General features: G+C 43.7%; 30 protein-coding genes. 12 read left to right on the top strand and 18 right to left on the bottom strand.

Features of this window, described 5'->3' with window-relative positions; translation table 11 throughout:
• The 4 genes from K0A89_07360 to K0A89_07375 form a co-directional block, all read right to left on the bottom strand.
• Positions 1–2,950 (bottom strand): immune inhibitor A (locus K0A89_07360; GenBank protein MBW6518303.1); only part of this gene is annotated, 2,950 nt, incomplete at its 3' end.
• Positions 2,951–3,873: 923 nt separating this feature from the next.
• On the bottom strand, positions 3,874–5,421 hold the full coding sequence (locus K0A89_07365) for an IS1634 family transposase (GenBank protein ID MBW6518304.1): 1,548 nt from the start codon (positions 5,419–5,421) through the stop codon (positions 3,874–3,876).
• A gap of 217 nt (positions 5,422–5,638) precedes the next feature.
• The gene (locus tag K0A89_07370; GenBank protein MBW6518305.1) at positions 5,639–11,461 is read right to left on the bottom strand and encodes a hypothetical protein; all 5,823 of its coding nucleotides are present in this window, start codon (positions 11,459–11,461) and stop codon (positions 5,639–5,641) included.
• Positions 11,462–11,486: 25 nt separating this feature from the next.
• Positions 11,487–12,563: a rod shape-determining protein gene (locus K0A89_07375; GenBank protein MBW6518306.1), complete on the bottom strand. Its 1,077-nt coding sequence runs from the start codon at positions 12,561–12,563 to the stop codon at positions 11,487–11,489.
• A gap of 625 nt (positions 12,564–13,188) precedes the next feature.
• On the opposite strand from K0A89_07375, the gene K0A89_07380 reads away from it, so the two are divergent.
• The gene (locus tag K0A89_07380; protein ID MBW6518307.1) at positions 13,189–14,580 is read left to right on the top strand and encodes a sodium:alanine symporter family protein; all 1,392 of its coding nucleotides are present in this window, start codon (positions 13,189–13,191) and stop codon (positions 14,578–14,580) included.
• A gap of 198 nt (positions 14,581–14,778) precedes the next feature.
• Positions 14,779–16,152, top strand: coding sequence for a 16S rRNA (cytosine(967)-C(5))-methyltransferase RsmB (rsmB, locus tag K0A89_07385; GenBank protein MBW6518308.1), 1,374 nt, complete (start codon positions 14,779–14,781; stop codon positions 16,150–16,152).
• A 101-nt stretch (positions 16,153–16,253) separates the two neighbouring features.
• Here rsmB and K0A89_07390 read toward each other — a convergent pair whose 3' ends face one another.
• Complete coding sequence (locus tag K0A89_07390; GenBank protein ID MBW6518309.1) at positions 16,254–17,156, bottom strand: hypothetical protein; 903 nt, start codon at positions 17,154–17,156, stop codon at positions 16,254–16,256.
• A gap of 313 nt (positions 17,157–17,469) precedes the next feature.
• Between K0A89_07390 and K0A89_07395 the strand changes: the two genes are divergently transcribed.
• Entirely contained in the window at positions 17,470–18,825 is a 1,356-nt protein-coding gene (locus K0A89_07395; protein ID MBW6518310.1) for an MATE family efflux transporter, read from the top strand.
• A 20-nt stretch (positions 18,826–18,845) separates the two neighbouring features.
• Here the strand turns inward: K0A89_07395 and sppA are convergent, their stop codons facing one another.
• Positions 18,846–19,985 (bottom strand): signal peptide peptidase SppA, encoded by a 1,140-nt coding sequence (sppA, locus tag K0A89_07400; protein MBW6518311.1) that lies wholly within the window; start codon positions 19,983–19,985, stop codon positions 18,846–18,848.
• A gap of 110 nt (positions 19,986–20,095) precedes the next feature.
• Positions 20,096–21,823, bottom strand: a complete 1,728-nt coding sequence (locus K0A89_07405) for an ATP-binding cassette domain-containing protein (GenBank protein MBW6518312.1) — start codon at positions 21,821–21,823, stop codon at positions 20,096–20,098.
• Positions 21,824–22,172: 349 nt separating this feature from the next.
• Between K0A89_07405 and K0A89_07410 the strand changes: the two genes are divergently transcribed.
• Complete coding sequence (locus K0A89_07410; protein ID MBW6518313.1) at positions 22,173–23,258, top strand: hypothetical protein; 1,086 nt, start codon at positions 22,173–22,175, stop codon at positions 23,256–23,258.
• 25 nt (positions 23,259–23,283) lie between these two features.
• Here the strand turns inward: K0A89_07410 and K0A89_07415 are convergent, their stop codons facing one another.
• Both K0A89_07415 and pheT read right to left on the bottom strand, forming a co-directional pair.
• Entirely contained in the window at positions 23,284–23,871 is a 588-nt protein-coding gene (locus tag K0A89_07415) for a cyclase family protein (protein MBW6518314.1), read from the bottom strand.
• Positions 23,868–25,478 (bottom strand): phenylalanine--tRNA ligase subunit beta, encoded by a 1,611-nt coding sequence (gene pheT, locus K0A89_07420; GenBank protein MBW6518315.1) that lies wholly within the window; start codon positions 25,476–25,478, stop codon positions 23,868–23,870. The genes K0A89_07415 and pheT overlap by 4 nt, the downstream gene beginning before the upstream one ends.
• 467 nt (positions 25,479–25,945) lie before the next feature.
• Between pheT and K0A89_07425 the strand changes: the two genes are divergently transcribed.
• Positions 25,946–26,311: a hypothetical protein gene (locus tag K0A89_07425; protein ID MBW6518316.1), complete on the top strand. Its 366-nt coding sequence runs from the start codon at positions 25,946–25,948 to the stop codon at positions 26,309–26,311.
• Here the strand turns inward: K0A89_07425 and K0A89_07430 are convergent.
• Positions 26,272–26,994, bottom strand: a complete 723-nt coding sequence (locus tag K0A89_07430; protein MBW6518317.1) for a fibrillarin-like rRNA/tRNA 2'-O-methyltransferase — start codon at positions 26,992–26,994, stop codon at positions 26,272–26,274. The two genes, K0A89_07425 and K0A89_07430, sit on opposite strands and share 40 nt — an antisense overlap.
• Positions 26,995–27,241: 247 nt before the next feature.
• On the opposite strand from K0A89_07430, the gene K0A89_07435 reads away from it, so the two are divergent.
• The 4 genes from K0A89_07435 (at position 27,242) to K0A89_07450 (ending at position 31,122) form a co-directional block, all read left to right on the top strand.
• Positions 27,242–29,077: a DUF5591 domain-containing protein gene (locus K0A89_07435; protein MBW6518318.1), complete on the top strand. Its 1,836-nt coding sequence runs from the start codon at positions 27,242–27,244 to the stop codon at positions 29,075–29,077.
• Positions 29,078–29,908, top strand: a complete 831-nt coding sequence (locus K0A89_07440; GenBank protein ID MBW6518319.1) for a sugar phosphate isomerase/epimerase — start codon at positions 29,078–29,080, stop codon at positions 29,906–29,908.
• A gap of 149 nt (positions 29,909–30,057) precedes the next feature.
• Positions 30,058–30,441 (top strand): ArsR family transcriptional regulator, encoded by a 384-nt coding sequence (locus K0A89_07445; protein ID MBW6518320.1) that lies wholly within the window; start codon positions 30,058–30,060, stop codon positions 30,439–30,441.
• Positions 30,442–30,738: 297 nt separating this feature from the next.
• A complete protein-coding gene (locus tag K0A89_07450; protein MBW6518321.1) occupies positions 30,739–31,122 on the top strand; it encodes an ArsR family transcriptional regulator in 384 nt (127 codons plus the stop codon).
• Between the two features lie 45 nt (positions 31,123–31,167).
• Here K0A89_07450 and ribB read toward each other — a convergent pair whose 3' ends face one another.
• From ribB to K0A89_07465, 3 genes are all read right to left on the bottom strand, one after another.
• Positions 31,168–31,890, bottom strand: coding sequence for a 3,4-dihydroxy-2-butanone-4-phosphate synthase (gene ribB, locus K0A89_07455; protein ID MBW6518322.1), 723 nt, complete (start codon positions 31,888–31,890; stop codon positions 31,168–31,170).
• A gap of 34 nt (positions 31,891–31,924) precedes the next feature.
• Entirely contained in the window at positions 31,925–32,581 is a 657-nt protein-coding gene (locus K0A89_07460; GenBank protein MBW6518323.1) for a DUF120 domain-containing protein, read from the bottom strand.
• Between the two features lie 66 nt (positions 32,582–32,647).
• A complete protein-coding gene (locus tag K0A89_07465; protein MBW6518324.1) occupies positions 32,648–33,271 on the bottom strand; it encodes a DUF169 domain-containing protein in 624 nt (207 codons plus the stop codon).
• Between the two features lie 207 nt (positions 33,272–33,478).
• On the opposite strand from K0A89_07465, the gene K0A89_07470 reads away from it, so the two are divergent.
• The gene (locus K0A89_07470) at positions 33,479–34,159 is read left to right on the top strand and encodes a hypothetical protein (protein MBW6518325.1); all 681 of its coding nucleotides are present in this window, start codon (positions 33,479–33,481) and stop codon (positions 34,157–34,159) included.
• A 96-nt stretch (positions 34,160–34,255) separates the two neighbouring features.
• On the opposite strand, the gene K0A89_07475 is transcribed toward K0A89_07470, so the two are convergent.
• The 4 genes from K0A89_07475 to K0A89_07490 form a co-directional block, all read right to left on the bottom strand.
• Complete coding sequence (locus tag K0A89_07475; GenBank protein ID MBW6518326.1) at positions 34,256–34,927, bottom strand: 30S ribosomal protein S3ae; 672 nt, start codon at positions 34,925–34,927, stop codon at positions 34,256–34,258.
• Between the two features lie 119 nt (positions 34,928–35,046).
• Positions 35,047–35,469, bottom strand: coding sequence for a hypothetical protein (locus K0A89_07480; GenBank protein MBW6518327.1), 423 nt, complete (start codon positions 35,467–35,469; stop codon positions 35,047–35,049).
• Entirely contained in the window at positions 35,466–36,011 is a 546-nt protein-coding gene (gene fliE / locus K0A89_07485) for a flagellar hook-basal body complex protein FliE (protein MBW6518328.1), read from the bottom strand. The genes K0A89_07480 and fliE overlap by 4 nt, the downstream gene beginning before the upstream one ends.
• The gene (locus tag K0A89_07490) at positions 36,008–36,766 is read right to left on the bottom strand and encodes an anaerobic ribonucleoside-triphosphate reductase activating protein (GenBank protein MBW6518329.1); all 759 of its coding nucleotides are present in this window, start codon (positions 36,764–36,766) and stop codon (positions 36,008–36,010) included. Before K0A89_07490 ends, fliE begins: the two co-directional genes overlap by 4 nt.
• Positions 36,767–36,829: 63 nt before the next feature.
• Here K0A89_07490 and K0A89_07495 point away from each other — a divergent pair, with 63 nt between their 5' ends.
• Positions 36,830–38,095, top strand: coding sequence for a YcaO-related McrA-glycine thioamidation protein (locus tag K0A89_07495; GenBank protein MBW6518330.1), 1,266 nt, complete (start codon positions 36,830–36,832; stop codon positions 38,093–38,095).
• Positions 38,092–38,751, top strand: a complete 660-nt coding sequence (locus tag K0A89_07500; GenBank protein MBW6518331.1) for a TfuA-related McrA-glycine thioamidation protein — start codon at positions 38,092–38,094, stop codon at positions 38,749–38,751. Before K0A89_07495 ends, K0A89_07500 begins: the two co-directional genes overlap by 4 nt.
• A gap of 85 nt (positions 38,752–38,836) precedes the next feature.
• Here the strand turns inward: K0A89_07500 and K0A89_07505 are convergent, their stop codons facing one another.
• Positions 38,837–45,301 (bottom strand): hypothetical protein, encoded by a 6,465-nt coding sequence (locus K0A89_07505; protein ID MBW6518332.1) that lies wholly within the window; start codon positions 45,299–45,301, stop codon positions 38,837–38,839.
• Positions 45,302–45,360 lie beyond the last annotated feature (59 nt).

The raw sequence follows: 45,360 nt of genomic DNA on the forward strand, positions 1-45,360 counted from the left end.
CCGCATGACAGGAAGGATTTGCACATGCTCCACTCGTACCATCAGCTTTGGTCAATACATGTTCACCTGCACCCGGTGCATTGAATGGTGCATCATCGAGGTTACTTGCATAGTGGCAGTCAGCACAGTTAGTGACAGTAGAGCTACCTGCATTGTATCGATTCACATAGGTCGAATTGGCAACAGAACCACGGGGATTATCCTGGTGATAAATTCCATCTGCAACATGACAATCTACACAACTTGCTTTTCCATGTTGCTTATCGGTAAATTGAATTGTTGAATTGTATGGATTAATAATACCTACATGGCAATCAGTACAGTAGTACGTGTTGGAAACATTTGTACCGGAATGGGCATTATTGAAATGGCATGTCATACAGTCTTCAGACGTTAAATTATTATCTCCACCAACAGAAGTATTAAGGTTCAGATGTCCACCAATATCTGTAATATCTACAACAGGCCCTGACCCTCCATAGTTGTGACATTCAACACATGCTCCTCCGCCTCCACCTAATAATGAAGCATCATGAATTTTTCCATCTGTATTCCCCTGTTCTCTATGACAGGTATAGCAATTTTTATCACCGTCATGTGTAATATCAGTCAGGGATAGATCGTCAAACACTTGATCGAATTCGCTCGTGTTTTGGTGGCAGTAGGAACAATTTGTCTCGTTTGTCAGTCTCATATCAACTCTTATCTTACCATAATGATACGGATTGGTTGGACCACCAGATATACCATTTCCATCAGTGTCAAATGTACCGTTTTCAGCATCATTGTTGGATAAAATCATTTCTGAAATATTCTGGTGACATGCAAGGCATGATGATATATTATTCGCAGCTTCCGTCACTACCCGGATATCCTGGCCATTCTTAAAATGTTCGGCAACAATTGGTGCACTATATATCCCGGCATCCGTTGAGTTTTCCAAGTGACAATCTATGCAAATATAGGGTGTATTGTAACGATCACCCATACCAGATGGTTCGGTCCCGTTGGTCTGGTGGCAACCCCAGCAGGCTTCATTTGGATTACTCGTTCTATTATTTACTATACCATGAATGCCTGAATTAATTACTGTAACATCAACCAGGTGTATCGCACCTTTTCCTATATCATGACAGGCGATACAATCTGGTCCTCCACCACCTGTTACGTTATGAGGATCACCATGGCAAGATAAGCACTCACTTGCAGGATAATATGTGAACTCAGGATCAAGTGCAGGATGATTGGAGGGGGTCACTGTATGACAGCTCTGACAATCTCTTACTATAATATCATGCATTGCATTATGACACATCCTGCATTGAACATCCAAAGTACCATCATTGTTGGTATCAGTATGTGCAAAGCCCGGGTTCCAATCAGGGATTTGATATTCGGTATATGCATCATTTGTACTTTCTGAATTATGACAAACATTGCATTCCGGTATTTTGATTATTGGCTTTTTTTCAATGGGATAAGTACTTGATAAAGAATAATCTATAACTCCTTCCTGCAGATGGAATAACTTTATTATCCATGTTCCATTGGCTGGATCAATAATATTCACATTGATTGGAGATGTGAGGTTTTGGATTATATCGCATGGATTGCTGCCACAAGGCCCTTGCAGTCCTGATGTCATATTATCTACCGGACCGATAATATATACTTCAACTACTTTTGTGCTCGCATACCCAGTGACCGTTAGGGTCAAATTTTCAGTCCCGGCCACATCTACAATATACGTATCAGTAAAAGACTCGCTTGATGTAAAAGTAGGATTATAATCACCAAGAGTCCCATCTAATTGATATTGGCCCGGAGGTATTTCAGGATAATTCAGATCACCATGGCAGAATTCGCAGGTCAGGTTCTTGTGTGTCCCCGATGAGAAACTGATATTAATACCATAAAGGGTATAGCTAGCGATCTGTGCTGTATCAGTCCCGTCATTATCATGAATGAATGGTGTATGGCATTGTATACATGTTGTCGTGGTTACATGGGACGATATGCTATATGGTGGTTGTACATACCAGGCCCCATCAAGGAATCCCCCACTATGCCCATATTGCATTTCGTGAACGTGTAAGGGATTTGCAGCAAGTGGGGGACCAAAGAATGGTGAACTTCCAGGGTAAAGGAATCCACGCGAACCGCTATGGCAGGTATACATACAGGATTGCATGCCACCACCTTCGCTGTGGATAAAACTGGTCTCACTACCACTTAATTTCTTATTATGGCAGTTCTGGCACCCAAATATCGTGGTCTGGAATTGAGTGGTAGCCATTACAGGAGTATTATTTATTGAAGTGTCAAGGATAATTGTGTAATTGCCCGAATATTGCTCAGCAAAAGGGTCATAGAAAAAGTATCCTGAATAGAGTCCGGGATGACCTATATCTTCCTGAAGTATTACCTGTCTTGTATGCTGGTCATATTGCAAAGTTGTAACTTCTGTGATTGGGTCAGTGCGATTTATTAATGTAAGATGAGGATACGTTACATTAACACTCAGGATTTTTATCTCAGCAGAAGTCTCTGCATCATCACTGAAAAGAAGTATCGTGCCTGATGTGACCTGGATGTCGTCAATATACCAGCCTTCATCGTTGACAGCAGTATCAGACTTGAATCTAAACCCAAGAAGTATTGTATTTCCCGTGTATAGTGTAAGGTCCATGTTCTCAAGTGACCAATTATTGTTACTGTTACCGGTGATTCCATTACCAAGATTATTTCCATTGGGATTTGTATTAGTTGTTAAGGTTCCTGGGAGATATGTCCAGGTATTTCCTCCATCAGTCGATACACCAACATATCCATAGTCCCAATCTGTTTCCATGGAATACCATGTCCAAAAGGTTAGATTTGCAGAAGTAACGTCTGAAAGGTCAACTTCCTTTATCATCCAGAGGTCAATCTGGTCTGGATAATTATTCAATGTGGTTATGGGAGTGGTGTCTGTATCAGCCTTATAGCTTAAGTCCTGACTATGATTTCTGTACGTTGCCTGAGGCCATGTGGGTAGTGTTGTAAGCCCAGTGACGGGTTTAATTGTTCCAGTGGAATTATCAAGAACCATTAAATATATCATATTTTTTTGTTTTTCTGAACCAAAATCAAAAGCATCCCACCATGACCAACCAGTATATCCACCATTGAAAAAAGGGCCTAACTGGTAGGTTGTTTGCCCAACCCGGAGAATAGCGGATAAATTATTATTAACAGATAGAATACCATCAAGAGATGTAATTGGATAAGTTTCAACAGTTTGTATTAAATTGTGCGAAATAGGAATAGTATGTTGTAACACCCATTCATTATTACTCGCTGTAATTTCAGAATAATTTATTAAATAATGACATTCCATGCAAACTTCATTCGATAAAATATCTGATTCGGTAGTATTTAAAATGTCAATACTCAAATGGTCATTTTCAATAGTATTTATTGGTGACAGAGCATTTACAATGAATACCCAATTTCCAAAAACGATAATCATCAATACAGTGAAAATCCCAAATAAAGTTGATAGACTAATTATTATATTATTTTTTACTTTCCCTGACTGTATTCGATCAATAATACTTTCATGTGTCCCACTCTTCCATGTCATAAATTTAACTCCAATTAAATTTTATTCAGAAGAAAGAGATTTAACTAGGTGCTCTTCTCCTAAAATTGACTATTACTTCCGTATGATACTATCATATGTAGGTATAAATATAATTAATCCAACATGAATAATCATTATTGAATCCGTGTTTTGCAATTCAATATTTTGGTCCGACTGTAGAAATAATAGAGATATATTTAAAAATATTTAATTATCGTAGAACTCATATAACCTAAGTTCCCATTCAGTTAGGCACATAGTGCCTCTAATATTTCCCTTTGTCTCTTTGTTTGTTCAGTCACAATCTGAGTCCCATCTGGCAATATCATCACTTTGTTCTTCTCAATCTCAGTAATCAATGCCCCTACTGAATATCTTTTTGACAACTCTGCATCCCTCATCATTTTCATCAATCTCATTCTCAAAATCAACGACAGGAAGCATATAAACAGATATCCCTTCATTGTAGTATCCTTTCTCACATTAGCAGGCATCACTTCAAGGTCATTTTTCATAATATCAAATCCCTTCTCAACAATATCCTTACTTCTGTACAGGGATAGACATTCTTCCCATCCAAAATCGCCCTGGTAAAGAAGTATAAAACGCCCCATCCTGTTAACTCTTTGTGAGACTGAGTTCTTCTTTAATTCCACTTCAAACCGGTCCCCATTCACTTTCCAGGTTATATATCGTGCATCTTTCTTTGCGACCTCTTTGAGAACATTAACAGGGTTCATCCAAGACCTGAGCCGCACATCTTTTAGACGCTCAGCTAGCTCGTACAATCTCTTGTAGAATGAATGTCGCTCGCTTTGCTCACGTTTTTGATCATAATATGCATAACCTTTCACACTGAATTCACCAACATTAATGGTCACATGCATGACAAACAGAGGCTCATCCTGGTACATCACAAGATTATTTGGATTTAAAATCAATGAATGAACCTCAGACATCGTTTTTTTGACACTTTTTAACGTGGTCGAAGGTGGCATTATGAATGAGAGTCCACTGTTTATCATTGCCTCAAGATTCGGAGTCGAGAAAAAACCTCTGTTTATTATCATGGTGTAATCCTGAATTCCACAGGATTGGAGTTTCTTGATAGTGTTTTTTAAAGTTGTGACAACAACAATGCTTCCGGGATACAAGTCGTACATGATCGGTATTTCTTGTTCCTTATCGACTACCAGTGACATATTTATTTGTGGCAGATCAAGACCATCCCGATTATAACCCCATTCGAGATGCTTCATCATTTGCGAGTATGATGATATTGATGTGATATCATAAACAAGTGTGCTGGCTGTGGATATCTTCTGAGCAAGGTGATTTGAGAAATCGATATGGGCGGTGCTATTGCCAATCAGGTCAAAGAGATTTGATATTGATTGCGAAGACAGGGGAAGGTCTGGATGTGTTTCGGATAGAAGCGTACCTTCATACCAGCTTTTGATGTGTGATGAAGCAAGTGGTTTGATCAGATAGTTCATGGCAATTGTTAAAGTGGTCCAGACGTGCTGCTGGGGCAGTATTTTTTGAAGTATGTTTTCAAGGTCAAGGTCATTGATAATCTTGAGGAGGGGAAGGAATTCACCATATGAAAGGACTTTTTTTGGTGTGGAGATTAAAGGGGTTGTCTGTGATCTGATTTTGAGGGGGGTACCGTTAACGTTTTTGCCTAGATATTTGCTTTTTTGCTTTACGGTTTTTGTTTCTGGGTCGTAGTATGGGGTGATCTCGTAGAGATATTCCTGGCCTTTTATTTTCTTGATGCGTGTAAATGATTTCATATGCCTAATAATTAGGCACAGTAATATAAATACTTTTCGATATGGGGCAAGAGAAATTGGAGGGAATGTGGACGATTGTGCCTAATTTAGTAGGAGCTCAGGTGCTAAAGGCACTATTTTTCATTAACTGTCAAAGTTGGGGCATAAAGGATAATTTTCTGTACTAGAATAAATCCGACCACAAGGGATGATTTTTTTTAAAAAAAAAGAAACACACTCACTTGATTTTAACATTTTGGTAAAACAATTTACTGTGCACGTCTGCCAGTTTATTTTTCTGAGATTCCTCTTTAAGCGTTTTCTCAATCCGGTCTTTTTCCAGTTCCAGGGTCTTGACCTGTTTATCTCTCTTTTCAAGTTCCCTGTTCAGATTAACTATTGTCACCTGCAACCTGTGAATGCTTTCAAGTTCACCCTTTTCATTCAGTGCTTTTTTCTTCAGGTCAGCAATTTCTTCCTGTTGTAGTTTGAGTTTACGGGCATGTGCTTCCATTTCCTTCTTGAACGTATTGATCTGCTGTTGCTTTTGAGTTACTTCCAGCACATCTTTTTCAACTTTATCCCGCAGTTTATTCTGTTCAGGAACGATGAGGTTGAGTTCTTTTCGCTCGTTCTCAAGCTTTGTCTTGACCTCTTGCAGTTTATTTCGCTGCTGTTCCATTTCGCTGAGTTCGGTTTCATATTTTGATTTGACCTCATCGAGGGAAAGACACGTGAGTTCCATTTCCCTGGCACCCAGTCTTTCTTCCAAATCTTCAAGTTCTTTGCGTTTTTGCTCCAGGTCTTTAAAGTTGGAATTATATTTTTGCCTGAGTTCTTTTAATTCTTTTTCTTTTTTAAGCAACTGGTTGTATTCATTATCTTTTTCATAGATGACTTTGGAAATGTCCTGTTGTTTTTTGACAAGGTCGTTATATCTTGAATCTATCTGTTCAGCGTGAGATTCTATGTATCGTTGCTTTTCCAGAACATCAGAATATTCCAGGTCAATATTCTCTTTTAGATTCTGGACATATTCATGCTTTGATTTCATGTCCCCATAGTCAGATTCAATCTTTGACTTTATACCAGAAATGCCGGTTTCTTTATCGGTAATCTCTGCTTTAGCGATCTTAATCTCTTCCTCAGAAGATGCAACCTCACTTTTAAGCGATTCGAGTTCCAGACGTTTTGCCTCAAGTTCCTTAAGCTGTTCATCAAGTGTTATTTGTTCTTCCAATGCCAGTTTTGACTGTTCCTGAATCTTCAGACGTCGAACTTCGATCTCGGCCAGGGATTTTGACTGTTCATCATTATCTGCTTCGATCTTAGCTTTTAAAGATTCAAATTCCTGCTTCTTTTCAGTAAGTTGGGCAAATTCGTCCTCTTTTTCTGACATTTCAGACTTGAGAGCTTTAACTTCGGTAATTCTGGAATTTATTTTTTCTTTCAAAGATGCAATTTCGGAGCGTTTGTTCTTTAAGGAAAAGATTTGTTCATCCAGTTTGTCCTGCATTTCCTGTGCTTGTGTTGTCCGTTCCTGAAGTTCAGATTGCCGTGCTTCAAATTCAGCCATTGATTTTTGGAGGGCAGCATTTTCAGATTCAAAACGAGCTTTTGCACTCTCAAGTTCCTGCTGCTTCGTAGTAATCTCGGCAGACTCTTCTTCTACCCGTTCCTTTTCGGATTCAAGGGTTTTGACCTCGGCAATCCTGGATTCAATCTCTTCTTTTAAGGTTGCAAGTTCGGCGCGTTTGGATTGAAGTAAATCAAATTCTATATCCAGTTCACTTTTGTCTTCCTCTGCCAGCTTTCTTCTTTCCTGAAGTTCCAGGTGTTGTGCTTCAAATTCCGCAGTTGATTTTTTAAGGTCAGCATTTTCAGATTCAAACGTAGCTTTGGCAGTTTCAAGTTCCTGTTGCTTTTTCGTTATTTCGGTGGACTCTTCCTCTACCCGTTCCTTTTCGGATTCAAGGGTTTTGACCTCGGCAATCCTGGATTCAATCTCTTCTTTTAAGGTTGCAAGTTCGGCGCGCTTGGATTGAAGTAAATCAAATTCTATATCCAGTTCACTTTTGTCTTCCTCTGCCAGCTTTCTTCTTTCCTGAAGTTCCAGGTGCTGTGCTTCAAATTCCGCAGTTGATTTTTGAAGGTCAGCATTTTCAGATTCAAACGTAGCTTTGGCAGTTTCAAGTTCCTGTTGCTTTTTCGTTATTTCGGCAGACTCTTCCTCTCCCCGTTCCTTTTCGGATTCAAGGGTCTTGACCTCGGCAATCCTGGATTCAATCTCTTCTTTTAAAGTTGCAAGTTCGGCGCGTTTGGATTGAAAACTCTCAAGTTCTTTATCCAGTTTCACTTGCATCTCATGTGCTTGTTTTGTTCTTTCCTGGAGTTCAGACTGCTTTGCTTCAATATTTACCGTTGATTTTTTAAGGTCAGCATTTTCAGATTCAAACCGAGCTTTCGCAGTTTCAAGTTCCTGTTGCTTTTTAGTTATTTCGGCAGACTCTCCCTCTACCCTTTCCTTTTCGGACTCAAGGGTCTTGACCTCGGTAATTCTGGATTCAACTTCTTCTTTCAAAGCTGATAGTTCAGTGCGTTTGGATTCAAGGATCTGAAGTTCTGCATCCAGTTTTTCCTTCTCATCCTCTGCCAGCCTTGTTTTTTCCTGCAGTTCCTGACGTTGTGCTGTTATTTCTGTCCAGGAATTTTGAATTTCACTACTGTTTGCAACAATTTTCTCGTTTTCAATCTCAAGTTCCTGTTTTTTATTATTGACCCGGATATATTCCTCTTCTAATATGGTTTTCTCAGATTCAAGGACCGAAATTTCTGCTATTCGAGATTCGATTTCAGCTTTAAGGTCAGCAAGTTCAGTGCGTTTTGATTGAAGTGAATCAAGTTCTTTGTCCAGTTTTTTCTTTTTTTCTTTTGCTTGTTCAGTCTTTTCCTGAAGATCAATATGCTGTCTTTCCATCTCAGCCCATGATTTTTGTATTTCGCTACTATCGGAAATGATTTTTTCTTTTTCAGCGTCAAGCTCCTGTTTTTTCCTGAAAATCTCGGCAGATTCTGTCTCGATTTTTAACGTTTGTGATTCAAGCGACCTGTTAACTTCAGATTCAGTAGCTTTAACTTCTTCTCTCAGGGATGCCAGTTCATTGCGTCTAACTTCAAGTGATATAAGGTCTTCATCCAGTTTTTCCTTCTCTTCCTTTACCAATCCTGCTTTTTCCTGGAGTTCAGACAGTTGTGCCTCAATATCTGCCCTGGATTTATTTAATTCATCACTTTCTCTCTTAATTTCGCCCTTCGCAGCTTCCAGTTCCGTCTGTTTTTTATCAATTTCGGCAGATTCTGTATTCACCTTTTCCTTCCTGGATTTCAGGGATTCAAATTCTGCCTCATTTACTATTACTTCTTCTTTTAGAGCTGCCAGGTCAGAGCGTCTTTCTTCTAATATGCTAAGTTCTTTATCCAGTTTGTCGGTCTCTTCTTTTGCTAGTCTTGTCTTTTCCTCGAGTTCCGACTGTTGTGCTTCATTCTCAATCTTCGATTTCTCTATTTGGTCCCTATCGGCCTCTAATTTTACCTTTGCAGCATCCAGTTCCTTTTGCATTTCACTGATCTTATCAGATTCAGCCTCGATCCTCTTTTTCTCAGCTTCCAGGGATTTAACTTCTGTTTCAGAAATTTTCAATTCTTCTTTCAGTGATACAAGCTTAGCACGTTTATCCTCAAGGTTCTTGAAGTGTTCATCCAGTTTATCTTCTTCTTCTTTTCCCTGTTTTGCATTTTCCTGGAGTTTTTTTCTCAGTGTTTCAATCTGGACCCTTGAATTTTCCAATTCTCCACTTTCGATTTCAATCCTGGCTTTAGCAGCATCCAGTTCTTGTTGTTTTTGCTTCAGTTCAGCTAATTCTGATTCGATATTCAGTTCAGTTTCATGTGTTTTTTTCTCACGTTCCTGGAACTTGAGCGCTCTTGCATTGATATCACCTTCAAGCACTTCCAGTTCGGAGCGTTTCTGATACGCTTCATTGATCAGATTATCCAATCGGGACTTTTCTTTTTCAACATATGCAGACTGTTCTGACATCTGCGATTTTTTCTTTTCAAGTTCGGTTTTGACATTTTCAATCTGTACCTGCTGGGATTCTATACTGGATTTCAGTTTATCCAGTTCTTCTTTCTTAGTACTGAGGTCACGATTGTCTGCATCAACCTGGTTTTTCAGGTTTCGCAGTTCCTGCTGCTTATCCTTGATTTTGCCAATTTCACTTTCAAGTTCGAATCCATTTTTCCTGACTTCTTCCTGCCGATTTTGCAATTCAGTCAGTCTTGTTTTATTCTCAATGGTTAAACGGTCAATTTCTTCTTTAGCAAGATTCAGTTTATCAAGTTCCCCGTCTAACTTCGCCTTCTTTTTTTCAAAATTCTTTGTATCGGAATCCAGTTTCGATTCAGTTTTATTAAGCGCCTTCAATTCTTTTTCATATTTTTCCTTCTTTTCCCTGGCTTCTTTTCCTTCTTTTTCGAACCTGTCTTTTTCCTTTTCAACCTGTCTTCGTTCTTTTTCAAGTTCGAGCTTTTCCCTTTGTATTTCATCGAACTCGCGCTGTTTTTTTGCTTTAAGTGTCTCAATTTCATGTTGTTTTTCTGACAGATATTTAGTCTCTTTATCAAGGTTATGTTTCGATTCTGTGAGTATTTTTTTTTGAGTATCAATTTCAGTATACTCTATTGCCAATTTTGACTTTTCTTCATCCAGTTTCTCTTTGTTAACCTCAATATCATTGAACTCAGATTCCAGTTCTGACTTTATTCGCTCCAGTTCACGAACATCAGCAGTTTTAGACTTAATCGCAGCTTTAGTATTTTCCAGTTCAGAGATCTTGTTTGAATTTTCAGATTGCAGTTCATCCAGTTTCTGGCGTTCCGTTTCAGCTACCTTTGACCTTTCCAGAATTTCCAATCGCCTGGCTTCTATTTCTTCCTGTGCCTTTTTATTTTCACGTTTCCAGGTTTCAAGTTCAGACTTTAGTTTTTCAGCGTCCTGTTTTTTTACCTGCAATTCCTGATAGTCATCATCCAAATCCTGCTTTGGCGGTTGTGGAATTTTCTTCTGTGCCGGACTATCTGCCGGTGTTATCTTCTGTGTCGTATCTTCTTTCTTAGATGCAATTTCAGCTTTAACATCCTGCTTTTTATCACGGGGCTTTTTCTTTAAAGAACCGAAAAAAGAATCTAATTCATCAAAATTTTCATATCCTTCACGGACCGGGACCAGGTCATCATCTAAATTATCTGGCTGAACCGGGCCTGTTTTCTTGTCAGCTACTGAAAAATTGAGTTCATCTTCACCAGCATTTGTAGGAGTAGTAACCTCTAACTTTGTTTCAGGGCTGGATTTAGATACCGTTGACGGAGCTTTCTTGGAACCTGCAGGGGATTTCTTTAACGTATTGAAAAAAGAACCCAATTCATCAAAATTTTCATATCCTTCTGGAACAGGAACCAGGTCTTCACTAACATCAGTTGATTTTTTTTGGACACTGGAATCCGGTTTTTTATCTGGTTTAGATTCTTTATTCTCAGAGATAACATCCTTGGAACCAGGAGGCGTTTTTTTTAGTGACGTAAAAAATGAATGAAGTTCTTCTGTAGCATCGTCTTCAGGTTTTACAACCGTATGTTCGATTGTTTGCTTCACCTTCCCGGATACCCGGGGAGTTTTTTTGACGGCAACTTCCTGTTCCCATTCCCCATCATAAGGTGGAAACATGTCATCGTTGACATATTTCCCCTTTAATTTCTGAATAAAAAGATACGAGATACCAAGATGGTCATTATATTGAGGGTCTTTTGATGACTGTACCTGAACAGTTTCAGAAATCTTAAGAACTGAAGCTTTTATAGATTCATCAATCCATTTCATTCGTACATATCTATCCAACAGTCCTTCAAGTTCAGTTTTGCTGAACTGTTGTATCAGATAATGTACCCAGCGAGTCAGTACCCTCTTCGACCCTACATCTTGTACCTCATTGTCACTGTTCATGCCTAAAGATTAATATTAGTGACATTTATATTAGTTTTTTCCAGTAATCTTCTGGCATATCCATGGCAAGTTTCAGGGCACCTTTTGACCCTGCAGCAAATGGATCTTCCTTTATGACGCTTACTTTTCCTCCACCAACGATGGATAGTTCATTTTCGATATATTCATCTATGTTCTTTATGTTACTTCCACCACCGGAAATAATGATATTGTTCCTCAGTTCATCCCTGAAATCCGGGTCATATGTGGCAATAAGACTGGTTATACCCTCAATAATTGGAGGAATAATTGATTCACATGCATCTTTCATTTCCTGCACAATTGACAGTCTGATCGTGGATGAATCTACAGGCACATCTACTTCACAGTCCTTTTCGGGCTCACCTACAAAACCGAACTCTTCTTTCCATCTTTTTGCCATCTCTTTTGTTACCATAGCATTGGTATAGTCAGATGTTATCGATTTTATCAAAGCATCATCAATGTAATCCCCGGCTTTACCAAAACTGGTCATATCCTCGGGTTCAGGAAGGGTGCCCCGCACTCTGCAAAGGTCAGTAGTTCCGGCACCTATATCAACGATCATCACATTTTCAAGTAATCCCAATTCATACGCTACACAGAACGGGTCACTTGCAACCATAACTCCTGTGAAGAAATCTTTTGTGATCTCTGTTAATATCTTTTTACTTAGTACACTTGCTTTTGCCGGGACTCCCAAAATTGCATAGGTTTCTGCTTTTTCAGGTAAGTTCAGGTTTTCAAGACAATACTCAAGCAAACCTTTTGCCGCTGCAATATCTTCCTTATTTGTCTTCAGGACACCACATTCAATTGGCCTGTGCATATTGAGGGCAACCCGGTGCTTTAAGGCCTCGCTTCCATAGAGTACTTCCTTTTTTAAGAATTTTGAAGATATGGCGTCTTTAGGGTATCCGACGACATTCTGTTCCGAAATGCTTTTACCATTGCTGGTCGTTATTGCAATCTTGGATGTACCGAAATCCACACCGATATATATTTTGTCAACAGTCTTTTCAACTGTCTTCTCTTCAGTCTTTTCTTTACTCTCGGCTTTATTACTTTTTTTGTCACTTGCCAAAATATCACAACCTTTTTTCGATTTGACGACTTAAGAATTAAATATCTTCAATTAGTTAACCTTTTAATAATTGATGATATATTAATATATCTGTTCACATCATTATTGTTATTATTAAGATGGAGAATTATTGTATTATGATGCCTGATATTATCACTATTGTTATACAAAATTAGAACATCCTCCCATTTTGAAGTTTTTTATTGCATTATCCGCAGCCACATTTTGATATTTGTTCCCGTTCATTAAATTGGATAATGAATTATTAGATAGGAATAAGAGTTAATTTTATATATTATTAAATAGGAATACAGCTATTTGATTCCTTAAAGATTATTGAATACGATGATGAGATATGGAGAAATCGAATAAATGCACGAATATTATTTGAGACGATGAATCTGGAAAATATTCGAATTACTATTAATACAAGGAAACCGTTCCATTCCCTGTTGGTATTATCAAATTGACCGCAGATGCACGCTGATAAACGCGGATAATCGGCCTGAAAATCTGTGTTCATCCGGGATTGTAATATAGTCACCAACACGAATTGAAACGGTCTCGTTCTTCAGCAAAAATTACAAGCAAAATGATTACATCTATCCTGTTAAGGCTGATACATTTGGTTGAACTGCACAATTTCCTGGTCACGCTCGATGAAGTGGTATGGGGCCCTGCCATGATGTTCCTGCTCATCGGGACCGGCATCTATCTCACCCTGCGGCTGAGAGGGCTCCAGGTCCGCAAATTTGTGTACACGTTGCGGCTCTTCAAGGGGCCGGGAGAGGATGGAAAAGGAGACATCTCACCCTTCAAGGCTTTAATGACCACGCTGTCCGGCACGATAGGTACAGGAAATATCGCCGGCGTTGCAACTGCCATATCACTGGGCGGGCCCGGGGCGCTGTTCTGGATGTGGATAACTGCCCTGGTGGGGATGGCCACAAAGTTCGTGGAATGCACGCTGTCCCTGCATTTCAGGGAAGAACTGCCTGACGGTACCATGATAGGCGGGCCGTTCTATTATCTTGAGAAAGGATTGCGCCGCCGCAAGGTCGGTATTTTTCTGGGTATGCTCTTTGCTTTTTTTGGTATCCTGTCCTCGTTCGGGATAGGGACTATGACCCAGGCCAATTCCATGTCCATTGCGCTGAACGACACGTTCCATGTGCCCGGAATGGTCACGGGGCTGGTGCTGGCTGCTGTGGTGGGCGTGGTGGTCATCGGCGGCATCAAGCGGCTGGGCGATGTGGCAGGTAGCCTGGTACCTTTCATGGCGACCATGTACATCCTGGTCGCTCTCATAGTCCTGGTATTGAATATCAGGGAAGTACCCGATGCATTGGTATTGATAGTCAGGAGCGCGTTCACGGGGACCGCTGCAGCAGGCGGGTTCACCGGAGCCGCTGTGGCCAGTGCCATGCGTTTCGGTATCGCCAGGGGGATATTCTCGAACGAGGCCGGACTGGGCAGCGCTCCAATGGCACACGCCACGGCCAGGACATCCCACAGCGTGCGCCAGGGGCTCATAGCAATGCTGGGTCCTTTCATTGATACTATAGTGGTGTGTACCATGACAGGACTGGTCATCGTATCCACGGGGGCATGGCAGACGGGCAAGACCAGTACCTCGCTGAGCATCCATGCGTTCAATTCGCAGATAGGGTTCGCCGGTGATGTCATCATCACGCTGGGTATGGTGCTGTTCGCCTTTACTACGATTTTGACCTGGTCGTTCTATGGCAAGCAGTGTCTTTCCTACTTTGTAGAAAAGGTGTCGAAGGATGTCGGATTTTACCGTTCTTTTTTGAAGGTGTATTATTCGGTGTTCTTGGTGGGTATTGTAGTGGGTGCGGGTGTGGTCGACCTTCCCCTGGCAGTAAAATACCTTGAGGGTATCTGGCTGTTCTCAGACATTACCAATGCGCTGATGGCAATACCCAACCTTGTAGGGCTGATCTTTCTGAATAAGATCGTGTTGGGGTTGTTGAAGGACTATTTCGGGAAGGGGTGAAAATGGTATATGGGCAAGTAATCGGGAAGTAGCCTGAGGCTCTATTGCTCGTTATATTCCTGCGCATACCAGGTAAATTCGGTCCAGCCCTAAACGCTCCTTTTCAGTATCACAATTCATGCATCCATTAAATATCCAAACTCAGGGTAATGCCTGTATTGATATAAGGTTATATATTAGCACGCACAAAAAGCGGGTGTGGAACCACAAAAAAGCATCATAAGCACAACCGGACCGGTACGGCAAAAGACCTATTCTTCTATCCTGCAGATCCTTAATTCCGTGATTTTCAGCAAGAAATACGCGGATATTCTTATCACCAGGCAGTTTAAAAGTGAATATTTCTCATCCAGTGAAAAAGCAGCTGTCGTTGAACATGTCTATGGGATATTGCGCCACAGGGCACGCATCGACCATATTATTGAGCACGGGTCAACCGCCGTGATATCCAGTCTTGAATTGAATATACTCAACGTACTTCGGATATGCACTTATCAGGCGGTCTTCAAGGAATTAAAAGCAGCTGCCGTTATCACCAATTCTGTTGCGCTCTCGGCAAAAGATACAAAACACAGTGGTTTTGTAAAAAGGACCGTTGAGGCGATAATAAGAAATAAAGATACTGTCATGTTCCCTGACAGGGGACAGGCTCCTCTGGACTATATCGCAACCTATCACTCGCATCCTCTCTGGATTGTTGAAAAATGGGCACGGGAGTTACCCGGGGCAGAAGACGTTGAAGCGCTTTGCCAGGCTAACGATCTTAAACCTCCATTGACCATACGAGTAAATCCCCTGAAAACTGACCTCGACTCCCTGAAAGCCTCTCTTGAAAAAAATGGTTATGCCACATCAGAGTCACCGTTTTCACCTTTTGGCCTGATTGTTCATAAGAAGGAGGATATTTTCAAAACCGAAGCATTCGGGAATGGGGATTTTGAGGTACAGGATGAAGGCAGCCAGCTCATAACACTGCTCACAGCCGCAAAGCCGGGAGAATGCGTGATCGATGCCTGCGCGGGAAATGGGGGAAAAACCCTTTTCCTCTCAGGATTAATGAAAAATAAGGGTGTTATTGTTGCCTGCGATACAATCCCTGCCAAACTGGTAGATCTCAAAAGGCGTGCAAACAGAGCCGGCGCTTCGAACATAAAGACCCTGAATATAACGGAACTGGCAGATTACAGAAGCAAAGCAGACTGTGTACTCATTGATGCGCCATGCTCCGGAATGGGGGTATTCAGAAGGAACCCCGACTCGAAGTGGCGGCTGGGAAAGGGGGATATTCTTGAGCTTTCTATCAAGCAAAAGGAGATACTCAGGCAATACAGTATTCTTGTTAAACCTGGCGGCAGGTTGGTATATGCCACATGCACCATAAGTCTTGAAGAAAACGAAAACGTAGTGCGTGGTTTTCTTGATGAGAACAAGGATTTTTACCTGGTCTCACCCCGGGAGACGGACCCTGGTGTATTTGCACAATTTGTGGCAGATGATGGTTTTTTCAGGTCGATGCCGCATGTCCATAATACAGACGGGTTTTTTAGTGCGGTGATGATGCGCAAGAAGTGAAGGTTTGAAAATTCCCACCAAAAATTGAAGTATTCACCGTCATTATACGGCGATTGTCCTCTGCCATACAGTATTTTTCATACAATACAACATATTCCCGGTCAATGTGCATAAAATATTTTCAATTTCTTATCACTAAGGGATATCTTTACCGGTGGTGCCGGATATAATTCGCCATCTATCGTGAGCATACGACTCTCCTGACTGCATGGTATCAACTCTAATGAGCGAAAAGGATAATACATTACAAGAGGGTCATTATACTGTTTTTTCCGGATGATTTTAAATAACAATCCTAATCCCTTGAATCTTGAAAAACCCTCTGCGATCATTACGAACGGGCTATTCCTATTGGGACCCTCGCATTCATCAGGGAACAAAATATGTCCTCCTCCCAGGCTACTTGATCCAAATCCTACCACTACTGAGGATAGGTTATCAAATTCCATGTCTTTTCCATCTAAACGGATAGTCGCTTTCCAGGAATTGAAGGTAAACAGGCTCTTTATGGCGAGATAGAAATATTTCAGCATTCCATTTAAAAATGTTCCTTCACCATTCTCTCTCCTGGCGGCAACCATGGCACCGATCCCCCATTCTAGAAAGTCGATTGCATATCTTTGTGTGGCATTATCAGTATATTCAACAGACAATACTGCATGATCCGTAAAACCATGAGGACCAATGTGCTCATCCTGATGTATCAACCTTTTAAAAAAATCATTGCCTCCACCTCCCGGAATGACCCCTACCGGAATATCCATTCCACCAAGGAGAATTGCATTTGCGACCGAATGGACCGTTCCATCTCCCCCCATAACAACAAGTCTTTCTGGTAAGCGTGCTTTCAACCAATCCTCTGATACCTTTTGAACAGGAAAATGAATTGAACTCGAAAACCAGTGTTTATACTTTTTCCTTGCTTTTTTCCATGAAGCAGCTTTTTTATTATACAATAAGACGCAACCGGGAAGATTTCCATTATCAGAAGTTTCATCGAACACCACACTCATAATAAGTCCGTCCAGTTACATTTCTTCATTGATAGGAGTATCCAGGGCATACACTCCGGAAGTATGAAGCACGTACCAGTCAAATTGATTGAACGGGTAAATAAGTGTTTATATACATGAAATCCATTATCCATCAAAACATTGATAAAACACACATGAGAAAACATTCGTGTATACATTGTGGATTTTATAACAGGTCCCGGGGTATAATGAACGAATCTATCTGGTTAACCTGCAAATAGTGAAATGATAACGAAAATAAAAATAAACATTTTTTTTAAAATAATTTTTGAGGAGCGCTTCAGTGAATGAACGAAATAGATTGATGGCAGACCAGAGCATCGGCAGACTTCTGTTAAACCTGTCTGCTCCCGCAACGGTGGGTATGCTGGTCCATGCGCTGTACAACCTGACCGACACTATTTTCGTCGGCAGGGGCCTGGGTGAACACAGCGTCCAGGGGATTGCGGGCATTGCCATTGTTTTTCCCATCCAGATGATACTAATGGCAGTGGCAATGACCATAGGACTGGGCGGTGCATCCATAATCTCCCGCAGCCTGGGTGTCAGGGATGTTCAAAAAGCTGAGAGGACCCTGGGTAATATGGTCACACTGGTCCTGGTTCTCAGTGCCTTTTTCACCCTGTTGGGAAGTATTTTCATCTTTCCTCTGCTGAAGATATTTGGAGCAACCACCACCATTATGCCTTATTCCTTTGACTACCTCAGTATCATCCTGTACGGCACGGTATTTTTTTCATTTTCAATGGCCATAAACAACGTACTGAGGGCAGAAGGTAATGCAAAAGATGCCATGCTCGTCATGGTCATCTCCGGCATCATTAACATCATCCTGGACCCCATATTCATATTCGGTTTTCATATGGGTGTGAAAGGGGCCGCACTGGCAACCGTCATAGCTCAGATAATTGGTGCCATCTACATCATGCAGTATTTTATCTCAGGCAGGAGCATCATGTCACTGAAATTCCAAAATCTGAGATTGCATTACGACATAGTCACCGAGACCTTCGCCATCGGGATATCGGGTTTTGTCAGGCAGGCATCAAGCAGCTTCATGGTAGTCATTCTTAACCACAACCTCGGAATATTCGGCGGGGACATTGCAATCGCTGTTTTCGGGATCATCAACCGTCTTTTCATGATACTCTTCATGCCCATGTTCGGAACCATACAGGGCATGCAACCTATTGTCGGATTCAACTATGGGGCCAGGAACTTTTCAAGAGTAAGGGATTCGGTCATATTATCCATCAAGGTCACGACCACCATTGCGGTCCTGGGCTTCCTGGTCCTTTTCCTGTTCCCTGGACAGCTGTTCAGTATATTTACCACCGACCAGCAGCTCATAGATGCAGGTATATCCCCAATGCGCATCATTGTGCTCGCAATTCCCCTTATAGGTTACCAGATCGTTGGTTCGGCTTTCTACCAGTCAATTGGCAAAGCAAGACCTTCGTTGATCCTGTCCATGGCCCGGCAGGTGATTTTCCTGATCCCTCTGGTAATAATCCTGCCAAGGTTCTTTGAGTTAACCGGGGTCTGGGTGGCGTTCCCTGTGGCAGATACTCTGGCTTTCGGCCTGACCTATCTCATGCTCTCGAAAGAACTGAAATTGTTAAGCCATCCACCCATTTAAGGTGAATGTTTCAATGAATGCTATGCTATGATCTTACCAAAGGGGCTTTTATAAAAATAACTGAGATACTCCTCTGCGCCCACACCATTGTTACTTTCTCCACCGAACAGTATCCGTGACCACGATGGCTTATTCGCATAACTTATCACAGGTTCGCCATCGATACCACCCAGTTTTGCAGCAACATCAATAGCATCATACAGGTTCCCGGTCTCATCAACCAGTCCCAGTTCTACGGCCTTGCTGCCTGTATACACCCTGCCATCGGCCAGGTCCTTAACATCGCTCTTGCTCATGTTCCTTCCCTGGGCAACTTCATCTACAAACCGCTGGAACGCTTCAAGTACAACCTCTTCTGAGTACTGTTTCTCATCATCGCTCAGTCCCCTCCAGCTGCCGCCCATATCCTTGAACTCACCGCTCTTGGCAACATAGAACTCCATACCTTCTTCTTTATAATATCCCGACATGTCCTCAAATACCCAGATGACCCCGATACTTCCCGTTATACTGTCAGGGTTTGCAATAATATATTCTGTCGGTGCCGAAATATAATACGCCGCACTTGCAGCCACATCACCCATTGAGACCACTACAGGCTTCTTTTCCTGTGCTTTCTTTATCTCAGTAACGATCTCCTGCGCCGCAGCCGGTGAGCCCCCGGGGCTATTTATGCGCAGCACTATTGCTTTCACATTACTGTCATCAGCAGCGTCCTGTATACTTTTACTTATCTCTTCGGATGTTGCATAACCCAAACCACCAGGTAAATTTCCGGTGATCATAACTCCCTGAACATAAATCACTGCCACCTTGTTCGAATCCTTAGGGAGAGTATCGAACCCTCCAAAAATTGCAATAATACTACCGCCAATAACAACCAGTAACCCCAACACGAGAATCAGGTAGATCAGTCCTCGGCCCATCGAACCATCTTTCCGGGAAGAGCGCTGCACAGGTTCATGTACTGCATGAGAATTATGCACACCTGCATCCTGGTCTTTAATTGCCAAGGGAACAGTATACATTGCATCCTTTTCCACATCTGGAGCAGGTCCAAAAGAGCCTGCAGGAAGATCAAAGCTATTTCCAGGCATGTTCTCATTCATTCCATCCATGTCAGGCTGCACAGGATATGGTGTATCTTCGTTTGGGAGCATAATGTCTCTATAATATATTTTGTTGGTACTATAAAGTACTATGTGAAACCAGCAAATGACCATAGGCCAGCTTTTCCAACCGGCCCTGTATATCTTTCAGGCGCAATTATTTAATTGGCATTGATCACATAATCGGTCATAGCGTGTTCCATGTAAGTAGCGTGCCCCATCTCTATTAATTTACTGGTCACAGCAAGCGGGGCACCATCCATGATAATATCACCATTGTCGATGAGTATGGCTCTGTGCGCTACTTCGGTAACGAAGTCCATATGGTGGCTTATTAAAATGATTGTAGTCCCGAAATGCTTACTGATATTCTTCAGGGAATTAGCCACTTCCCGCAGGGTAATGGGGTCAAGGTCACCGAATGGTTCATCCAGCAACAGGTACTCGGGATGGGTTATCGTGGCCAGTGCAAGGGCAGCCCTCACATTCTCACCACCGCTCAACTGGTACGGCTTGGCATTCAGGACAGACAGGGGCAGCCTCATTGCATGGAATATTGGTTCAGCATGCTTTATGACCTCATCTATAGAACTGCTGGGGAACAATGTGCCGATAATATCGATATTGTATCCCATCTTCTCCAGTTCTTGCTGTGCTTTTTCACCGCCGACATCGGTCAGTCTGTATATGGCATCAAGGTTTTTTTCAGATATACTGAGTTCCTTTGCCTTTTTGCGGGCTGCTTCCAGGACATGCATGCCCTTGACACCCAGCTTGTAGGCAAGCTGGTGCTTGATAGGTGAATTCGGATACAGCGCGAATTCCTGGTACATGATACTTGTTCTTCTGCGAAGTTCCATCCTTTTCTGATTGTAATGGGCTACGTCAACCCACTCATCATCCAGTAAAAACTTGATATCGCCATCGTCTGGATAGATCAGTCCGTCCATGGCATGAAGCAGCGTGGTCTTGCCGGCACCGCTGGGCCCGGTAAGAGCCACAATCTCGCCTTTCTTGAATTCAATATTCATATTCTCGATATCCAGTACTTCTCCCTGGCGCACCAGGTAGTACCGCTGGCACAAATCCCTTACCTTGATAACAACCTTATCCTCTTTCAGTTCAGGTAATGCCACGTCTGGCTTCATATTTGTCAGGAATTCTTTGATGAGAGGTCCGGGTTTACCATCTCTCACCACTTTGCCTTTTTCTATCCAGACCACCCTGTCAGCAAGGTAACTGTGTATCTCTGGCAGGTGAGAAACTATGATTATCTTGACACCTGTATGTTGCTGCACTTTTTTAATCGTGTCCAGTACTTCTTGTTTGGTAGCAGGACAGGTCATAGTGGCAGGTTCGTCCAGGAGCAGAAGTTTAGGATTGGCTGCAAGCTGTCTTGCAATAAGGAGTCTTTGTTTTTCTCCACCGCTGAGTACCATGGAAAAATGTTCGGCTTTATGGTCCAGACCAACCAGTTTGAGATACTTCATGCTTTCTTCATACAGGTCATCATAATCCGGATGATCCTTTGCAGGTAAGGCTTCCTGGCCAACACGCAGGGAATATAATCTCCGGATAATGTTCTCTATTGCAGCCCCTGGCCAAAGTCCAAAGTTCCTTTGGAGATGGATAGCACTCATGCTCTTCAATTTCCTGAAATCATCATCTGAGGAATCTGGAGTGATGGACAATCCGTCCAGTTCGATCTCACCTCCGTTGAAACTTTCTACACCTCTGAGCACCTTCAGCAATGTCGTTTTACCGCTACCGCTTTGTCCCATAATGCCGAGAATTTCTCCGTCTTTCACTTCAAAACTGACACCGTCCAGTGCCCTTACACTGGCGTCATCCAGTTCGTAATCTTTGATCAGATTCTTGACTTTTAACATGATATGTCCTCAATGATTTAAATAAAAAATATAGTATTAATTTATTACGTTCAAATGATGATAATTTATAAGGTTATATCCTGATGTTTTGGTAGGTTATATTTATTACGGTGAACACTTCTAATAAGATGTAATAAATAGATACAAACTTATAAGTCATCTAAAGGAAAAAACTACATAGAGATTATAAGTAGATACAAACTTATAAGTTATTTAAACTGAAAAACAATTATAGATTCTATATGAACGTAGAATTAAGAAGGTAATGGATATGAGGAAAATATTGATTATATTGTTGACATTGCTTGCAATTTCAATCGTTATATCTGGATGTGTGGATCCTTATGTTGTGTCAACGCCAGCCGGTACTGCCACTTCGACATCCACCCCCCAGGCAACTGCAACACAACAGGTGACAAAGAATGTTGATCCGGTAAAGCTATTAAGTGCTCCCACCTGGACCTGGAGCAGCAGGATACGAATAAAAGAAGTGGACATCTCAGATGATGGTAACTACATTGCTGGTCTATCCACCCAGAAGGTCATAATAAAAACGCCGACAAAAAATGTGCTTTCAAACCTGGCGTGGAACAATGCCAATCATATTTCAGTATCAAATGATGGGAACTATATAGCTATTGCTGATAAGTATTTCTTCAATATTTATGACAATAATGGGGTGGAACTCACAACCTATACCATTGGAGGTCTTATTAATACAATTGAGGTATTGGACTCCGGCGTTGTTATACAGGGTGGCGAAAGATCACCACAATTGAATAGTGTGAATACATATGGAGTTGAGTTGTGGTCATGGAAACCAAGCATAAACACAATAAAAGTGCTGGATTTCGATAGTTCAGTAAACGGTGATAACATAATAATGGGAACTTCAGATAGCAAAATTTACTATTTGACAAATTATGGCGATCAAATCTGGTATAAGAGTGTTTCTGGACATGTTCGAGACGTAAAATTATCAGATGATGGTAAAAATATCTTTGTTCTGACTGATACTAACAAGGTATATTCTTTTGACAGTTATGGTAACAAGAACTGGGAGCGAGTACTGGACATAAATACTGTTGAGATTGAAATTTCAAAGTACGGTGATTACATACTGACAAAACCATTTAACGAAGCCGATTCTTATTCATTCAAAAATAAAGTATACCTGCTTGAGAATAATAATGGCAATGTAAAATGGATGAAACAGATGGCCAGTAATGTAGGTGTCATCGGTATTTCGAAGGATGCAAAATATGTGATTATTGGTGAGGAACGGGTTCTTAGAATGTATGATCTGGCAGGAGATGAACAATCCAGTTATTCTCTGGAAAGTCAGTACGGAACAAAAATTGTATCTTTAAGTATGACTCCCGATGCCAGTAAACTGGCTGTAGGTACAATAAACTCGTTACTCGTATTCGGCTAATCCCGAATACTTGTTTTCCTTTTTTTTATTTCTTAATAAGTATAGCCCTGGCCGGGCCACCGTCTCCATGTTCAACCTTTAGCGGCAAGCATACAAAGAGATATTGTCCGGCCTCCACAGCAGACAGCACCAGGCCTTCGATTACAGCAATATCTGCACTCAATAACATGGTATGTACTTCATATTCTTCCCCGGTCGTACCAATGGATAGCGCATCTGTCCCTACAGTTTTGACACTACTATCTACCAGATATTGAGCAGCCGCTGTTGTTAACCTTATTCCACTATTTTTTCCCTTTAACAATACTATCTCGCCAGGTTCCACATAGCCAATATCAGCAGGTCCGATATCATTTCTGATGTGGGAGAGGTCAATCACTCTGGCAGACCCAACAAGCATGTCCATTGGCATATCATCGATACCTGCACCCCCCTCAATAAAGTGAAGAGGCGGGTCAACATGGGTGCCGGTATGGGTACCAAGTGTCAACTGTGAAACATTGTACGGGTCCCCACTCTCAAGCTTTGATATCCGGGTTATCACAGGCCCCGGTTCACCGGGATACATTTCCATATCAGGACGAATCGTCATTGAGATATCAATGACCTTCATACCACCATCTCAAACCCTATGGTCGGCTGTTGGAGCCCGAAATGAGAGATGACCTCTGGGTGTATCTCACCCAGTACGCCTATCTCCCTGCCGTCAACAAGTATGGCTGCCCGCCTGCCATCAAGGAAAGCGGGATCATCGGTGCTGTCAATGGTATGCTCTATCCCCCTCTCCCGCATAACAGCATCTACGACTGCCCTTATCTCAGTGAAATTAGCTGCATGATAAATGCTCACAGCCGCTAACTTCTGTGTCGTGATGCCATCCACAACAACATCGCCCACTTCAAAGATACGCTGGGGAAGTTCACGGTGCTGGTTCAGTGAAAGAATCTCCATCAGGTTTGGCAGGATAGTGGTCCTTAGCATGGTCTGGTCCTCGCTGATAGGATGTTTGACAGGTGTAGCTTTACCGTCCGGAGCGCGCAGCATATTGTAATAATGTACCTTTTCGCTGGTAAGTGTGAAAGGCATCACCTGGTTAAATCCAAGCCCCACCAGTATCTGCATAATGTCATGTTTCTTAATGGAAATGGGATGCTGTTGACCCACAGTTAATGTTTCAGGTATGGAAGGTGAGATATTGTCATAGCCATATCCTATGATGATGTCTTCTATCAGGTCCCAGGTATGCAGGATATCAGCCCTGTATGCAGGTGATTTGACCTTAATGCGTTCATTATGAACTGATGCCCCGAACCGCATTTTCTGAAGGTTTTCCACGATCTGCTCAGGTGTGAGGGTAAAACCTGCAAGAGAACGTACTTCATCCATATCCAGTTCCCACTCGCCGGGCCTCAGGTCTGGCATGGTAGCCGTCCCTTCTATACTATTATTGACGGTTACGCTCTCGATGGTCCCACCCCGCTCGGCCAGTGAGGTGACCACGATGTTAAGGGCAGTATATACATTCCTATCCAATCCAGTAACGTCAATGAACACGTCATGAGTTTCATGTTCGACCCTGGTCAGATTTCCGTTGATTATGGGGGGGAAGGAGAGTACCTGGTCCTTACTGTCCAGGATAAGGGGATAATTTTCAAATCCATCCATGAGATGAGCATATTTCATGCCTTTTGGATGCTTCTCCAGAATTTCCTGCATGGTCATTGGCACATCGAAATCCAGGGGAACGAAACTAAAACCCGGGTCAGCAGCCACGTATCTGAAAGGGGGTGCTACCTTGCTGATATCATGGATGCCGATAGATACTTTCTTGCGGTCCCGTCCAAGGCCCCAGTGCAGGTCTTCCTGCAGTCCCATCAGGCTCTCAATACTATAATCATTGAATTTCAGCCCTCGTACTACGGCACAACCCAGAAATGGCCGTATGCGCTTTATTTCATCATCCAGCGTAATCGCGATATCAGAAGGGTTCACTTCATATTCAGGTAGTCCGGTTTCAATACCCAGAAAACCTCTCATACCCCTGGCAACGCCTTCCGGACTGTACAGGTCAGGCCTGTCAGGAAAGAACTCGATGTCAATATGGTCATCTTCAATGCGTTCGATGTCGGCCCCGATCATGGGTATTCTTTTAATAAATGTGTCCCTGTCTGTTCCTGTTAGTGCCTCAATATCTTCGTAATATAATGTGATTACTGGCATGTACTGACTCCTGTATCGACCTGGGTATGAAATATAATGCTTAGGTTAAAGATTTTTTGATAATCTGTATTAGCGGGTCGTATGTGAATTATGACAGTAAATAAATATAAGCTATACAAGGATAGAATTACTATTGTATGGAGATAACATTCAGGGAATAATTTCTTTTATGGACATATAATTCATACAATATTCATTTTATGGACATTTCATTGAATCTCTAACTCCTTTTATGTACCTCTTTTTGTATATACCACTTGTTTTTTACCTTTTATTCAACATATCGAGTTCATCCAAATAATCATTTCATTAAACTGTGAAATTGAAAACAATTTGTGTCTTTTGAAAAAAATATTACTGAAAACTATATATAGAGTGTTTGCTTAAAAACCTTTTATACAAAAAACGTGATTATGATGATTTTCTCTGAATATCTATTTTTTGTTTTGTCTTTGCTATTAATTGTCTTGTTAATTTTATTATTATATTCAAATTGGAGATTATGGAATCAGACTGACGTCACGGTACTTAAGGCAAAAATATTCCTTGATGAAAAGTTCATGAAAAATAATTTCCTGATGTTTTCGCTTATGGGAATTATTGTTGGATTATCTATAGGCTTCCACATTATCATTGAAATGATAGAGTTAATTGCTATTGAAATACCTGCTGTAATACATCCAGTAGTCAATTTATTTTACTATGTTGGATTGATTATTTCATTTGTCTGCCTTTTGGCAATGGGAGTATTCTGGCGGAATATACTGAGAAAAGAAAACAAGATTAGGACAATTTACAGACAATTCGTATCATCAGAAGCAAATTGTTCATGATTCCTCTTTCGTGCCACCAGAGCCAGGTGGTCCCGGTGGAAAGGCTCCAATCCTTTTTTGTCAACTACTTCAAATTCTTCATCTAATTTTTCCAGTTCCTGATAAAATACCTGTTTAGGATTGGCAGTGCTATCAACACTGCGAGCCTTTATGACCATGATGAGATACCCGCCGGGTTTTAAACACTCCCTGGCATTGACATTGGCTATTCCCGCCTGGTCCCTCTGGGCAACATCCTGGTATATCAGGTCCACTTGCCCTGTAATGGCTTTGTACAATACAGGTCTTGTAGCATCGGCAAGGATGGGGACCATGTTCTGGCGCCGGCTGCACACACCGATAAGGTCGCGCATTACACGCGGGGCGAACTCTACTGCAAATACCATCCCACATGACACGATATCCGAAAGATGGCTGGCAGTAGTGCCAGAGGCCGCACCCAGGTACAATATCCTGGAATGAGGAGTAACAGGAATAGTCATTCCTTTTTCAATCATGGCAGCCAGTTTACTGCGGCGGGGAGACCACAGCCGGTATTCAATGCCGTTTCGGTTCACTACTTTTTCACCATATACCCGGGTACCGGGTACCATATTCACCGTGGCCAGTCTGGTGCTCCCTGCATCCTGTATCGAATATACATTTGGTGGAAGCAATGGCAGCTTGTATTGACTATCAGGCATCTGGATAGAATAATGACTGAATATCAATAAGATTTTCCCATGAATACCTGCCATAATCTATTATTCAGGTAAGAACATATGGGACGACGAAAGAATGAATACATATCTAGCGTAAAAGCGGCATATGAGTACAAGAAAATCCTCCCTGCGGTCGGATTAACTTGAGTACACAAAGTTATACTTTATGTCTACAAGAAGAGCAACGTAAGAGCGATAATGAACACCAATAATACCATATTGAATCCAGATGACGAGATATTTTGAAGTTACAAGACATGATGGTGCAGCCCGCACGGGCAAGTTGCTGTTAAAGGAGTCCCATTCCACTCCGATGATACTGGAAGTGGTATCAGGGTACCCTATAGTGTATGCCGGTAGTCCCTGGGGGCATAATACCCTCGCACCTGGTGATGTTGAAGATGGCACTTTGGTAATATTACCTGATAAGTCCATGCCATTGCATGCAGGGGGAGAAAGAGTAAAAAGAATGGTGGGATCTGCCAGGGAATCCATGCGGGTATGGGACAGCTGGCAGGGGGCAGTAGGCCGGATTATACACCCTGCATACCCTGACATATCACCCGCCGACCTGTATGTGTTGGGCGCTGCAAAACAGATGGAGCATAATCCCAGAGTACTTATGGAGAGTATCATTTACATCAGGAATCATACCCCGCCTGATACTGCCCTGTACGCTCCTGCTATGGCCACGCCCGAAAATATAGGGATGCTGGTGTACATGGGCGTTGATGTAGTTGATGATACCCTTGCTGTAGTAAAGGGATTTAATGACATCTACATGATGCCTGGCGGCGAATACAGGCTCAAAGACCTGGTGGAACTGCCATGCAGGTGCAATGTATGCAGCAATACCAGTGTCGATGAATTAAATGAAATGGATGCAGCCCAACGTGGTGAACTGGTCGCACGGCATAACAAAACCAGGCTTGAAGAAGAGAAACGTATCATAGTTCAACACATAAGGGACGGACATCTGCGGGAATATGTAGAAGGGAAATGCCGCAGTGACCCGTGGCTTACTGCACTGCTGCGCCTCACAGACCAGGAATATTCATATCTTGAACAGCGCACGCACACCTATCACCGCAGTACCATGTACACCAATTCTGCAGAATCCCTGAATAGAGTAGAGGTCAAAAGATTTGCCCGCCGTGTTCAGGAACGCTTCCAGTCGCCCGATAATAACATCCTTTTGCTCCTGCCCTGTTCAGCACGTAAACCATACTCAATATCGAACAGCCACCAGTATTTCAGCCGTGCTTTGGGCAAGTACAGGCGGGCAATAAATGAAGTGATCATCACATCACCGTTAGGTATTGTACCGCGTGAACTGGAACTGGTATATCCGGCCGCCCATTACGACACGCCTGTTACAGGGCATTGGGACCTTGAAGAGCGCTCATGGGTCGGCGGTTGCCTGCTCGACTACCTGGGAAAAAATCGATATTCCCATATGATCGCCCACGTGGACGGGGCCTACAGGGATATCTGCGAGTCGATGGCTCATGAACTGGGAATTGACATACTCTATACGGCAAACGGTGAGGGGAGCATTACATCAAACCAGTCATTAAAGAAACTGGGCGAAACAGTGAGAGATATAGTGAATGAAGAAGGATACTCCCTGCGCAAGCAGCAGGATATTACTGCAAACATGCTTCGCTCTATTGCAGATTATCAATTTGGCACGGGTGCAGGGAAGCTACTGGTGCCTGATAATGCCACCATTAAGGCACCGTTTCCCAAACACCAGGTATTTGACGGACGCACCCAGCTTGCAACGTTGAATCCCAGTACAGGTACCCTTATACCTACTCTTGAAGGGGGACGCAGGCTCGTTGAACTGGGAACCTACCAGGTCCATATCGATGATTTCGTGCCGGGAGGGACGCTCCTGGCACCGGGTGTTGTAGATGCAGACCCTGAAATTCGGCCTTCCGACCAGGTTCTTGTCATGGGCAATCGTGCAATAGGTGTGGGCAGGGCATTGATGGGAGGGGACGAAATGGTTCGCTCCAGCAGGGGCGTAGCTGTTGACCTGAGGCAGGTAAAGGAGATATAAATGCGAATTTCATGTTCGTCGCTTTTCCTGTGGGATTATAGGATTGAAAATAGTATCGGAATACTGATCGAAGCAGGGATCGAGAATGTCGAGTTCTGGGCAGAGACGCCGGATTTCTGGCGACAGCGCCATGAAGACAGGGCAGTAAAAAATCTCAGGGATGCAATATCTGTTCTGACCGAGCGTTGTACTGTGCATGCCCCGATACTTGACCTGAACGCATCATCCTATAATGAACATGTATGTGAGGTTACCATTAAGGAGACCCTATGGGCAATTGACCTTGCAAGGAAACTGGATGTATCTGTGCTGACCGTACATCCTGGCAGCAGGACAGTACACCGGCCGCCCACCCCTGAAGATTGGGACCGTTTTTATCACTATCTTACCGTTACTACCAGGTATGCAGTTGATGCAGGTATCACCATGGCTTTGGAGAATCTTACACCCAGGGTGCAGAGTATGTGCCACGAACCTGTGCAGATGGCGAAGGTGCTGGAAAAGTACCCTGACCTGATGATGACCCTGGACATCCCTCATGCACTGCAGGTAGATGTTGAAAATGCCATTGGGTTCATTGGACAACTGGGTGAGCGGATCGTTAATGTCCATATTGGTGATGTGCAAAACGGCACCCCTCATTTACCTGGTCATATTGTGAGGAATCCACAAACATCAGCTGTTCTGGATACATTAAAACGAAGTGGTTATGATGGTGACCTGACCATTGAAATCGATGATAAACTGCTTGTGAAACAACAATCAAGAGAAGATAAGGTAACATTGCTGGTAAATGAGAAGAAATATCTTTTAAGGAACCTGCAACAATAAGGGAATATTCGTTGGTGAATCAAAATGAACATCTTTTCCTGTAAATGTATATTGATCGAATATCTGTTCACAGAGTTAAAAACATGCCTGCGCAGAATAGAAACATTTATTTTATATTATTTTAATGTGATATAAGGAGGAATTGATTTATGAAAAATCAATCGGTTAGTGTTTTTGATGTAAGCGATGAAGAATTTGCTGAAACTTTGATGGGATTAGGATTGAAGCGAAATGTTGCCAAAGCCCTTACGTATCTGAAAAATGGTGATGAGGTAACGTCCCGGGAGATAGAGATTGGCTCTGATATGAGACAACCTGAGGTTAGTGTGGCTGTGCGTGAACTGAAAGGGCTTAAATGGATAGTGGTAAGGGAAGAAAAAAAGCCGGGAAAGGGAAGGCCATTTAAGCTATACCGCCTGGAAAAGGACATGAATTCCATAATCAACCAGCTTGAGTACGAAAAAGTAGATGAGTCAAAGCAAATGTTCGAAAACATCCAGCGGCTTAAACATATCAATATGAATAAAAGTTGATCACGAGCATCCTTCAACGATACCAAGTACCTAATTAGGCAAAACCGGGTCTTCTTTACTCAATATATTACTGATGGTTCCCCTGTTTTTTCCTTTAAACTCTGTTCTCGTTGACACGAAGATAAATTTTATGGACATATGGTCACATTAAACAGGAATTCAAAAGATAGGATGAATAATATTTTCCATAATTCTATTTTTATCGAATTTCTACCATCAACTGTATAAACATAATACAACCGTCCAGATACTGTTATATATATATTTATTTAATGTTATATTCAGGTGAAAAAATATATGAGAAATCAATCAGTTAGCGTATTTGATGGGAGCGATGAAGAGTTTGCAGATACTCTGGTAGGATTGGGGTTGAAGCGAAATGTTGCCAAAACCCTTACTTTTCTGAAAAATATGGATGAAGTAACGTCCCGTGAGATAGAGATTGCGTCTGACATGAGACAACCGGAGGTAAGTATGGCGGTACGTGAACTTAGAGGGCTTAAATGGATAATGGTAAGGGAAGAGAAAAAACCTGGAAAAGGAAGGCCATTCAAAGTATACCGATTGAACAAGAAAATGGATTCTATAATCAGCCAGCTTGAGCTTGAAAAAGTAGATGAAACAAAGCAAATGCTCGAAAACATCCAGCGGCTTAAAAGAATCAACTTTAAAAAGAGTTGATTCCTGTATTTTAAATTGAAACAACGTAATAATTATACGATATAATTAGTCATCCAGGTTCAATGGATTGTTGTATGCCTGGATGACATCTCTGCCTTCCACGAATACAAGTCCGTGTCCTTCAGCATATTTTTGTGCATCAGCTTTGGATAGTGCCAGACCCGTTGCCCCATCAAGCATCTCACATATGGCCATGGCGGGAGTTATACCGGCCAGCTGTGCAATGACCACCGAAAGTTCGGTCTGTCCTATTCGATCATGTACCAGACCACTGGCAGCCCTTAGTAAGGAAACATGGCCCGGAGACCTGAACTCATTTGAGATGTCCACCTCTTTTCCGTCCATGGCATCCTGCACAAGGTTACCCATTCGGCTAATGGTCAGTGCCCTGTCCCGGTCCGGTATGCCGGTAAACGTGTCCCTGTGATTTACCCATAGTGAAAATGAAGATTTTGAGTCGTAAGGGATATCACCCTGTTTTTCCACCAGTTTACGCAGTATTTTACCATTGCCGCTAATGCTTGAATGGCGCAGAATGTCAGCATAGAATGGAAGACCCAGCATCTGGGCTGCAATGGGGTGAATTGCGACACAGATGAGCCCTCCGCCATCCTTTCGCATCTGGTAGATATGTTGAGGTGTAGTGCTGTCGGCCGGAATTACAAAATCAGTCTCACCTTCCCTGTCTTCAGAATCAAAAAGAAGTATCATCCTGCCATTTTTCAATGACTCGACCGCTTGTTGCATTATATTATTTCGAGTTTCCATTCTATTCACCTGTGATGTAGGAGTTATGTATTTTTCATTCGACAATTACTGTTATCTTGCTGCCGTCTTTCAATTTCAAATGTTCCCGCAGGTTATCCGGGGATATTATTTCAATGATGTCTTCAGGATAATGTGTCCTGTCGGGAATCATTATGGCACCTTTTGTCCCATTCCCCAACGTAACCGGGTAACAACGCCCACCGCCGAAGGTCCGGTTCTTGCTGTTAAATCCATCAATAACTATGCCGTCCTTCAGGTTCAGCATGGTCCGGCATCCAACACTTTCGCCTTCAAGTTTTATGTTCAATGTACCGGGATAGGGCTCAAATTCCAATAATCTGACAAACTGGTCATGGTAACCTTTCAGGGTGGTGTAATACTGCCCTTCACCCAGACCGGTAATGACCTTACCGGTAAGTTCTATGTGTGTGGGCGGTTGGGTGAATATCCGGCGGTATTCCATGTACTCAGCCTCCAGTACCTTACGCCCCTGTTTCGTGATAATTACCTTCTGACCTGATGGTTCTATCTTGCGGGTGATATAACCTGCCTGTTCAAGGGCCTGCAGTCGCCTTGAAGCTGTCTGTGGGCTTGATGATATGTATTGGGCAAATTCGGGGGAAGATAATAATACAATTTCATCAATTCCACCTAATTGCGCCAGTTTCTTTAAAGCTGATATGTTTTCCATAATGCCCTCTCAATTTTGAGATGCATTACAAATATGGCGTGTTATTAATTAAAGGTTGCGGATTGATTAATCAAAAGTCCCTGGGATGGCTAAAAGTCCTTCGCAGATTTCTTTGCATAGATTGAAGGGAACAGCGACTATCAATTCATTTTCCCCATACTTGCTATGCTTGCGCGAACCCTTGCAACCAAGGGAAACACCTATTCGGCCGGTATTGGTAGGCGCAGCTGTACAGTCCCCGCAGATAGAAGCCGTGCCACCAGTGATAAATGTCAGGGGCTGTCCATCATGGTAGGAGAATGCCTGCACCAGTCGCATAGCCTTCTCAGGTGAGAGGAATAGCAGCAGTATATCAAAATCGGGTATTTTTTCTATAAGGGGAAAGAGCTGGACCGACCTATATCGCGCCTCGAGCCTGGGTAATGCTTCTGCTGCCCGGACAGCGGATTCTTTGTTCCTGTACCTGCCTGAATTGAAGTAGTATTCATCGGGCCTGGGGGCATCCCTACCCAGCACATAGGCGCCCACGGGACAGCCCTGTTCTGAAAATGTGATGGTTTCGCCTTTCCGGGCCTGCTGGATAAGTTCGCAGAAAAGTTTTTCAGTAGGATGTGCCATCCCCTCTGCAAGAAATATAACTCCTACAGGAAAACCACAATCCATAAAAGCTTTGAACTTTGCTATTGACATTAACCTTTAATAATGTCTTATGAGCCATAAAACGACTACTTTATCAAAGCTTGTATGATAAACAGTTCATTGGAGATTCTATTATTACTAACAGTATTTTATTACTAACAGTATTGTTAGTCTGGTACAGCTGACCCTGTGAATACCTACTTTGCTAAAAAATGAGACTGGATAATCATTTGTAGGATTAACGGTATGTATAAAATCATGAGTGACGAAAAACTTATCGCATATATAAAAGAGCGTCTTGAGAAGGGACGGATGGCTGAAGCTATTGAAGCTGCTGAACTCGGAGGTAGACCACTATCAGAAGATGAACTGAAAGGATATATTTTCCAGTACCTTGAAAACGGCTGGATAGCAAGGGCCATTGAGGGTGCAAAGGTTGTAGGAATTGAGCTGCCTGAAGAATTGCTTATCGGCTGGCTAGCAAAGTATCTTGAAGACGGCCAGATATATTCTGCCATAGATGGTTCAAAAGCAATGGGAATACCCCTCCCACATGATAAACTCATTGCCACTGGCAGGAAGTGTCTCCTGGAAGGAAAACTTGCCCATGGTTTAAAGGCATATGAAATTGCAAACGTATCTCCTCCTGAAGAAGAACTCGTTAATTGTGCCATTAAGTGTTTTGAAGGGGGTAAGTTACAGGACGGTCTTGAGGCATATGATAAAGTGTGTAAAACACCGACAGCACAAGAACTTGCGATATGCGGGGACTCCTGTTTCGAGTGGGGTCTGGTGTCCAGTGGTTTAGAGGCATACAGGATGGCCGGCAAGACACCTCCTAAAGAGAAACTTATCGAATGCGCCAATATATGCATGGTTGAAAAACGCAAGGCAGATGCACGAAAAGCAATGGTGGAAGCAAATAAGATACAGGATTGAAAAGTATTTCTGACAGATTTGAAAACGTATCAGGCAATGAAAAAACGAAATAGAATTAACGACGCAACACTAAAAGAAAATTATAGAATGCCGGGCTCAGGTTACCTCGGCATTCACTTCAGAATCGGTATTTACTACAGGTTCAGCACTGACCTCAGGTTTGAGTATAACAGGCTTTTCAATCCCTGCAGGTTCGCTCAGTACACGGGTCTTCAGTATCTCTACCCGTCTTAATGGATACACACCCTTTACATCCCTGTATATCTGTGCAGAAAGTTTGCCCAGGACAGCATCCTGGATAAATGTATTGAAATCCAGCTGCTGTGCTCTTCTCCGGACTATCATGGTCATGATATGGCGGATTGCTTGTATCTGGCTGGACTTTGCTCTCTTGATTGTGAAACAGGTCGGTTTTATCCTTATCGTGTAACCGTCCTTTGTCATTACATCCATATATGAAGTTATCATTGATGTCTGGCGTTTTATCAGTGACCTGAGATAATCCCTGGTTAGCTCATGGCCCATGAACTTGGTATAGGCAGAATCTCCGCCCACCTGGTCTATCATCAAAGACATTTTCACATTCTGTTTGGACATATCATTTGTGACATCTCCAAGGGTAATCTCAATAACCCGACCCATTAATAGTTTCGGGTCACTGGCAGGTGTTTCGCCGATTTCCTGCTGCCCCATCATTTCAGGCGTGACAATACTGTACCATTGCTTGGATTTCCAGCCGTCTACCTTTCTTGGACTTCTCTTTGCCAAACTTGTTCCTCCGATTATAATATTAATTTGATATATTTGTGATATTCACCAAACTTTGATGAAATTATCTCTATCGTGATGAGTACCTAAGTGGGTTTATCATTATATAAATGTGATGTCTACAATTCAATCTCGAACAATGGATGCCCCTCTTCGGTAGGGGGGGCCAGCCAGTCCACGACCTTTTCCACAATCCTGCCATTATCCGCTTTTATTTCCACCCATATGCTCCCCAATGTTTCATCATCTGCCGGAAAGCTCACCTTACCGGTAGTAGCTGCCTGTTTATTCAACCTGAATGTCACAATCCCGTCTTCAATCCGCAAATTCGTGCGTGCCGTATCCAGTATCTTGCGGCTTCGTAACAGTTCATGCAACAGGGTCAGGCAATCCTTGTCTCCTCTGCCTACAAGCCGCGAAGTCATCCCGTCCCTTTCTTCAAATTGATATTCCAGTCCCGGGAAGATGTTCTCAATGGCCGCACGAACCCTGTCCTCATCCTCTGTGGGATGAACCTGCGCCCAAACCTCCACTTCTATCATCGACTCTCACCAATGACCTTGCGTACCTTGTCCCTGAACTCTTCAAGTGAACCATTGTTATCAATTGTCATATCAGCATTCTTGATGGATTCACCCATGCCCCATCCCAGTTCACGCTCATCCCTGATGTGAAGTGCTGCTGCATCCATCAGTCTGTCGTCTGACCTGCCACGCATCTGTATCCGTAAAAGTCTGCTCTTCGTGGATGAGTCGATATTTATCAGCAAAAAGTCATCCCCAAACTCTTCCTTGAACAGGTGCACCTCTTCGATATTCCTCACCCCGTCCACTACGGCAGTATCTGTGGCAAACGCCCGCAGTTTAGGAAGGCACCGCCTGGCAATGGCCGATAAACCTTCTTCCTGTCGCAGCCTGGTGCCGGTGCCGCCCAGATTCCCGTCCGTAGGTTCCAAACCAAGGCGCTCCACTTCTTCCCTGATAACATTACCCATGTTCACCACAGGATACCCCATGTTCTTTGCCACTTCAGCGGCCTCACCCTTTCCGGAAGCCGGCATGCCCACAAAGGCAATGATCTTCATAGTATCAACTCATCTCCCTGTTCTCGTGTACGAATCCTGATATGTTTTATTTTTTCTGGCTTCATTGTCCTGGCCATCTCCACCAACTCATCCCTGCTAAAGATCTTAGCATCCTTCAGGTTGCGTGTATTCTCCGGTATGCCCTGCTGGATAGCATATGTCAGGTTACCTGAAGTATTGTTGTCAAGGTAACTCATTATCTGTAAAACCTGCTCTGCACCGACCAACCCCTTAAACACCGTGGTCCTCACCTCAACCTCGACCTTTTCATCCAGGCACATCTTCAATGTCTCTGCCGCACTGCTGACTGCCCGTGCACCCATGTTTTCATCGGTTCCCGTGACCTTTGCATAGTGTGCCGGGTCATCCAATGGCGCCTTGATGTCAAGGAATACCTTATCAAGTAAACCTTCATTGACCATTGTGCGAATTACATCAAAAGCAAACCCGTTGGTCTCAATACCAATTTCCAGCGACTTTGATTTTGCATATCGCGCAAGGTCTGCCAGCGCATCTGGCTGCATGGTTGGCTCACCACCACTGAACACAAGCGCACTTATATAGGGTACTGCTTTGGATATTTGAGAGCTCAGTTCTTCAACTGTCCTGTCATCCCTGCCTGTCAGGTATGCATGGTTCTGGCAGTATGGACAATCGAACTGGCAGCCTCTTGAGAAGAGCACCGAGGCGCTCCTGCCATGCCAGTCCACCGTAGAGATGGAAATGAAGCGTCCGAAATTGAATGTATGTTCCATTTATGACCGACCTTATTCATCGCAAGATATATAACCGTTACAAACGAAAGCGCAGGATTGAACATGAAGATTATACTTGATCCTGAAGTACAATATGCCAGCGGCACCCAGAGAGTATTTAGTGCTGAAGAGACCCTGAAGAATGTCACCGGTATACTGGATAAGGTGGGAGTTACCCGTATAGCCGATATTACAGACCTTGACCGTGTGGGCATTCCTGTGTTCTCTGCTATCAGGCCAAGTGCTGCCGATGGTGCAATTTCAATTTACAGCGGTAAAGGTGCTGACCAGACCCAGGCCAGGATATCTGCTATCATGGAAAGCGTGGAGAGGTGCTATGCCGAACAACCTCACACAAGTGCAAACATTGATGCTGAGGAAGCCAGGCCCACCATCACTGACACCTATGAAAATCTGTCCCAAAAAGTGAACTCTATCTATCCTCCAGACCTGTTGCTGGCCGAGCGCATGATGAAGAACACCCGGCTGGAATGGGTGGCAGGATATGACCTGTTGAGTGAACAGAGTATCCTTGTCCCCTCCAATGCCGTGTACCATCCTTATAATCCATCAAATGGTGCCACCCAGGTGTTCCGCAGCAACACCAACGGGCTGGCCTCAGGCAATACCATGGAAGAGGCAGTGCTGCACGGGCTGATGGAAGTGATTGAACGCGATGCACTGAGCATTGCCGAGTTCAACAAGAATCCGGGGCGGGAAATCATACTTACACCCGAAGACGGGCTGGTCTATGAACTCAAGCAGAAGTTCGATACAGCCGGCATCATAGCTAAAGTGTGGTTGCTTAACCATGATATCGGACTGCCTACGGTCGTATGCGCCCTGGATGATCCGGTGCTGAAAGACCCGGCCCTTCTTGTTATGGGCGCAGGCTCGCACCTTAAACCCGATATCGCAGTATCCAGAGCATTGACAGAGGCCGCACAGAGCAGAGTGGTGCAGATACACGGCGCCCGTGAGGATACTGACAGGGAATCTGTGGTCAGGACGTTTGGCTACGATGCTATGAAACGGCTCAACCGCTACTGGTATCAGGATTCCGGGGATACCGTATCACTTTCTGACATTGAAGACATCTCAACTGACACACCCGCCGGGAACATCAATTCCATCCTTGAAATGCTAAGGGGCATAGTACCCCATGCTGTTATAGCCAACCTGTCCAGTGCTTCAGTTAATATTCCTGTTATAAGGGCCGTGTTGCCCACTTTTGAACAATATACCCTTGACAGGGAACGCAAAGGAAAACGGATGCGACTGGGTCGCAAGCCCGGGGAGAAACGCACTTTCAGGCGGCCCGGGGCATGACGCATATCGTTGTATTCACGGGTACCAGTCTTTCCTGGGAAGATGCAGGACTGGTGCTGGATGCAGATTACCGGCCGCCTGTCAAGAGGAACGATATTAACATCCTGCTGGATAAAAGCACTCCGGATATCATCGGAATAATAGATGGTATCTTTTTTGACAGGGCGGCAGTGGCCCACAGGGAGATTCTCCGTGCCCTGAGGGCAGGTGTGACCGTGGTGGGTGGCTGCAGTATGGGGGCACTGAGAGCATCTGAACTCGATACATACAACATGATTGGGGTAGGCCGTATCTATGAATGGTACCGTGACGGTGTTATTGAATCTGATGATGAAGTGGCTGTCACGTTCCATCCCGAAACTCTTGAGGCGCTGTCAATCCCCCTGGTCAATATCAGGGTAACCCTTGAGCGTGCAGTGGAACAGGGTGCGATTGCCCACGACCTCAGTAATGTGCTCCTGGAAACAGCACGCTCCATGTACTATCCTGACCGGACCTTCGCAGCTATTGTTAAAAGATGTGTGGAAAACGGCCACATTCCAAAATCTGATAAAGATACTTTAATTGACTACTTTATCCACAATGAAGTGGATGTGAAACGTGAAGATGCGTTGCTTGTTATTGAAATGATAAAAGAATTGGTTGAGTCATTCTAGACGGCCAATAGAATAAGTATGGGTTTTGGAATAGTCTTGGCAACTTTTTCGATATACAATAATTCCGGTAATTTACTATTTGGAATCATTCTTCTACTTCAAAGGTAACAGTCTGCAGACTACCCCATTTTCCACTGTTTTCCATAGCCCTTACATGCAAAGTATGAATCCCGGGTGCTATGTTTGTGGTGTTTATATTACCGAATAAATACACATGTTTTTCTCCAAAATGACCCCTATCAGGGTATATAGCAATTCCGGTACCGGGTTCACCGTCTCTATCCAGGAATATTTCAGCATCAGCAATATTGCGGAAGGGACTTGCTACTGCTGTAGCATGTATACGGACGCTTTGCCCACGTCTAACCTTTGGTGGTAATACCGTTATATCGCCCTTGATAAAGGGTGCTTCCAGTATTCCACTCCATAGCAGCAATATCACGAAACCTGTGAAAGCAAGAACTGTATACACTATCCACCACGGGATCATATGCTGTTCGGGTTCAATTGAGAACATGACCGCCTGCACTGGTCCCCAGTCATTATCACGTTCCATGGCGTGTACATATATCACATATGTTCCGCGCTCCCAGCCTGTGGTATCAATGGTAAAGGTACCCTCTTCCACCTGTTCATCGAAAACGTCATCATTTGGTCTTACCCGTATGCCGGTTCCTGATTGTCCCACTTCACCAATGAAGTATTCCATATTCCTTATGTACATTTTCCATCCGGATATGGCACTGAAATTAACCACAATACGGTCACCGCTGCGTGCAATCTGGGGAGTGACCTTAATAGAACTTATCTGTGGAGTGGCCTCGAATACATTGATTACATGGAATTCGGTCCTGGATGAATGGCACTGACTGCAATCTTCCACTTCCCCGTGGGGTACGTCTGCAATACTGACAGCATCAAAGTCTGGCTTTACCAGTTGCACATGGCATGATTTACATTCTCTCGGGAACAGGTAGTCTGCGGGATGGGTTTCGGGCTCGGTCCCATCTCCGTGACATGCCCAGCAGGCTTTGTCGATCTCATCAGTGAGTCTGGTCTTGTTGTTGGCATTCTCATTGAGGAGTGCATGACCTCCCAGCTGAGTGGATATAGCATCCACCGTGGCAATACCGAAATTCGCGCTCACATCATGGCACAGGACGCAATCCGGTCCGCCGTCAACACCATCGTTAAGGGGCGGAACATGCAGGTTCTCAGGAGCGCCGCCTGTAAAGAATGTATGATTAATCTGCAGCCAACTAACATTGTAACCGCCAATCTTCTCGTCGTTATCAATAAAATCTGCAAGGTTAGACAGTATTCTTACATTGGTCAGCATTACTGCATCAGCTTCAAATCCATGGAACACCTGCTCCACGTCTGCCCTGAATAATACTACATCTTCAACGGTATGCTGGTTGACAATAAGGTCTTCGTTATATTCTATCCTGTCACCTGCATCATACGTATCTTCTTCAATCTGTTGGCCATTGACTTCAAAGTTGATGAACGCGGTTTCGTCATGAATTTCCACATCTTTGGCAGTGAAATTATAACCGTTAAATATCCACGATTTACTATGACCTTTTGAAATTACAATATTGCTCTCCTGTCTTGGGGTCAGGACTCTCTGGTTGATATCATCCTCTTCAAAGTCCAGGAGCAATTCTGTATAATATGTGTAGTCATCATCCTTATCGATTACAAGATACCTGTGGTGTTCACTGGTATAGTTGTCAACATGGCAGGCATAACATGATTCATCGACCCATTCTGAATGTATGCGCTTCAGTGTCCTGCCTTTTACCATTATCAGGTTTGTTCCTTCGTTGCCCCTGAATACTGCAGTGACATTGACCGATACGATGATGGATTTGATCTCATGGCCGTCTATATCCGTAAGTTCGTCGTGGAACACATAACTTTCGCCATTATGTATGAAACTTTCATTGATCAGTTCTTCATCATGGAATAACTGGACATAAGCGGTTTCGCCATCGATTGAGATATCATTAAAGAATATCATGTACTTGTTGCCAATATTCCATTTCTCACCCATGAAAAGTGTGGCTTCCCGCTCGGTCTCTGACAGTGTGGTAACATTGTCGGTCGGGTCAGGTGCATTACCCCATTTTTCTCCGTTATCCTCATCCAGGTGGCAGTAGATACAGCTGGACGAATTGATCAGCTCTTGCGTTGAACCGTAATGTGATACCAGTGCAACATCTGATTTCACGTCGTTGTCATTATGGCTCTGTAAGCTGTTCTTGTGGCACACGTCACATCCGGCTGTGGTCTCTATATCCTCATCAATAGTCTCCACGTATCTGAAATGCTCATACACCATGGGTTCGCCGAAGATAGACTGGCTCACCGCATGGCAGCTGTTATTGTTGCAGTTCTTGGGTGCATTGTAATTTGCAGGATGTCCGGTGGGTTGGGCAGCATCTGTACCATCGCCATCCCCGTGACAGGCCCAGCACCTCACATTGTTGGGATTGAGGGTAGTGGTGGCAATAGCTACCCGGTTGAGGTCGTAGTGTATATCATTACGACTGTTCATGGCCGAGACATCCAGCCACTTTGGTGTGGGGGCTGCACCGCCTATATCGTGACAGGATACACAGTCCTTGCCTGCACCTCCGGTTACTGCCTCGTCATGGAAATTTACTGGTGTCTGGTTGCCTGCATGGCAGTAGTAACAATCGGTATTATTAGTGTAGACTGAATGGTTGAAGTTGATGATAGTGACACGCGGGTCCATTGGGCTGCCCCATGTTGTATTATTGGCAATGGTGTAATGGCAGTAGGTGCAGTTCTGCGTCTTATTCAGCACTCCGGATAGCAGGTTCTGGGTTGTGCCGTAATGTGATACCCTGTCTGAAATATTGGCATAGCTACTTACGGTCGTATTCACGCTGTTGTTATGGCATACGATACATGATGCATTGGTAGAATTGGTCTCGACATCCAGGGCTCCCGGTCTGTGCTCTGCGACCGGGGGTGCTGAGAAGAAGGATATTGTGGTGCCGTGACAGTCCTCGCAAATCTTTGGTGTATATACATCTTTCTTTGGATGGGCCGGTGGCGCTGTTCCTGTCCAGTGGCAGGCATAGCATGCCAGGTTGGTATCATTGGAGGTATTGGCGCTGTTCAGGTTCTCATGGATTCCTGCTTCCAGTGCAGATACATTTACGGGAGGTGTTTTTCCCGTGGGGTCATTGCCTTCATTATGACACCCTATACAATTGGTAGGGTCCCCACCTGAGACATTATGAAGCTCCACCGGATATGCGGGGTCGGTAGAGTTGTTCGCCTGGGTATGGCACTGGATACAGCCATCAAGGGTATATCCAGGGCTGTGGGTGGGTGGCGGGGCATAGAATGGGGCTGAGTTGTTATATGCGACGTGGCAGTCCGTACAGTTTACCTTGCTGCCGTTGGTCCATCCTGCCCATGAAGGTTGCTGTACTTCACCCATCGGCCACTGGGCATAGTGGAAAATACCGGTACCTGTAACGTTGTGGCATGAGGTACAGTTGACCACCAGTGCGCTGGACAGGTTATCATGGATGAGTATATCGATATGGTTCACATGTGCTGCTTTATAGGTAAATGACCCTGCAGGGGAATGGCATTCATAACACGTGCCATTGACACCGTTGATATTATTTCGCTGGAACGTGGAATTATGCAGTGCACCTGTGGGTGCTGTACTTACATTATGGCATAATTCGCAGGTATTTGCGCTGATATTGGTAGTATTTGCTTTGTTGGCGGGTGCATCCGGATAATGGGTCTGGACAAGTCCGGGCAGATTATATTTTGTAACATTCGTCTGGTTCGTATGACACTTAACACAGGTGTTTGCCAGTGGTTTTTCAAGGGAAATATTATGGAAATCAGTTACTTGCAGCCCGGTGGATGAGTGACAACTTGTACAGTTCCCGGTCCTGTTATGGGCTGACACGGGAGGAGCATTGCCCCAGGTGATGTTAATACCGGTGAGCATGTGACAGTTCACACAATTACTGGTGTTGATAAGACTGGTATTGGTCCCATAATGAGAAATGTTACTTGCATCACTGTCTGTGGTCGACAGAGGGCTGTATGCATTAAGGCTGTTCCTGTGACATGCTTCACAGTCCACGGTTGTGGATATATTTGCCGCTGGTCTGTGATTGGATACAATGCGGTTGCCAGGCATGTTTAGGGTTACATTATCCACATGACATTCCGTACAGTTGCGTGCCGGTACCTGTCCCGGTAACATGGTAGCAGTGTCATTGTGACATTCCTGGCAATCAAGGTTCGATATTACATTAATACCATCACTGCTGTTCGCATTCCTGTGCATACTAAGGTTACTGATATCAATATGCGTGGTTGCCCCCGGACTACCGATATCATGACAAAGAGTGCAGTTTGTCAGGTCACCACTGTAGACATCATGTGCCATTTCTGGTGTGTCTGTGGGTACTGAAGATGTGTTCTGATGACAGTATTTACAGGATGCATCAGTATAATCGGAAAGGGAATGATTGAAATAGTCGGTACTGGTACCGTTCCAGCTGGTACCGTTCAAGATCTCTGGGGGCATTGGAACCAGATATTTGGTGACATTATTATAATAAACAGAGCTTGAATCATTATAGTGGCAAGCTGAACATATCATACCTGTGAAGTCCACAGGTTCAATTCTCAGAACTTCCAGATTACCTAGAGCATCTGGAGTGTGTTTGGTATCGTTATGGCAGTAAATACAGCCGGTTAGATTGTCTATCCAGTAATTATCCCATCTCTGGCCGCTGTTGACATTGCTGTGGGATAGGGGACCAAGGGTGGGTGCACCAAACAACCCGGCTCCCTGGTGGCAGGTGGTACAATTCACTGCACTGACATTGGATGTGGTGAAATTTGTGCCATCTTGCTGCAGGTATTTGACGCCGTGAATGTCCTGCTTAACGGCCAAATGGCATTCGGTACAGTTGACCGAACCGTTGTGTGGTTCTTTTGCCCCTGTTACCACAGGATATCCAAGGTTGTCATGACAACCGGTACACAGAGTCGTATTCTCAAGCACAAGCACGGGTTTGGTGAGACTATCATTATGCATCCAGCCACCGTTATGGCACGATGCATTGGTACAGTTCGGTGATGTAGTACCCCAGGCACCGGCATTCAGACTATGTTCGGGAACACTTGCATTGAATGTAGGATTCACCATTATGCCGGTACTGTTGAACGCTGACCCTGCCTGGTGGCAGTAACTGCAATTCACGCCACCCGACCAGGTACGAAGGTCTGTTCTCTTTTTGCCATAGTGGGCGATAAGGTAACTATCATTGGTCCGGTCGGCCGGATCTGCTCCTGCTGGCCCGATGCTCAGTAATTTCATCTCGGTGAGGTTATGGCATACCATACAGGACGACATGTTATCGGTGCTGTTCCCTGCTTTGAGCTCGGCACCGCTATAGAAATGCTCAACTACTGCAGGAATGATACCTGCTCCAGAAAGGTTAGCAGGTATGTTAGTACCTACGTGGCATTCTTCACAGGTATAGGGTTCAATGCCGTTAAAGTCACCGAGTCGGTCAGCGTGGGACGTTAGCGTGGAAGGATAGGTGCCGTTGTCGATGTGACAGGCCCAGCAGATCTTGTTGGTGTCATTGACCGTACCATACGGATTATTGATTTCACTTGAATTCTGGATATTCTGGTGAATTGATAGTGAATCGTTCATTACCGTGAAATTGATCTTGGGGGCTGAACCACCCAGGTCGTGGCAGCTGATGCAGTCTGCACCGTAACTGCCAACTGCTACTCTATGCACGAATTCTTTCGTAGTGGGTGAACCAGATAACAGGCTGCCGTGACAGGGCTGGCAGGTGGTGTCATTGAAGGTACTACCCATGAACGAGTGGTCGTACCATGACAGGCCAGACCCATCCCAGGCGGTGGTGTTCCCGATGTTGTTATTTGTGATCGTTGGTGGTACCGGAGTCCACTGGGTGCCGTTATAGTTACCGGCACCCTGTTCGTGACAGCCACCGCACCAGATATCATCGCTGGTAAGTGTTGTGTTCAGTGCCTGGCCATTACGGATACTCTCGATAGTCCCGATAGCAGTAATACTGTGCTTGGTATCGTTGTGACAGTATTCGCAGGCTTCGTTGGTGGTGTTCCAGTAAACAGTGCTATTCCACCGGCTGCCGTTATTGAGGTTATCGCTATGTGCGAACATGCTGCTGGTATTGGCAACGAGCGGCCGGGTGGGAGTGAAGTTGGAAAGGGTGGCGTTGTTGCTATGACAGCGGACACAGTTAACTGCGCTGATATTGGATGTGCTGTATGTATCATCCGTTTGCAGGTATTTTACACCATGAATGTCCTGCTTGACCGATAAGTGGCATTCGGTACAGTTGACCGAACCGTTGTGTTGTTCTTTTGCACCAGTAGTGACAGGATAGCTCACCCCATCGTGACAACCGGTACACAGAGTCGTATTCTCAAGCACAAGCACGGGTTTGGTGAGACTATCATTATGCATCCAGCCACCGTTATGGCACGATGCATTGGTACAGTTCGGTGATGTAGTACCCCAGGCAC

Source organism: ANME-2 cluster archaeon, assembly GCA_019429385.1.
Taxonomy (GTDB): domain Archaea; phylum Halobacteriota; class Methanosarcinia; order Methanosarcinales; family Methanocomedenaceae; genus Methanocomedens_B.

Coding starts and splice junctions, on each gene's coding strand:
- K0A89_07365 (MBW6518304.1), bottom strand. CDS start 5,421: ATGAAATCATTTACACGCATCAAGAAAATAAAAGGCCAGGAATATCTC.
- K0A89_07370 (MBW6518305.1), bottom strand. CDS start 11,461: ATGAACAGTGACAATGAGGTACAAGATGTAGGGTCGAAGAGGGTACTG.
- sppA (MBW6518311.1), bottom strand. CDS start 19,985: ATGCTCCCAAACGAAGATACACCATATCCTGTGCAGCCTGACATGGAT.
- K0A89_07405 (MBW6518312.1), bottom strand. CDS start 21,823: ATGTTAAAAGTCAAGAATCTGATCAAAGATTACGAACTGGATGACGCC.
- K0A89_07415 (MBW6518314.1), bottom strand. CDS start 23,871: ATGAAGGTCATTGATATCTCAATGACGATTCGTCCTGATATGGAAATG.
- pheT (MBW6518315.1), bottom strand. CDS start 25,478: ATGCCAGTAATCACATTATATTACGAAGATATTGAGGCACTAACAGGA.
- K0A89_07430 (MBW6518317.1), bottom strand. CDS start 26,994: ATGCCTGATAGTCAATACAAGCTGCCATTGCTTCCACCAAATGTATAT.
- K0A89_07435 (MBW6518318.1), top strand. CDS start 27,242: ATGACGAGATATTTTGAAGTTACAAGACATGATGGTGCAGCCCGCACG.
- K0A89_07440 (MBW6518319.1), top strand. CDS start 29,078: ATGCGAATTTCATGTTCGTCGCTTTTCCTGTGGGATTATAGGATTGAA.
- K0A89_07445 (MBW6518320.1), top strand. CDS start 30,058: ATGAAAAATCAATCGGTTAGTGTTTTTGATGTAAGCGATGAAGAATTT.
- K0A89_07450 (MBW6518321.1), top strand. CDS start 30,739: ATGAGAAATCAATCAGTTAGCGTATTTGATGGGAGCGATGAAGAGTTT.
- ribB (MBW6518322.1), bottom strand. CDS start 31,890: ATGGAAACTCGAAATAATATAATGCAACAAGCGGTCGAGTCATTGAAA.
- K0A89_07460 (MBW6518323.1), bottom strand. CDS start 32,581: ATGGAAAACATATCAGCTTTAAAGAAACTGGCGCAATTAGGTGGAATT.
- K0A89_07465 (MBW6518324.1), bottom strand. CDS start 33,271: ATGTCAATAGCAAAGTTCAAAGCTTTTATGGATTGTGGTTTTCCTGTA.
- K0A89_07470 (MBW6518325.1), top strand. CDS start 33,479: ATGAGTGACGAAAAACTTATCGCATATATAAAAGAGCGTCTTGAGAAG.
- K0A89_07480 (MBW6518327.1), bottom strand. CDS start 35,469: ATGATAGAAGTGGAGGTTTGGGCGCAGGTTCATCCCACAGAGGATGAG.
- fliE (MBW6518328.1), bottom strand. CDS start 36,011: ATGAAGATCATTGCCTTTGTGGGCATGCCGGCTTCCGGAAAGGGTGAG.
- K0A89_07490 (MBW6518329.1), bottom strand. CDS start 36,766: ATGGAACATACATTCAATTTCGGACGCTTCATTTCCATCTCTACGGTG.
- K0A89_07495 (MBW6518330.1), top strand. CDS start 36,830: ATGAAGATTATACTTGATCCTGAAGTACAATATGCCAGCGGCACCCAG.
- K0A89_07500 (MBW6518331.1), top strand. CDS start 38,092: ATGACGCATATCGTTGTATTCACGGGTACCAGTCTTTCCTGGGAAGAT.
- K0A89_07505 (MBW6518332.1), bottom strand. CDS start 45,301: ATGCATAATGATAGTCTCACCAAACCCGTGCTTGTGCTTGAGAATACG.